Source organism: uncultured Chitinophaga sp., from assembly GCF_937898475.1.
Lineage (GTDB): Bacteria > Bacteroidota > Bacteroidia > Chitinophagales > Chitinophagaceae > Chitinophaga.
This window is the reverse complement of record NZ_CALEJS010000015.1, coordinates 1-57,671: the sequence shown is the minus strand read 5'-3', so window position 1 is coordinate 57,671 and position 57,671 is coordinate 1. Positions and strand designations below refer to the sequence as shown.

Sequence of the window (57,671 nt, the reverse complement as noted above, 5' to 3'; positions counted from 1 at the left end):
GATTTTACCCCGGCAAAAAATGGCTGGATCCTAAGATCATAGATCCCCAGCCCGGTTTGCTGGACGACCAGGACTATGTATGGCTGCGGTATGCAGACGTGAAACTGATGTATGCGGAAGCGCAGAACGAAGTTGCAGGCCCGGATGCCAGTGTGTACCAACAGGTGAACGAAGTACGTGCACGGCCCGGAGTAGATATGCCGCCACTGCCTGCGGGCCTTAGCCAAACGGAAATGCGGGAAAGGATCCGGCATGAGCGCCGGGTGGAATTTGCCCTGGAAGGCTTACGTTATTTTGATCTGCGCAGGTGGGGCATTGCCGTACAAAAGCTGAACGGGTTTGTACAGAATCCGCTGACGCCTAACATTAAAACCGTGTACAGAAGCAATTTTGATTACTGGCCTTTGCCGCAATCTGAGATTGACCGCAATAAACCGGAGCTGATCCAGAATGACGGGTATTAGTAAGTTGAACGGCTTGTTGTATATTGTCCGGATATTCAGCTCATGATGCAGCGACTGTTCCTGTTTTTAATCTTCTGCAGTATTGCAGTTGTGCAGCCCGGAAAATATGCTTTCGGCACGGATTATTACATTGACCCGCTTGAAGGGAATGACAACAATAACGGCATCAGCCGGGAAGCGGCCTGGAAAACATGCAGGCCGCTTCTTACATTGCGCCTGCTGCCGGGTGATGCGGTAGCTTTTGTGCGGCCGGGCGCTTTCCATGAACCGCTGCTGTTACGGGCGCGTGGTACGGAAAAGCAGCCGGTACGCATAAAGTTTGCAGCAGGCAGGTATGACTTTTACCCGGATAGCGCTACCAGGAAACGCCTGCATATATCCAATACCAACGACCGGCCCAATGAGCTGAAAGCAATGGCGATCATGCTGGACTGCTGCAGCTACGTGGAGATAGATGGCCGGGGCGCAGCGCTGGTTATGCGGGGCAAGATGATCGAGACCTACCTGCACAGCTGTGATCATATTACACTGAACGGATTAAGTTATGATTACCATCGGCCCACTGTCTCCGAACTCACGGTAATGGATGTAGGAGATCATTATGCCGATGTAAATATCCACAGCGATTCGGAGTTCAGCATCCGGGACAGCCTGCTAACCTGGATCGGGGAAGGCTGGCGTTATCAGCCGGGTTCCTATTGGCAGGTTCTTGATCCGGAAACCAATGAGCTGTCGCGTATGGATGTCCCGATGAAGCAGCTCCGTTTCAGCCGGCTGGATAATGGTAAAGTGCGGATCCATTTTCCTGAAAACCCGGGGTTCAGAAAAGGATGTGTCTACCAGAACCGGGATGTGACCAGGGATTGTGCAGGCATCTTTATGGAAAAGAGCTCACAGCTGACCCTGCGGAACATGCACATCTACTTTATGCATGGGATGGGTGTTGTGAGCCAGTATTGCCGGGATATAAAAATGGACAGCATCATAGTAAAGCCCGGGGAAAACACCGGGCGCACCGCTGCTGCCTGGGCAGATATCCTGCATTTTTCCGGCTGCAGCGGAATGATATCGGTTAGTAACGCTTACCTGTCGGCCGCCAATGATGACGCCATCAATATACACGGCACTTATTTAAAAATAGTAGAAATGCCTGCGCCTGATAAAGTGCAGGTGCAGTTTATGCATGGTCAGACTTATGGGTTTGATGCATTTGCTGCGGGGGATAGTGTGGCCTTCGTACAGGCGGGCAGTTTATTATCCGTGCATAAAGCACAAATAAGCAGTGTTGAGCGGATAAATGAGAAAACATTTGTACTGACATTAAAAAGCCCGGTACCGGGTATCGTAAAGACCGGCGACGCCGTGGAGAATATCAGCGCCACACCCGAAGCATATATCCATCATAATACCATCACGAGGATACCTACCAGGGGCATCCTGGCAACTACGCCGCGTGCCGTGTTGATAGCGCATAATAATTTTGAGCGGGTACATATGAGTGCGGTATTCATCAATGGCGATGCTTCAGGATGGTATGAGTCTGGCATGGTGAAGGATGTGAAGATCAGTCATAATAACTTCAATTACTGTGGCGAGCCCGTGATCAATGTACACCCGGAGAACACGGTGTTTAAGCGCGATCCGGTACACCGTAATATTCTTATAACGGAGAATTCTTTCAGGCTCCGGGGAAAAGAACTGTTATCAGCAAAAAGTACACGGAATATAAAGTTGACGGGGAACGTCGTTCATGAAGCGGGAGCCGTTAAACGCATAGAGGAATTAATAAAGCTGGATCATTGTAGCGGGGTGAAGATAACAAACAACAGACTGGAGCGGTAATACTAGATTAAACGGAACACCCGCTTGCGGTATTCCTCAAAATCCTGTTCATTGGATAAAGTGTCGAACTTCTCCTGTTGGCCGTTCCTGTTTTCTCTTACCAGGATCACATCCATCCCCCCTATTATGGTTCGCCTCGCTTTATCAAATATACGCTCCAGTTCCTGGCGGTCCTGGATGGACTGCAATTCTTCAATACGGTTCACTACGATGATATAATCTTCCATTCGGTCTGTTTGGGGCAAAGGTAAAAATAAGCGCGGACGTAACCGTCAAACGTTTACACCAAACGGTACAATTTCCCGAATCGCTGATAATATGCTTTCTCCAAATCTTCTCTATGCGCCGGGTCTGCAATGCTGATCAGCAGGCGGGCCCTTTGCTCCAGGTTCCTGCCATACAGGTTCACCACTCCATGCTCTGTTACCACATAGTGTACATGACCGCGCGTGGTCACCACTCCCGCGTCCGTTTTAAGTGCAGGCACAATACGGGAGATCCCTACTTTTTAAAATGCTGTGTTTGTGATTACTTTCTGGCATTATCCAACTTTCAGATAATTCACTGCGGCTACCGGGCCGTCAATATATTTAGGGTTCACCCTGTTATAACCTGCTTTATAGATAATGATCCCTTTCATGACTATAATTTTATGGGTGAGTGATAAAAACCGCCCGCTGCGCATGATAAATATCAGTTTCCGGTATAATGACGGTCATTCCGGTAGCATCCGGGCAAGGGTACCTTTGTACCAGGCAACCTTCCTGCCATCTAAAACCAAATTGTGTATGAAAACAGATATAGCAATACAAAGAAATGTAATCGATGAGATCCGGTGGGACCCCATACTGCATTCCGCGCTGATCGAAGTGAACGTGAAAGACGGGATCGTTTGCCTGAAAGGCAATGTAGATAACTTCAGCCAGCGTATGGCCGCTGAAAATGCCGCCAAACGGGTGAAAGATGTCAGGGCGGTAGCATTGGACCTGGCCATCCGCATTCCCGATGAACAAAAACGTCCAGATACAGATATTGCCGCCGCAGCGCTGAATGCGCTGAAATGGAGCAGCTTTGTACCGGAAGACAGGATCAGGCTGAAGGTGGACGATGGATGGATCACCATCGAAGGAGAAGTGGAATGGCAGTTCCAGAAAGAATCGGCCTACAGCGCGGTGAGTGATCTGATCGGCGTGCACGGCGTTACTAACCGGATCAAGGTACGGCCCAATATTACCCCCGTTATTGTAAAAGACGTGATTAAAAAAGCACTGGAACGCAGTGCAGATATAGAAGCCAACAGCATCAACATTTTAACAGACGGCGGCAGGATCGTACTGAAAGGCAAAGTACGCTCCTGGGCAGAACGAAAGGTGGTAGAACGCGCAGTATGGGCCACACCGGGTGTAATAGATGTAAAAGATGAACTGATCGTTGATCCTGATCACATCACCAATGTCTCACTTTAAAAACCATCAATATGTTAGGTAAACTGGGTACAGACCAGATCGATGCGGTGCTGAGCGCCAATATCACCGGCCGCATTGGCTGTACAGACGGAGAAAAGGTATATGTAGTACCTGTCAGCTATGCTTTTAACGGCACCCATATCATCGCGCATTCAAAAGAAGGGATGAAGATCAGCATGATGCGGAAACATCCGCAGGTGTGCTTCCAGGTAGACGAAATAGATGATTATGCCAACTGGCGCAGTGTGATAATATGGGGTAAATACGAAGAGATCACCGACCCACGGGAACGCTACTACGCCGCTAAATACCTGGTGGGCCACCTGATGCACAGACAGGTGAGCGAAACCGCCGGTGTGGATGATATGCGTATAGAAGTGGATCGTGCGGAGGAACCGGTACATCATCCCCGGCCAATTGTATACCGGATCCGGATAGACGAAAAAACCGGCCGGTATGAAGAACATTAGCGTTTTTCCACCATATTTCCTTCCTCATTCAGCTGTGCCAGCGTCCAGTTATCGGTTTTGGTGGTAGCCAGCCACAGATCGCCAGACTTGCGCAGTACCTGGGCATTCAGGCCGTACAGGCGGCAAAAATCATGTTCCAGTTCATGGGCCGTACGGTTGGGACTGATATCGATCCAGCCAAAGCTATGCATCATCCGTACATCCTCTATCGGTGTTGCAGGCGGTATCCTGTCCTGCGCCGGGGAGGCCGCTCCTGGAGCATGCGGCTGCCGGTAAAATTCCAGTTTCAGGTAAGGATAGGCCACCTTAAAATCATCCTGTATATTACTGATGGTAGCGTCTTCACTTATATAGATCTGCATGGCAATAGATTTTTATGATACAAGATTAAGCCCATCCCCTATGGCCGGAAATGATGGCGATCAGTTGCCCGGATGACCGTCATCATCCCCAATAAACGCTGATTATCAGAAATTAGCAGCGTAAACAGCAGATATGAAACATATCAGTAAATTTGCAATAGAAAAGTACCACGACAGCGTACAAGGCACTCATCGACAAAAACTACTAAATGGAGCCCTCTATCAATGATCGCTCGGGAGACAGGTTTTTACAAAAGGAAGTAGAAAAGGAACTACAGCGTTTCGGGGCATTATTTGATTATGCCAGTATCGGTATTTTGGTAACCAATAAACAGGGAGAGATCATCATGATCAATGATTTCGCACTGGACCAGTTTGGCTACCAGCGCGAAGAACTGTTAGGGCACACCATTGAAAAGCTCATGCCCCCGCATGTGCGCGACAGGCATGTAGGGCATCGCAACCGTTATGCGGCCCATCCGCAGAGCAGGCCCATGGGCATCGGGCTTGATCTCTTTGCCATCCGTAAAGACGGCACGGAGTTCCCGGTAGAGATCAGCCTCAGCCACTACGAAAATGAAGAAGGCAGTTTTGTCATCGCCTATATCAACAACATCACCGCCAGGAAACAGGCAGAAGCCAAGATAGAACGCCTGAACAATGAGCTGGAACAGATGGTGGAAGAAAGAACGCAGCAGCTCAGGGAAACGCTGGAAATGCTGGAAAGATCAAAAGAAGATCTTACCGCCGCCCTGGGCAAGGAAAAAGAGCTGAGCGAGTTGAAATCACGTTTTGTCTCGCTCGCCTCGCATGAATTCCGCACCCCGCTCGCTACTATTTTATCTTCGGCCTACCTGGTGAAACAATATAGCAAGGAAGCCGACCAGGACAAGCGGAACAAACACCTGCAGCGGATCGTTATCTGTGCAAAACTGCTGACAGACATTCTCGATGAATTCCTCTCAGTGGGCAAAATAGAAGAAGGAAGGATACAGGTACGCTATGCCAATATCAAAGTAGATGACTTCTTTCATAACATCATTCAGGAAATGCAGGGGCTTACCAAGGAAGGCCAGCATGTTGACTATGTGCACGAAGGCGAGCCGGATGTAACGCTGGATCCCTCCCTGCTGAAACATATCGTCATGAACCTGTTAAGCAATGCGATCAAGTTCTCTGATAATAACAGCACCATCCAGGTACGTACCTATCACCATAACGACGAGTTCAAACTGAAAGTAGCGGATCAGGGCATCGGCATGTCGCGGGAAGACCAGCAGCACCTGTTTGAACGTTTCTACCGCGGGGCCAATACCAGTAACATACAGGGAACGGGCCTGGGCTTACATATTGTCAGCAAATACTGCGAGATGATGAACGGCAGCATTTCCTGCGAGAGTGAACTGGATAAGGGCACTACCTTCACCATCATTTTTCAGCTCAATAACAATTCTACAAATAATAACGCATGAAAACGATCCTGCTAATAGAAGACAATGCATTTATCCGTGAAAACACCTCGGAAATACTCGACTTAGCCGGATATAAGGTTTTATCGGCAGAGAATGGCAAAGCCGGTGTGGAACTGGCCATGGAGCACACGCCCGACCTGGTGATCTGCGATATTATGATGCCGGTGCTCGATGGCTATGGTGTACTGCACATGCTGCAGCGCAATAAGGACATGAAGGATATTCCCTTTATTTTCCTTACCGCCAAAACAGAACGGAGCGATTACCGCAGGGGCATGGAAATGGGCGCAGACGATTACATCATGAAACCTTTTGAAGCCACCGAACTGCTGCATGCCATTGAAAGCCGCCTGAAAAAGGCCGCGCTCAGAAAAGCGGAATTCAGTCCCAACCTGCAGGGTTTGAGCAAACTGATGGAAGCGGCTACCGGTAAGGCGTCCATCAAGGCATTGGCAGAAGGACGCGATATTGAGCGATACAAAAAAAGACAGACCATCTATACGGAAGGCAATCATCCCGTGAACCTTTTCTATATTCAGAAAGGAAAAGTGAGGGTGTTTAAACGGAATGACGATGGTAAAGAGTTTGCCGTTGACCTGTACAATACCGGCGACTTCTTTGGTTATGTTCCCATGCTGGAAGGCACCGTGTATAAAGACACTGCCGAGGCGATGGAAGAAAGCGAGATTGCCGTGATACCCCGCGAAGATTTTGAAGCGCTCATGGGCAGCCAGATAGATGTGGCGGCGCAGTTTATCCGCATGCTGGCCCGCAATGTTACCAGCAAGGAACAACAGCTACTGGGACTGGCCTATAATTCGCTGCGCAAGAAAGTGGCGGAAGCTTTGCTGTCACTCTACCGCAAATACAACGAACAGAAAGAGGAACCCTTTGTAATTGATATCAGCCGTGATAACCTGGCCACCATCGCCGGTACGGCCACTGAATCACTGATCCGTACGCTGGGCGATTTCAGGGAAGAAAAGCTGATAGAGATCAGGGAAGGCTCCATTGTGATCCTCAATGAAAAGAAATTGTCCAATATGCTGTATTAGTACAAGCTATTTGTTGTGTGCAATGAACAAAGGCATGGCCAGCGCTTCCATCAGCTCGTCTGCCATGCTGGGGCGAAACCAGCGGGACACCATCCCTCTTCTGTAAGCGCCCAGCACAGCCAGTGTACCGGTAGCCTGCTGCTGCAGGAATTCCGTGATCACCGGCTCAGCCCTGCCCTGTAAAACCTTATAGGCTGCTTTCGGGAAATGCCGTTTCATAAACTCTTTCATCAGCCGGTTATCCGGCAGATGCAACCCATCGCCCGGATCATTTACAGACACTACTTCCGTAGACAGCTGCTGCAAACCCGGCAGCAGGTAGCTGAACATTTTGATGGCATACACGGATGAAGGCTCACCATCATAGAGCAGCACCAGTTTCTTTATTTCCCGGTACTCAGGCGGCACCAGCAGCACGGGACATTGTACATCCACCAGCAGGTCGCGGATGAAGCGGGTGGGCGCCGGCTCTTCTTCTGTTGCCAGGGTTTCTTCCATATCAATGATCAGCATATCTGCATAAATGCTTTCGTGCAATATTTCCTGGATGGCAATGCTCCGGTCGCGGTGAACGCTGTAGTTCAGTCCTGCTTCCTGGCAGGCCTGCTCAAAATGGCGTACGGATATTTCCCTGATCGCTTCATCCTTTGCTTCCATCTCTTTAATACCGGCGTTGGTGGCGCCGGCTTTCAACATTTTGTACATACTGAAGCTGTTATAGGTAAAATCGTCCAGGAAAAGCCCAACAAGGTGGGATGGCTGCTGCCGGGCCACCGCTATTGCATAACGTAAGGTGCTGTCAGAGAACCTCAGGCCATCAAAAACGACTACTATTTTCTTCATGATGCATAAGTTTTAACCAAAGGTAGCGAGGGCCCGGTATACGGCACAGAACAATGGTTAGCCTGGCAACTGATTAAGATCAGGTTTGCAGCAAATTGATGGCCCGCACTACGAACATTCGCAGGCGGGCCATTATCAATCACCGAGCATGTATTAATTATTTCCGGGCGGCCATTTCGTTCAGGAATTGCTCAATATGGGTATAGCCGTCTTTATCCTTACCCAGGCTTGCATCTTTCGGGTCGTTGGGATTGAGGCCATGCTGTTTTTCCCAGCTGTCTGGCAGGCCGTCATTGTCCGCATCTTTATACGGGGTTCCCTTGTACTCCGGGTAACCGCCTACCTGGCTGACGTCGGTAATGATGCCCATTTTATAGGAATCGATAGGCAGGCGGCGGTGCTCAAACTGAGTGGCGGGTAACTGTACATTTTCGGGATAAGCGATCTTACCCGTTCTCACCTGTTCAACAATCCGCGCATCCACCGGGTCGCGCTGCGGCAGCGTAGCGCCGGCGTTCTTCAGTACATCGTCAAAAGCCTCTTTGGCAGACAGTATCTTAACGGGCGCCATGGGGAAGGGCTGGCTCCAACGCATGTAGTCTGTATACTTGCCTGCGTCCGGCTGATCCTGGTCGTGTTCATCTTCTACCTGCACCCCTCCTGCCCAATTGTCTTTTGTGATCTCCGGGTATCCCTCCATGATATTGCCCTGCACATAAGCGCGGCCAAATACCTTATACTTCAGTTTACTGCGGCCCGATTCCGGGTTCAGGATGCGGTGGCCCACCAGTGAAGTTTTAGAAGTAGCGGGGCCAGGTTTGAAATAGTTATTGATGATATTGTACGTAGCGGTATAATCGCCGCCATCCACAGAACGATGCACCCAGTTGAACACCACGTTGTTCACAAAATTGAAAGTACCGTTCCAGCCGATGGAGGGATTGCGGCCCGTGTTATCTGCCCAGAGGTTGCGCACAAAGGTGGCGTTCTCGCCGCCCAGTGTACTGCCGAAAGCGTGGTTCCAGGTATCCAGTCCTTCGGAGAAAATGGAGTGCTGGATGGTGAGGTTCACGGTCGGCATTTTTTGTTCCTGTGTACCGGTGCTGTCGTTATACATGTGGCGGTACATGCTCATGTTCTCATCCAGTCCCCAGCTGGCGGACACATGGTCGATGATGATATTGCCGATGGGGTTACCGCCAATAGCGTCGTCACGGCGGCCTACATTGGTTTCACCGCGGCGGAAGCGCATGTAGCGGATGATCACATCATGTGTATTGATCCATACGGATTCACCGGCAATGCATACACCGTTGCCCGGTGCGGATTGCCCCGCGATGGTGATATAGGGTGCGCGGATGATCAGCGGACTTTTCAAACGGATAATACCGGCTACATTGAACACCACCGTACGGGCGCCGCCCTGTTCGCAGGCCCAGCGGAAACTACCGGGACCATCATCGTTCAGGTTCGTTACTACGAGCACTTTTCCGCCACGGCCGCCAAAGCTGAATTTACCGCCGCCTTCCGCCCCCGGGAAAGCGGGGATGGCAGCCTGCGGCAGGTCTGTTGGACGGTGCGCCCAGGGAATAAAGGGTTTACCTTTCCTTGCCTCTGCCTGGATAATGGGCCATGCCTGCTGCCAGGCCGAGTCGGAATGTTGTTCCGCGGCCTTCATTAATGCAGCGGTGGCGTGCGCAACGTCCTGCGGTATTTTCGGGTATTGTGCGGATGCGGTTTGCCATCCGCAGGTGGCGATGAGCGCCATCACCAGGCTGTAACGCCGGGATATGGAGGGTTTTAAATACGTGAAATTCATCAGCTACTTTGTCGTTTATGATTAGTGGATGGGATGAACCCTTAGCTGCTTTAAAAAAAGCAGTATTCTGCCGGGAAAAAAAGCTATTCCGGATGTAAGCGGATATGATACGGATGAGACGGGATTACAGCCTCCTGAACGGAACGGCGGTCAATGATCCAGCCAGGCTTTGAAGAGCGGGGTTTTCTGGCTGCTGATAACGGTTTCTTCGTCGTATTCGGGCACCAGCACCAGTTTGAGCCTGCCCTTGAAATAGGGATGCACCTCCTTCACGGAGTCTATGTGTATAATGAGGTTACGGTTCACATGAAAGAACTGTACGGGATCGAGCATTGTCATCAGCTCATCCAGCGTATAGTCCAGCGGGTAGCGCTGTCCTTCTTTAGTCACCAGCAAAGTGATCTTATTACGGGAATTGAAATAGGCGATCTCGCTGCTTTTAACGGCCCTGATGCGGTTGCCCGCTTTCACCATGAAACGCGATTTATAGCTTTGCTGGCTGGTTTTAATGATCCGGATGATCTCATTGAAAGAAGTATCCCCCGTAGCGGGCTGCATCTGTGAACGGATGGCGGCCATCTTCTGCAGGCTTTTTTCCAGCTTGGGATATTGCACCGGTTTTAAGAGATAATCGATGCTATGCACCTGGAAAGCATCCAGCACATACTGATCATAAGCCGTACAGAAGATGATGGGGCAGCGCAGCTCTACCTGTTTGAAAATATCGAAGCAAAGGCCATCAGAGAGATGAATGTCCAGCAATATCAGGTCGGGCTGGCGGTGATCGGCAAACCACTGCAGGGCCTCTTTCACGGAAGACAGGACCGCCAGCGGACGAATACGTTCATCATACTGCTGCAACAGGCTTGTTAACCGTTCTGCGGCGGGCGCTTCATCTTCAATGATCAATACTTCCATCGGCAGTTATATTATTCATCTATTTCGAGGAGTGGTAAATCTACTTTAAAAAAACGGTGATCGCAACTGACTTTGATCTCACGTTCCGACAGGTGCTGATAACGTTTGCGGATATTTTCCAGGCCCGTTTCCGAGCGGGTGGACGGCACTTTGGGCAAGGGCTGCCAGGTATTTTCCATACTGATCCATTGTGTTGCCTGCAGGTACACCCGGATGCGGAGCGGCTGATCACGGGAGATCACATTATGCTTTACGGCGTTTTCCATCAGCATCTGCAGCGACAGCGGCGGAATGCACAGGGCAGCTGCCGCAGCGGGAACATCTGGCATATCGATCTGCAATGCCTCACCAAACCGTTTTTTCAGCAGGTGGCAATAAGCATGCAGAAAGTCCAGCTCTGTATGCAGCGGCACCAGCTCTTCTTTTTTGTGATGCAGCACATAACGGTATACATCTGCAAACTTGTCGAGGAAGTCCTGCGCTGCCTCCCGGTCTTTATCAATCAGGCTGGCCAGCACATTGAGGTTGTTGAACAGGAAGTGCGGGTCCAGCTGCATGCGTAAGGAGTACAGCTGTGCATGCAGGTTATCTTCCTTCAGCTGGTTGGCCTGCAGCTGTGCTTTTTTCCATTGCATCATGAAATAGATGCCGAAGTTGATAGACAGTACGGGGATGGTGAACAGCAGTCCGTATACATTCAGCACCATGATCTGCGCAAGATCGGGCGGGGTGCTGTTGGTGGTAACTTTAAATAGATAGTAGGTCAGGTTGATGCAGCACAGGGAGTACAGCGTGCTGGCCACCAGCTGGATAAAAAACCGGCGGGTGGTGTGCGCCATCCAGGAAATGTTCCTGTCCAGCAGCTGGTAAATATATTTATTGCCAAACCATAACAGGAGTATCACGGTGATGATCCATGCCATGGCCACTACATAAAAGCTGTTCATGATCTATCTGAAGGAAATTTCTTTCACCTGGCTCCATGGAATATACTGGTACTTTTTATCGGGCAGCCATATAATGAGGCCCCAGTTCTTTTCGCTTACATCATTGGCCGAGCCTAAGAGCAGGGTGCTGTTATCTTTTAACGTGACCTGTGAATAATGCTGCCGGAAGGGCCTGATCCTGCTAATATAGTAAAAGGGGATCTGATAATACAGCCCGTCCTGGTTGCCGTCCAGCAGCTCCATATTCCAGTCCTCATCCAGGTCAAACACGCAGGGCCCTTCGTAACGCCTGTTATCCGTGGTTTGTACGCTGGCGTATAAACGGTCGGGTACCGGGTAATCGTCATAAGACACACCGCCGGAAGGCGGCGGCTGGGGCGTAAAAGAGCGGAAGGCTTTCCATTCTACCAGCACCCGGCCATAGCTGGGATGCGTTACAACGATGCCTTTACAGGCTTTGCCCAGGTCTTCAGATTCACCCAGCAGCATGTTTTCACCGGTGCGCAGCTGCAGCAATACATGGTGCTGCTGTTTTTCGATGCGGGCAATATAGGCAAAGGCGTAGCTCACCGGTTGCCTGCTGGTGGTAACGCCGTTCAGTATATGTGCCACCAGGTATTTGTAGCGGTTCCACTGCACAAAACCCGTCAGCGGCCCGCTGGTGGTGACAACCGTTCCATAAAGCGGAGCCCAGCGGCGAAGCGCCGGTACGGCGGGCGTGGTTTTAAAGTTCACCCGGCTGATATCATTCCACTGGATGGTCTTTGAATCGCCATCCACGTACACAACGATGCTCTTTCCCAGCTGGGCGGCTTCGTTCCTGTAGGGAATGGCCCTCACTTTGCTGCCGTTCCTGAAATGGATCTGCGCCTGATCGGCGCCGGTAACATGAATAAAATCGATATCGCCAAAGCGGCAGAGGATCTCGTTCTTACGCTGCGGGAATTTATCTTCAAACAGGCTGGTGAATTTCCAGTTCAGCTCCTTCCCTCCTGCTTCAGCAGGCAGACGTTTGATCTGGGAGCCGTCCAGGTATTTAAATATGTCTTTGTTGGTGCTTTTGGTCACAGATAGCACATCGCTCCAGAGGCGCTGGCCGCCGCTCCATTTGAGCGGACCAGTGTAGGTTTGTTTGTTCTTCAGTACCACTTCTGCATAGATATATCCCTGGTATTGGGCACTGGCCGGATGGCCTGCCAGGAACGTAACAACAATAAGCAGCAGGTAAAGAAAAATGCCCCTCATAACTGGTGAACCGTGGATAAGAATGTTTTAAAGATAGGATAATTCAGGGCATGGCACAAGGCAAAGGGCGATGAAGCAGGATATAGCGCGGATGAACCGGGATATTGAGATACTTTTTATATATTTACCGCATGAGGATGTCTCCAACACTTTAATACTTCTTTACACCAACTGCGTAAACGGCCTTTGCAAAGGCTGTGAAAACGGCTGCCTGTACCCGGGCACATTCATTCCTCATTATCAATTGTATTATCATGAAAGAAGTATTCAACAACACACAGATCGATCATTTCATTCATAAAGGCTTTATCCGTATAGACCAAGCATTTGATGCACAACTGGCAGCAGCGGCGCGTGACATTTTGTGGAAAGATATGGATGCAGACCCCGACAATCCTGCTACCTGGACAAAGCCGGTGATCTGGTTAGGTATGTACAGTGCGCCTCCATTTGTAGCGGCAGCCAATACACCGGTGCTGCATGGGGCCTTTGATCAGCTGGTTGGAAAAGGCAACTGGCTGCCTTGCGGAAGCATGGGCGCTTTCCCGGTACGTTTTCCTGCAACAGCAGATACCGGCGATACGGGTTGGCATGTAGACGCCAGCTTCCCGGGCAATGATCCCGGCGATGCATGGCGCATCAACTGGCGGTCCAAGGGCAGAGCCCTGCTGATGCTGTTTTTGTTTTCGGATGTGGGCGAACAGGATGCGCCTACTGTCATCCGCGAAGGGTCGCACCTGGATGTAGCCAGGCTGCTGAAAGATGAGGGCGAAGCCGGTCTCACATTTATGGACCTTGCGATGAAACTGCCTTCGTTACCGGAAAGAAAAGAAGTACTGGCAACCGGTCAGGCAGGCACGGTATATTTATGTCACCCTTTCCTGGTGCACAGGGCGCAGGTGAACAGGGGTGCTGCACCGCGGTTCCTGGCGCAGCCTCCATTGTTGCTGAAGCATGTGCTTCAGCCGGAAGGAGATAAGGCACAATTAAGCCCTGTAGCGGCAGCTATCAGGCTGGGAACAGACGGTGTGCTTTAACGTTGTTACAGTTCAGGGGGTTGTAAGTTGCGGCTTACAACCCTTTTCTATTGTTACCAGGTGCGGGTATAATAATTGAAGTAATGCCGGTACTATGCAATTCATCGGAATACTGGGTTTAGTGGCAGGTATCTGTACTTCCTCCTCGTTAATACCCCAATTGATCAAAACAATAAAGCGCCGGAAGGCGGATGATGTTTCCGTGTTTATGTTCATTGTGATGATGACCGGGAACAGTTTGTGGATATACTATGGTTTTGAGAAGTCTGACCTCCCCATTATAGCCACGAATATCTTTTCGCTGTCGTTGAATATTGTGATGCTTGTACTGAAATTTAAATACCGGCGTTAAGCGGTGCGCAGGATCTTTTCCATTTTCCTGCCTTTGGCCAGCTCATCTACCAGTTTATCCAGGTAGCGGGCGCGTTGTGTGAGGGGGTTCTCTATTTCCTCTACCCGGTATCCGCAGATTACGCCGGTAATGAGGTGGGCGTTGGGGTTCAGCGTGGCGCGTTCAAAGAAGGTTTCAAAAGTGACCCTTTCCTTTATCAGCTCGTTCAGTTGTTTGTGGTCAAAGCCGGTAAGCCATTCTATGACCTGGTGCAATTCTTCTTTTGTTCTGCCTTTTTTCTCCACCTTTTCCACATACATTGGATAGACGGAGGCAAAGATCATCTTCGCGATACGCTGATCATGTGTACTGGAAGTTTTCATACGTTGTGTTTTAGGGTGTTGGTTATTTACTGCAAAATAATAAATCCGGCGGCATTAATGTACCTGTTCTGAAAGCGGCCTTTGCTGCGCCAGCTGCTGTATGGTATCCAGGATGTGTTTTTCGGCTACCCGTTCAAAGAGGATGCGGTGCCCCGGTATATTCAGGTGAATACCATCCTGGTCATACTGTTGATTGATGGTATTATCCGGGTTGGCAAACGGGTCCCAGAAATTGATGACTTTGTCGCCATAGGTGGCCAGGAGCCAGTCGCGCATCTGCGGCAGCGTATGACGGGGATGCCCGAAGTTATTGGTACGCGGCTGGGTGGTGGTGACCCACACCGGGACTTTTTGATCCCTGGCCGTTTGTATGATGGTACGGAAATTAGCCTGCTGTTCTTCCAGGCTGTAGCCGGCGGCCGCATCATTGGTAGGCAGGTTGATGATGATGGCGTCCGGGTGGTAGCTGAGAGCCCTGGTAATATTCCTTTTTTCGTCCGGCGCAGGGCGGCCTTCCTTTTTGGTGCCGCTGGGCATTACCTCGTAGGTAGAATACCCGTTCTTTGAAAGGTTCCGTACCGCCACTTCCGGGCCCAGGGAATGGGCAAAGCGGTTCACCCAGCAGCTGTCTTTCGGCTTAATGCCATATCCGGCTGCGGTGGAAGATCCCACCACAACAATCGTATACCGGTGATGGTCCGGGGTAAATTTGCAGCCAATGCTCAGCCACATACACATGATTGCCGCTCCCAACGTAACGGCGCGTTTGCTCTGCATGAACGTACAAGGTTATAAGGTAGAGGAATAGTTGGCAAGATAATGCTATTTTCTGTCTTACGCAGCACAGTTCTCGGCTTACACGGCCGTTGTGTCAGGTGGAGCGTCCGTTCTGTTATCTTACATCGATGTTCTTCGATCTATCAGGTCTGTTCTGTTAGCTGACAACGCCGTTCTGTTGTCTTACATCGATGTTCTTCAATCTGTCAGGTCTGTTCTGTTAGCTGACAACGCCGTTCTGTCAGGTGGAGGCTCCGTTCTGTTATTTTACATCGATGTTCTTCGATCTGTCAGGCTTGTTTGGTCATCTTTCAAAAAATATTGCACTTTTGGCGCGGTCGATTACACATCTGGCAATTTATTATAATAATATTAACAAAAAGGTTGATTATCTTCATAGTATGAAACGTGCAATCTTTTTTGCGGCCATTTTACTGTTGGCTATGGCAACAAAGGCGCAGGTGCATCCCCGCCAGGCGGTGGATACCAACAAACTTCAGCAAAAATGGTTTGTGACAAAATCCGCCGGTATTACGGCTGGTTTTGCCGCCTTTAAGGGAGGGAGCGCCCAATACGTGTCGGCTCCCCTGGAGCTGCTGGTGAACCGGCAATTAAGTAACAATCTTATTGCTTTTGGCGGGGTGTCTGCTACTCCCTACCTGGTACAATATAACGGTGGGATGTATCAACCGGCGGTTAACAAACAGTATGGTTTCATGCGGACAAACAACACCGGTATATACCCTGCCGCCAAAGTGGGACTGATGTATATCAGCAACGACAGAACGTTTTCCATTTCCGGGAGTGTAAGCGTGAGCAGGAGCAGTTATTTTAATTATGCGCCGGTTTACTCGCCGGTACATATGTATAACCCGGCGGCGCTGTAGGCTTGTTCAGCAACAACAGCGCCGGCGGATCATCAGCCGGTCATTGGCTTCATCCCCTTCACTTCTCCCGGTAAGTAATCGTATCGTCTATCGCAAAAGAAACCAGGCGCCCGCTACCGCCCCTGGGCAAGGTATCGCGTTTAACCAGCGTGAAGCGGCTCTCGTCCGCACATACAAACCTCAGTGCATACGTAATCATCGACATTGAAAAATTGCGGCCCGGACAACTTCGTTTACCCATGCCGAATGGCAGGTATTTAAATCCTTTCGCTGCATCCGGTTCCAGGAAACGCTCCGGGTAGAATTTCTTCGGATCTTTCCAGACATCGCCATTGCGATGCAGGTGAAACACCGGGATCATGAACTCGTGTGCGAAACCTGCAGATGCCCCATTTTTATCCGTTGCCGCCTGCTGGTATCCAAACTGCCGGAAGGGCGGGTAAAGCCGCAGCACCTCCATCACAAAATACCGCGCAAAAGCGGGATCGTCATGGATCTTCCTGCGGTAAGACGGCCGCGCCGCAAGGCATAGCAAGGCGGATCCCAGCGCAGACGCCAGGCTGAAAGAGGATACCAGTATGCTGGTGATCTCTCCCCTGAACTGCGCCCTTGTGATCTTACCGGACTGACGGAGTTCCTTCAGCGTTGCAAACCAGGAACCGGGCCTTGGAATGGCAAAATCGAACACCATCTGCTCCAGCTTGTTCGCCACCCGCTTCATGTACAGCGCCCGCTTAAAAAACAGGCTGTCCACACAATAACGCAATGGGCGCAGGAAAGGCAAATGCAGCCGGAAAGAATACATCAGTCCTTCCAGCACCATTGGCCGTGATCCATGCGGGAACCGGGTACGCATAATGAAATCCTCCAGGGGTTTCAGCACGTCTGCCTGGAGCATGTTATCCAGCATAATACGATACAGTTCGCGGATCAGGCGATCAGCAATGGGGAAGCTTTGTTCACCGCCGCCGGGAACGGGAACCGGGAACAATCGTTCCATCAACTGCCGGGCTATCTGTGGAATGGCTTCATCCGTTGGCATGTGCGGACGTGCAATCCGCTTCAGCCACATGGCATGATCATCCTCGCTTACCACAATGGAGTTGCGGCTCAGGTGAAACTGCGTGAGCATCGTCATCACAAAGCGCGAGCGAGTGAATGGCGTTTTGGCATAGGCCGCGATCCGCTCCGGGTCTGCCGAGTACTCCAGCCGGTTCTTTAACCAGGGCAGGGAGTAGACTCTGCCACTACCCTGCCACCGAAATGGATTTAGCTTATTTAAGCGGCCCATATCACAGATTAATTTTATCGCTCACACGTCTCTTCATCAGCGATAATCTTGCTGAATGGTATGTCAGCCCCACCAGGAAAGCCATCTTCAGCACCAGGAAACGGACCGCATACGGCAGCCGGATCTTTGCAAAAGCGCCAAGTCCGTAAGCATACACCTCGTTCACCAGTTCCACATCTTTGTAAGCGGTTGCTTTGCGGTGCACCAGCTCGGCGGTGGCGAACTTATAGAGCTCTTTTGCAAGACCAAACTCTCCCATTTTGGTCAGTTCAGTGATCTGGCGAAGGTATTGCTTCCAGAAGCGGTGCCACTCTGCATCGGTAGAGCGTGCCACGATCACGGGCGCTACCTTGTAATAGAGCTGAACAGCCGAACGTTCTTTACCGCTGGTCATCTTCGTATCGCGTATATACCTGGCCAACATCAGCGGTTCACTGTTGTCTGCCATTCCCAGGCTTTTCACTACTGCAGTGGTGAGGAAGCAGCTGCTGTCATCATTGTTGTCATCGTTGTTATCGTCATTGTTATCATCGTTGTTGTCGTCATTGTTATCATCATTATTATCATCGTTGTTGTCATCATTGTTATCATCATCGCCGTTGGGATTATCCTGTTCGTTGAACTCATTGGCCTCATTTTCGGGCACCTGGTCATTTCCCGGGTTTTCCTGGAGATTCTCACCCTGTTGCCGCCAGTTCTGTATGGCCTCGCTCGCGAATTTATAGCCTGCCTTGGCGAGGGCCTTGATCACTTCAAATACCGCCATGCTGGCTACACCGATGCCGATAGAAATACCTACCTGTTCCCAGGTTTCACCTTGTTTCTGCGGCGGTGAGGGGGGCGCCGGCGGTTTGGTTCCCAGGTTGCCATATACATTGGGCGACGAGGGTTTCGAGGTGCCTGTTGCATAATAATAACCAAAGAAATTCGGTCCTGTAAAGGTGTTGCCTGCGTATATCGTGAAGTATGTCCACTGCATGTAAATGACCAGCGTATTATTGCCGATTGTGCACTGGAAGTAGCTGTAGAAAGGATTAAAAGTAGCCGGTACCGTAGCGCCCTGGAAGGTGATCTTTGAACCATCAGCAGAAATGTTCAGCGTACCCTGGGAGGCACCATTGAGTGTGGAGGCATAATTCCCGGCCCATAAGCTGGCAGGATCCACGGTAGCAGGTTGCAGGGCCGCGGTCTTGGAATAAACACTTCTGCGCCCGCTGGAGCTGATAGCCGAACCGCCGCCGGATGGGCTCAATGATACTTTCACATCAAAATCATTTGCGTTGGTGCCATTGTAACTTACCAGGCAGGATGAGAAGGTGAGCGAACCATTATACGGGAATGCAGCGGAAGTTGTTACCAGGAAAGCCCCGGTATTACCATTGAAGGCAGTTGATGCAGTGATATCCACCAGTCCGCCCGTAGTAGCAGTAGCCACCTGCAGCTGGTAGACGCCATTTTTACTGAACAGCTTTATCAGCAGGCTGGGGTTTCCCTGCGCATCAAAGGTCTGATAGGTGCCATACAGGATGGAAGGCGAAGTGCCGAACGGCGGATAGGTAACAGTGGAGCTGCTGCCAGCGCCCGGGCCACTCACCTGCGAATAGTTGCCTCCCGTAACGTTGAGGATAGAGCTGTCTACCTGCGCCGTCGTAACGCCTGCGTAGCCCGCCTGGTTGATATAGTTCTGCACCGCGGCGTCTGCCTGGTCGGGTGTGCCGCCGTTCGCCAGTGTATTATAGTAGGTTTGATACAAGGCTGATGTGGTACCGTTCTCCAACAGGCTATTCAGGAAAGCGTTGACGTTGGCATCTGCCTGTGCGGCGCTATTGGCCAGTGACACCTGTGATACGCGGCCGGTGGAACCGGACAACAATGCACGCCGCTCTTCTTTGCTAAGCCCGTAAGATTGCGCCAGCTGTTGGGGTGTATGTTGCAGTTGCTTCAATACGTTCGTATCTGTAGCCAGGTCCTGCATCAGTTTCAGCAATGCAGGGCTGGAGCGGCGCATAATATAACCTTCCGGTAACTGGTGTTGGGGCAGCTCTTCGGCTATCTTCTTTGTTTTGGGAGTGTTGGCAGTTTCCCAGGCAGTAGGCTCCATGGATACAATAGCGCCCGCCTTGCCGTAACCCGTAGCGGCTACCCGTTCCGGGTCTGCACCCAGTAATGTTTTCGGTGGAATATACAGCGTAGATACACCGGTTACGTATTGCCGCTGGATCCCTTCTTTCAGCAGGTCGGACAGTTTAAGTGCGACCTTTGATGAAGGCACACCGGGAAAGTTGGAGCCGCGGAACAGGGTACAGGGATTGTCTCCGCCGTAGTCTTCCAGTAAAGCCTGCACCAACAGGTTAAAATTTTTGCGCGCATATCCTTTAAAGTCGAACCTGGCATCAGCAAAGGCACCAATCTGCAGCATGATCACCTGGCTGTCTGTATGCAGCTTGCGTTTCCTGATATAGTAATCAGTGGCATCCAGGATCTGGCAGCCATTGCGCGAAGGATCTACTTCCAGTTCGGAGAAGATGTAGTCCATAGTGGTGATGCCGGGATACATCAGGCCTTCATGCCCTTCCTGGCGGCATTGATACAGCACACGGCGAACAGCTTTTACAAACACGCCGGGGTGGCCGTAGTACACACCGCACACCGATTCACCTTTGCGAACCGCGGCAAGCATCACTTCTGCCATCTGCAGATAGGTTTTGTTGCGTTCCTTGTCAATACCGTAGTACTGGTAAAGATCATGACAGTTCTTGTTGAGCGACCGGATATAAGCCGCCGTTACGCCATCTGCCGCGTGATAGAATACACGGTCTGCTGATTTAATCTCTGCAATAGACTCAAGCGTCATGTGTGCAATCGCTTTGAGCCCTGTTCCGACAAAGGCAATGCGGCCTTTGGTACCGGTGTTATTTTCTGAAGGATTCACTTCGTTTGTCATAGAGTGTGTCTTTTGATTGAGGGATAAAGTGTATATAATACGTATTAAGACGCGTTTCAGGGAAATGCGAAGAGGTACAATAGGGTTGCATAACGTAAAAAATACGATCCGGTTTTGAGTTTGGTTATTTTGAAAACTAACAGTAAACGTAATGGCTACCCGAAGCAGTCATGTTACTAAAAATAGTAATTTTCAATTTAGGGGCAAAATAATTTCCGGTTAGAAAGAAAAATAAGATAATACGCAAGGCAAACGCTGAAGATTCATAACAACTGCAACGTGATCATAGCGACACTGAACTATTCAATGGCTTTTTTTTATCCCGGTAATAACACTTCCCGGGAACAAATCCCGGGAAGTTTGTCAACAATTCTCCTATTATATACGTGAGATCAGTTCAGCGATGCGGTTGGAAATACCTATCTCATTATCATACCAGGCCACAACTTTTACCAGCTTGCCAATACTCCTGGTGAGGCTGGCGTCTACAATAGCAGAATGTGTGTTGCCCAGGATGTCTGATGATACCAGCGCTTCTTCGGTGTAGGCCATAATTCCCTTTAAAGAATTTTCCGCATAGTCTTTCAGCACGGCTTTCACCTCGTCTGCAGACGCTTCCTGCCGCAGGTTGATCGAGAGATCGATGATGGATCCGTCGATTACAGGAACACGATAGGAATGACCGTCCAGCTTACCTTTCAGGTTGGGCAGCACCTCTCCTATCGCCTTGGCGGCACCGGTGCTGGTGGGAATGATATTGTTGATGGCGGCGCGTGCGCGGCGCAGATCGCGATGCGGCGCATCCTGCAGGTTCTGATCGGCGGTGAATGCATGCACGGTGACCATATACCCCGATTCAATGCCGTAAGTTTTATCCAGTACATACAGCACCGGCGCTATACAGTTGGTAGTGCAGGAGGCGGTAGAATAGATCGCATCATTGCCGATCAGTTCATTATTCACGCCATACACAATGGTTTTCACATCGTTTCCTGCAGGTGCGGTGATCAGTACTTTCCTTGCACCGGCGCGTAAATGGGCTTCTGCTGCGTTCTTGTTGGTGAAGCGTCCTGTAGCTTCGATTACCGCATCTACGCCCAGCGCTTTCCAGGGTAATTTTTCAGGATCTCTTTCGCTGATCAGTTTTATCCGGTTACCGTTTACCAGGAGATCATCTGCTTCCCTGCCCACCTGGCCGGGAAAAGGGCCATGTATGCTGTCAAACTTAAGCAGGTGAGCAAGGGTATCCGCATCTGTGAGGTCATTTACTGCCACCACTTCAATTCCCGCTTTGTTTTGCAGGGCGCGCAAAGTCATCCGGCCAATACGGCCCAGTCCATTGATTGCAATTTTCATTGGTAGTTATTTAAAGAAGGTGATTATTTACTGTAAACTCTTTCCATGCCGTTCTGAAAGAGCGCCTGTAATCAGACGGCGTCACCATCAGGTGCCTTAAAAAGGTGCGCCGCATAGAAACGAGGCCGCCAAGGCCGCACAACCCGGCGATCCTTTCTATTGACAGATCTGTATCTTCCAGGTATTTGCGGGCTGCTTCCACACGCAGCTTTTCGATGAACTTAGCAGGCGGCATGCCGGTTTCCTTACTAAATACCCGCGTGAAGTTCCGGGTGCTCATGTGCAGGAATGCTGCCAGTTGGCCAACGTCCAGCTTTTCGTGCAGGTGATCGCTCAGCCAGCTTTGTATTTTTTCTGCAATGTGCTGCGATCCATAAGCAGGTAACAAATTACCGAATTGCGCCTGGTAGCCCGGCCTGTTGAGGTAGAAAACGATCCGCTTGGCTACACGGCCTGCCACTTCCTTTCCATAGTCCTGTTCAACCAGGGCCAATGCCAGGTCTATCCCTGAAGAGCCGCCTGCTGCGGTGTACACATGTCCGTCACGGGTGTACATCGGATCGCTGTTCACTTCCACCTCCGGGTGGGCCCGCTGCAGCTTTTCAGCGTTCTGCCAATGTGTGGTGGCTTTCCGCCCATTTAAAATGCCTGCTATTGCCAGGGGAAATGCACCGCCGCATACCGAGGCGATCCGCCGTGTATTACGCTCGTTCCTGGCAGAGAGCCATTCATAAAATTCCTGTAATGCGGGCTGACTGTTTTCGCGGGAGTCATTACCGGCTATGATAAGGGTATCAACAGGCGTGCGGATGTCCATCGCCGTGTGTTGGCATACAATACGCATCCCCGCCCCCGCATCCACTGTTTTATCCGGTGTTGCGGCCACTACTTCCACCTCATAGCCTTCCGGTTGTCCAAGTTCCCGGAGAATGGTGTTGGCACTAACAAATACATCCCTGGGGCCTGTAAAAGTAAGCAGCATATCGCGGCTGACAACCACAATAACAACCTGCTTCTTTTTTCGCTGACTACCCGGGATCTTTCTCCCCTGGTTCATACCACAAATGTACAACCTCCCCCACTTGTCTCAAAGGACATAAATTATACAAATCAGGCCATAACCGTTTGGACCTTTGAAGGTAGGGTTTAAAAGTTTGAAGGCGCCCCAAATCATTGAGACACCTTCAAACTATTGAACTATTAAACTTTCAAACTTTTAAACGGTCATTGTTTGACGATCTTCGTTGTATACACTTCTTCCTCCCCGTTCTTAATCCGCACGATGTATACGCCTGCAGGCAATGCAGAAATGTCCAGCTGGGTGTTATCCATACTTACCTGGCGGTGTAATACTACTTTGCCGTTTATATCAAACAGCCGTACGTCTGACTGGCCTTTGTAACCGGCAAGGTTGATGTTTACAATACTATTCACAGGGTTGGGGAAGACGCCCACTTTCTGTGATTTATAGGTGATCGGCTCAACAGGGTCTGTGCCGCGGGTGGCAGTGCCCAGCTGTACACGTAAGGTGTAGCAGGTAGTGGCGCTGTTGGCCCCGTTGTAACCATATACCTGTGCATAGTAGGTGCCCGGGTTCAGGGTCCTGGTAATGCTTTCGTTGCTGGTGCCGCCCGCCTGTGAAATAGCGATTTGTCCGCCGGAGCTGTTCAGCAGTCTCAGGTCGTAATCACCGGGCAGTGTGCGCAACGTAATGGTAACAGAGCCCCTGGTGCTGATCACAAACCTGTAGTGATCTACATCGCCGCTCGGGCTGATAAGACCTGTAACATCCGTGTTAAACGGAATGGTGGCAGCGCCACTGGTGGTGCCGTTCGTTGTGTTATCCAGCGCATTCTGGCAACCGGATGCTGTGAGCGTAGTGAATTGCGCGGTAGTATAACTGCTGCTGCTGCCGCCGGAGCAATTGGTCCGCACGCGCCAGTCGTACAATGTAGCAGCGCTTAAGCCGCTTAAGTTCACACTGGTGGCGGTGGTGGCGGTGGCGGCAGAGATCCAGGCGGAAGAAGCAGCCGTTTTATAATCTACGCTATAGGATACTGCACCGCTGACGGCCGTCCAGCTAACGGTAGCGCCTGTACTGGTGATACCTGCGCTGGTTAAACCAGCGGGCGCAGCGCATGCGCCGCCTGTGGTGGTGAATTGTGCAGTAGTATAAGTGCTGCTGCTGCCTGCGCAATTGGTCCTTACCCTGTAATCATAGGTAATGCCGGCGCTCAGTCCTGTTAAGCCCACAGAAGTGGCAGTGGTGGCAGTAGCAGCATTGATCCAGGTGGAAGAAGTAGCGGCTTTATAATCCACATCATAGGATACTGCGCCGCTTACAGCGTTCCAGCCTGTGGTTGCGGATGTATTGGTAATGGACGAAGCAATTAATCCAGCCGGGGCGCCGCAACCGGAACCTGAGGTGATGGTGAAATTGGTATTGGAGATGTCAAAGAAAATATTCCCTACGGCTTCCACTTTTATCCTTGCAGTGGTAGTGGGTGTATTCGGTACCGTTATTACCTCGCTGCCATCATTGGGTGTACTGGCCACCAATGTGCTGAAGGTGTTGCCACCGTCTGTAGAGATGGAAATTTTCACGTTGGCGCAACTAACCGGGGAAGCGGTGGTATTGGCCACATTCCAGGTAACGGTCTGCGAAGAATTACCCGCCCATGATACCGCCGTATTGGGCGCAGTTACGGAAAAAGGTCCGGATGAATTGGTGACGGTCACCGTCATATCCGCAAAATTGGTTTGCCCGATGGATACGGGTGCGGTAGCACTGTAAGGCGCATTATCCCTTACAGTTAAACGAAAGTGCAGCGTTCTCGAAACGGAGCTCAACGCTTCGGTATTGGCGCCTGCATCACCGCCGGAAAGCGGACCTGATACCAGTCCGCCGGCAAGAATGGTAGACAGTTTAGGGAAATACCTTGTTGGTGAAGTAACAGGCGGAAGTGATATCCAGTTGGGACCGGATGCCTTGGTGGGACTGGCCACACTGGCAGATCCTGTTTGTGAGGAGCTGGCGTTATCGGTCTGCTCCCAGCAATAGGTCAGCACATCACCGGCATTGGCATCGGTAGCAGCACCCGTCAATGCAAAAGGTGTGCTGATGGGAATTGTATAATTAGCGCCCGCATTCACCACGGGTGTGGCGTTGTTGGCAGATATGCTGGTAGTAACCGGGCAGGTTTTGCCAGACAGATTTGCCTGTATCTGTGCAATGGAAACCGCATGAAAAATGTCTATTGAATGCGGGGCCAGATCCTGTCCGGTAATACCGGCATACCCCATAATAGTGATCCCGGAACCGGGTTCCACGTTAACGCCCGTGCCTTCATTGCCCATGGAGAACGTGTGATTGGCGCCCAGCTGGTGCCCTACTTCATGCGTTACATAATCGATGTCGAAATTATCGCCCTGGGGGATCGCATCGGCAGGAGATGTAAAGCCGCTTCCCTTTGAGCTGTTAACGCAGATACAACCTATACAACCGGCATTACCGCCGCCGCCGGATGCACCGAACAGGTGGCCGATATCATAGTTGGCCGATCCGATCACGGAGTTCAGGGTACTCTGCAGCTGGCTGTTCCAGGCGCCGCCCGCACCTGAGCTGGCGGGAGAATAGGGATCTGTTGAAGGATTGTAATAGAACACGTCTGTAGTTGCGGCAATCAGGTTCAGGTGAAGCGCCAGGTCTTTTTCATAAACGCCATTGCAACGGGTAAGGGTGGCGTTAACGGCCGCCAGTACCAATCCCACCTGTGAAGCGCTGGTGGCGCCGAAATAATTGGAGTATTCGGCGGTAACAGATTGCGCCAGGCGCAGTGTTTTCATATCGCCGGTTGACCTGGCATACGGATCCGTGACCTGCCTGGCGATATCATTGGCCAGCTGCTGTTCCGGGGTAGTACATTTCCAGGGTAAGGTTTTGGGTTGTTTTTTAAATACCGCGTAAACGGTGTGGTCTGCAGAATAAGGCTCAATAAACTCGCTCTCCTTTCCCGTACGGAACACCATCGTCTGGATGCCCTGGGGTGAGATACTCAGTTTCAGCGTGGCCTGTTTATCGGTAATGCCTTTTCCTGAAAAGGCCCTGATCTCCGGGAAGCGGGCCTGCAATGCGGGCTCGAAATTGGACGCCTCCCTGATCTCGAATTGTTCAATTTCTCCGTCTGCATTCGGTAAAGAGATGATGGTGGCCTGCGCCCTTGCATTGCCTACCGTTCTGAATACATCATTCCGTAAGGGGGTGAAGTTCAGGTCAAATAACCGGAATTCCGCCGGGAAAGCCAGGCGGGCTACGGCTTTGTCGGGGGTGATCCTGGCATTATCGGTATGGGGCCGCCAATAATCCTGGGCAAAGGATACAGTGGCGCATAGCAATGCTGCTGCGAAAAGTAGAACTTTTTTCATTTGGTGTTTGGGTTTTCATGTGAAGAAATGCTCTCTGTATAAATGTAATTTACCTGACTGCGGTCCTATTTGCAGTGGGCTGCATTAACGGGTCCATACTTTAAAACATCCGGGGAAGGAAAATTGTTTGTGGGGCTGGCGGGGAAACGGTCATAAAACAACCCACCCACTCTGAGAGTGGGTGGAGGTACTGCCGGGCGGACAGTTAAGATCATCAGATAAGATCTGCAGGCCGCTTATTCTTCGGGAAGGGCCGAAGTGGAAGTGGCATATAGATCGTACCAGTCCTGGTAATCCAGATCAATGGAAAAAGTATTGACAATGTTCCGTATCCTTTTTTCGCTGGTGGTGCCCACCAAAGGCAGGGCGCCCAGTTTCACCAGCCAGGCTACGGCGATAGATTCGATATCCGCATTATACTTACGTCCTATCTCCTCCAGTTTGGCGCGTACCTTTACCGCCTTTTCATCGGTACCGTTTTCAATCCGGCCGGCAGCCAGGGGCGCTGTTACAAGGGGGCGCATATACCGCTGCTTGATATAGTCTATCTGTCCGTTATCAAAAGCCGCTGTATTCAGCAGGTTCAGTTCAATATGATTGGTAACGATGGGGATCCCTAAATAAGAGGCCAGCAGCTGATGCTGAAATACGGAGAAATTCACCACGCCCACATGCCTGATCTTGCCGCGCTCCTTCAGCTTCCTGAGTGTATAGGCGGTAGCCTCCAGGTTGGCCAGGGGATCAAAATGATTCAGCAGGAATATGTCTATATAATCTGTTCTTAAGCGTTGCAGGGAATTGTCCACGCTTTTGGTGATGTGCTCCGGCGAAGTGTCGCAATGCCTTACCCGGACATCCGGCACGGAGGGGTGCGGTTCCCGCAAACCACATTTTGTAAAAAGCACTACATCTTCCCTTTTGAATGAGCGTTTGCTGAGCGCTCTTCCGAAAAGCTCTTCACACTGATACCCACCGTAAATATCAGCGTGATCAAAGGTGTTGATTCCGAGTTCCAGGCACAGGTTGACCATATTCTCCATGGTCTTTTCTCCACTGGTAGCATTATCCTCCCACCTGTAAAATCCGTAAATGGCCGGGGATACTTTAGGGCCGCCGTCGCCGATGTAAATCTTCTCCATATTTGATTTTAGTTAAACGATGTTCAACACCCGTTCTTTTAAGGCACATGACCTTTATCCAAAGTAAAAACATTTTTATTAGTCTACAAAATTACCAGACTTAATATTTTTTCATAAAAAAAAGAGGCTGTTGGTACAGCCTCTTTGTATTGGTACAAAAGGTGAATACTTACTATTGTTTTATCAGCTTGATGGTTTTTACCGGCTTGTTATCCGCCAATACCTGCAGGAGGTATAGCCCGCTAAGCAGGGGGTTGCCGCTCAGTTCCAGTCTTTCCTGGTATACCCCGCTGTTCCGGGTACCCAGGTCTTTCATCAGCACCAGCCGTCCGCTACCATCGAGCAGTCTTACCATTACCCGTACCGCCTGTTGCTGGTGAATGCTCAGGTTCAGGTTGATAAACTGCTCAAACGGGTTCGGATATACGTTCACTGTTGCTATATCGAAATTATTCGTATTCGTGTTGGTAACCACCGGCGGGGTGTTGTTTACAGCGCCCACCACCACTACGCTGCGGTTAGTGGTGCGTGCAGCCATCACCGGGGTGTTCACCGGCAGGCTTTGTACCTGGGTGCTGTCTTCCAGGGGATAAGCCTTCATCACCAGGGCGTTCAGGTAGCCATAGTTCACCGCCGTGTAAACGGTGATAATGATCTCGCCGTTCTTATCCGCCGTTACCTTATCAATGCTTACCGTGTTCTGGGTATTGTCATTGGCATCCAGTGTTACCACCTTATCGCCGATGGCGTAAGCGGTTACCCTGGTACCCCCGCTGGCGCGGCTGCCCAGGAAGGTGAAGGAGTACTGCTTGCCCTGATCCAGCCCGCTGAACTTCATTACGGCCGTATCTCCCGGCTCTGTATAATAAGATTCTGCGAGGGCCTTATCGGGATATGCGCCGCTGTCGTTGCCTGTTTGTGCGCCGGCGGGGTTGGTGCCCGTAAAATTATCCACCAGCGTGAGGGATATACCGGTGCTGTTGCCGCCGTCATCCCAGAGGCTCTTCCATACCTGTCCCTGCGCAGGCAGGGCGGCGGTATTGTTCCAGGGTGCGCCGGCAATATTGGTCACGGTAAAGTTCACATATACGCCGTAGGCAAGGGTGGCGCCGGAGGCGACGTTGCTATAGGCGGAGGTAAATGTACCTGCTACTGCCCTTACCTTATAGTAATAAGTGGTATTTGCGCTCAGGCTGCTGTCTTTATAAGCGGCCACGTTAGCGGCGGTGGTTGCGATCAGGCTGTAAGCGCCGTTGGCGGCAGCAGCACGCCATACCTCGTAGCCGGTTTCATTGCTGGCCTTATCAGACCAGGTGAGCTGGATGGCAGACCTGCTTTGCGCCGTTGCAGTAAGGTTATCCGGCGTTAAAGGAATACTGTCCGGCACATAAGACTGGATCACCAGTGCGTTGAGGTAAGCCGCCACAGAACCGGATGCCTGCCTGATGGTGAAGGTGATGCCACCTTCGCTGTCGGCGTTCAGTCCGTTGAGCTGCACCGTATTGCTGGTATTGCTGGCGGCATTGAGCGTAACGGTTTGTCCGCCTGCGCTGTAAATGGTATTCCGGTTATCAGCTACCGCTTCGCGTGCGCCAAAGAACACCAGGTTGAATTTACGGCCGGCCGGCAGTCCGCTGATCCGGACGCGCCTGTCGCTGTTGCTCTGGTCAAAGAAGAAAGTATGCATCACGGCATCCGGGTACACGCCGGAATTATTACCCGTACTGGTGCCCACGTTATTGGCGCCGGTGAAGGTGTCGAGGATGGTGATGCTGATACCGCTGGCAGCGCCTGTTTCGTCTTTCAGGTTAGTGAGTGCGTTGTTGGCATTGGGCAGCGTGTTAAAGTTATTCCAGGGCGCGCCCGCCGGTTCTACCTGGTTACAGTTCACGTAAATGGAAGTGCTCTTCTTATCCGTTACCTGCAGGTTGAAACGCAGGGTGCTGGTATCGCCTTTGCTGTCTGCCGCTTTTATTGCGAGGGTATACTTACCGATATCACCGGCAGCAGGCGACAGTGTAATGACGCCGTGACCGTTGCCATTATCCTGGAAGCTGGCAAAGCCGGGCAGGCTGAGCGCAGACAGGGTAATCACGTCTTCCGCTGCATCCCTAGCCGTAATGCTGATCTGCAGGCTGGTATCTGTTTTGATCACCACATCGGCAATGGCATTCAGTACCGGCGGCTTGTTGGGGATGTCAATGGCAATGGTATCCGTAAAGGGCGATACTCCATACTCGTTCACCGCCCTGGCGGCATAATACCAGGTTTGGCCGCTGGTGGCCGTAAGATCCGTATAGGCGGTATCGTTGGCTTTGAGCGCAGGACTCAGCAGGGTATACACACCGTTGCGTGCCGTGGAGCGGTACAGCTCATAAGCCGTTTCATTATAGGCCTGGTCTGTCCAGCTAAGCCTTACGCCTGCCGGGATATCGCGTGCGGCAAAATGCCCGGGCCTGGCGGGAGCCGTGCTGTCGTCAAAGACGGCGCTCACCACCATGGCGTTGATATAAGCGTACTGTGAGTTGGGTGCAGCCACCAGGTCTACCGATATACCGCCTGCGGAATCAGGGCGCATATTATTGATAGCAGCCGTTTGCGTACCGTTATTGGTAGCATTCAATGTTGCACTGGTACCGTTGATGGTATAAGTGGCGATACGGTTATCGCTGATACCATCGCGGCTGCCAAAGAATGTAAAGCTGTATTTAAATTGCGGGTTTAAGCCCGTAAGCCGGAAAGTCTGCTTAACGGTGGTGGTCCACCAGTTGCTGGCCATTACATTGTCCGGGTATAAACCACTGTTTGTCCAGGTGTTTTTGCCCTGGTTGTTCGTATTCACACCGCCGTTAATGGCTTCCCATGGCGTGAGCACCTGCAGCGTAATACCGGAGGTTTTTCCGTCGCTGTCCTTCAGGTTGGGATATACATCGTTCAGGGCTGGTTTTGCATTGGTATTGTTCCAGGGCGCAGCGGCCTGGTAGGCGCCATCCGTGAAGTTTACGTAGAGCGCGTAGTTGGGATTTACATCCGTAACGTTAATGGTGAATTTCTTTGTGTCGGTACCGCCTCTTCCATCATCTACCGTCACTGTTACGGGATAAGTACCAGCATCCGCATAACCGGGCGCCAGCCGGATCTGTGCAGTATTACCGTTTGGCACAAACGTAGCAAAGGGCGGTAAGCCGCTCAGGGTCCAGATCGTGGTATCGGTGGCATTATTATCTGCAGACGACAGGTTGATCTGTGCCGTTGCTTTTTCTGTAAGCGTCACGTTCGTAACAGCGCTTAAAGCGGGCACGAAGTTATCATTTACCGTCAGCGTAAAGGATTGTGTAGCGCTGCCGTTATGCTGGTCGGTCACCTTTACCTGGATGTTATTCCATACGCCCACGTGGTTGCTTTGCGGCGCAAAATTCAGCAGCGCCGTACCATCGCCGTTGTCAGTCAATGTGGCAAAGGCGGGGAGGTTGATACCCGTGATCGTCAGTGTTTCTCCATCCGGGTCAGCAGCGCTGATGTTATAGCTCAGTTGTGTACCATAGCGCATGGATTTGCCGGGCAAAGCCTCCAGCACCGGTTTGTTGTTAAGCGTGGTGGCCGTAACCTGGTTAGAGGTATTGCCGCCGCCATCGTTCCTGGCCGTTACCTTATAGTAATATTTGGCATTCGCAAACAGCGCAGAGTCTACATAGGTAGCCTGCGTGGTGCCGTTGGAAGGCAGCGTGGCGATTAACACATAATTGGCGTTGGTATTGGCGGAGCGGTATACGTCAAATGCATCTTCGTTGGTGGAGTTATCCTTCCACTGCAGGTTGATCCGGTTACCGGCTGCAGCCGTAGCAGTAAGCGTGCTGGGCGCGGTCGGTTTGGCAGGTAAGGCCAGTGTTTTACCGGTTGCATACGCGGTAGCGCCCGAAGTACCGTAGTTGTTGATGGCCTTCAGCAGGTAGAAGTAACTCTTATTAGCCGTTACGGTAGTATCCGTATAGCTGGTAACGTTAGCCCCTGTGGTGGCAATGATACCGTAAGTGCCTGTAGCGCTGGTGCTCCTGTATACTTCGAAACCGGTTTCATTGTCCAGGTTATCTGTCCAGGAGATCGTCAGCTTGTTGTGGGCTACCGGTGTAACCTTTACCACTGCGGGGGTGTCGGGCGCAGCGCCCATGGGGATCGAATCCTTGAAATAGGCGGCAGGGATCTGCTGACGGTTGATGTTGGGGCCTTTCCAGAACAACTGCATGGTTTCTCCGGAGCCGGTGCGCTCAAAATAAGCGAGCGCAATCTGGTGCGGACCCGCATCAAGATATACGGAAGCGCTCTTGGAAGTGGCAGAATGCGTACCATCGTTGCTCACCAGCGGAGTAGCGTTGAAATCATACGGCTGATCGATATACAGCTTGCTGCCGTCATCAGAATAGGTTTCAAACGTATAGGTGCCGGATACCGGGATGTTGATATAACCTTCCCAGAGGAAGCCGTAGTTGTCTGACTGCGTTCTGGGACTTACATCCACATTGGCGCTGATACCCGATTTGGTGGGTGTTAAACTCTTGTAGTCAGGCAGGTTGGTCCAGCTGCCGTTATAATACCTGTAAAACAGTCCGTCGGCAATCGCCGCCCTGGACACCTGGTTGCTGGCGGGAGATTCGTTGCCGCTGGCATCCCTGGCTTTCACTACAATGTTATACAGCTGGCGGTTGGTCAGCCCATAGGCCATGAACGTATAGGTGCTGGTACCGGAGGTGAAGGGTACGGTATATGTTTTCTTACCATTCAGGTAAATATCATACCGGTCTACCCCCACATCATCTGTTGAGTTGGTCCAGGAAAGATAGATGGCGTTGGAAGTGCTGCCCGTTACTTTCAGGTTGCCGGGCGCGGTGGGCGGCGTAACGTCTGCCAGTGTGGTAGCGCTGGCTTCGTTGCTTACCGGGGAGGCGCCACTGGCGTTCACCGCGCGTACAATATAATAATAGCGGGTGTTCACGCTTAAGCTGCCATCAGTATAGGTAACCACATTGGCATTTACCTTACCTGCCAGTGTGTAAGGTCCGCCGGCGGTAGTAGCGCGATAGATCTCGAACTGCGTTTCATTGTATGCAGGACTTGGATTATCGGTCCAGTTCAGTTTGATCTGCGTTTTGGAAGCAGCGGTGGCGATCAATCCGCCCGCAGCATCGGGCACATTGATACCCGCGGCATTGATCACCGGGAAAGGATTGGAGAAGATGCTGGAGCAGGTATATTGTTCCGCTACCTTGGCAACATAATTACCCGGTGTGCGTGCGGTAAAGGTATTGGAACGGCCCAATGTATCGGTGCCGCCGGAGAGCATCCACACATAGCTGGTATAGCCGGTGGGGAGCTGCAGCACCACACTGTCTTTGCCTTCGGGCGTAGGAAGCACGTTGCTCATCATACCGGAGATCTGTATATCCGGCGTTTGGGTAGGCGGTTTGATGCCGATCACTACGGGGATGGGCGACCATGCAGACCAGCGGTTGCCGTTCCTTACACGGGCGTCGTAGGTACCCACGCTGTTCACCACCAGGGTGTTGCGGTTGGCGCCAGGTATCACTACGCCATCCTTACGCCATTCATAGGCGTCAAAACCGGCGGTCAGCCCTAATGTATCAGAGATAGGATCTCCCGGGCAGAATTCCGTTCTGCCGTACAAAGGCCAGGGGTTGGCTTTATGTGCGCGGTTCATGAAAGGGAAATAGTCTTTCTCTTTCCAGGCTTTATCCCACACACCGTGCCCTGCGCCTGCATAAATTATGAGCTTGTAATTGGCGCCTGCCGCAGCGGCTGCATCTGCAATAGCCTGCGCAGCGGCCGGGGGAGGGTTAGGATCTACCCCACCCTGGAAATGCCACAGGGGCGTGAATTTATAAGTCGGGAGATAACCGATATAAGAAGAATTGGCAGCGCTGATAGGTGTAGCCGCCGCCGCCAGTTTGGGATACCGGAAAATAAAATCCCACACGGCTTGTCCGCCGCCGGACAAACCGGCTACGGTTACCCTGAACGGATCTACGTTCAACTGCGGAACAAAGAAGTTGTTGATCAGTTCGTACGCGTAGTCATAATGGGTGGGTCCAAAATAGCCGAACTGGTTCTGCGGATAAAAGATGAAGCCGTCAAAAGTACCTGCATCCACGGCGTTCATATATTCTTTTCCCCCGTGGTAAAGCTGATACTCATTATCATACACGGTGCCCTTCTCGCCTACCCCATGAAAGAAAACGATGATGGGATACTTTTTGGAAGTATCCGCTGCATTAAAGTTCTTCGGGTACTTAAGGCGGAACTGCATCCCCTTATAGATATAACACTTGTAAGAGGTGGCCGTCCACGACATCCGCGGTGTTCTTACCCACTTGCCGATGGATCCCCAGGCTGGTTCCACAGGAGGTTTGGCTGCATTGTAATCTACTACCGGATCATTCGGATCCAGCACTTTTTGAGCCGATACTGTCTGTGCCCCTATCATCAACAGCAACAGTAATCGCAGGTAGAATTTGATCATATTTTATGATTGAGTATCCGGTAATAACAATAATACCAGGCTCTTTCATCGGATATGATGGTTAAAATATTACTAGATTGAGGGAAGGCTTTTCTGCGGAAGATGGTTCGAAAGGATGTGATGGTTCCCACACAATTCGGCGCAAGATAATTATTAAAAATTTCCGGCAATAGGAAATTCGGCAAATGTGATAAAATTCCGGGTGAATTTCGAAAAAAGTGCCGTGAACGTATTAAACAACAGGCGCCGGCCTACTGGAAGGTATACACGGAAAAGTTTTTGACGGAGTCATAACATTATTTAAAGTAGTAGCTTAGCACTATTATGGCAAGGATATTTATAACGGGATCGGCTGATGGATTGGGCCTGGAAGCGGCCAAATCGCTGGTAGCCCTGGGCCACCAGGTGGTGCTCCATGCCCGCGATGAAGCCAGGGGGCAGCAGGCCATGGAAAAAGTACCGGGCGCGGCAGCTGTGCTCACAGCAGACCTGTCTGGAATTGCAGCCACCAAACAACTGGCGGAGCAAGCGAACGCCACAGGCACTTTTGATGCGGTGATCCACAACGCGGGCGCCTACCGCGTGCCGCGGAACAGTACCACCACAGACGGCCTGCCGGTTCTACTGGCGGTAAACAGCCTGGCGCCGTATATCCTTACCAGTTTAATGCACCCGCCCAAACGCCTGATCTACCTAAGTTCCGGCATGCATCTACAGGGCAACCCGGACGTAAATAATATCCTCCCCGGAAATAAGTATGTGTCTTACGCTGATACAAAGCTCCACGATGTGATCCTGGCAATGGCCGTAGCACGATTGTGGGAGGACGTTTATGCCAATGCCGTGAATCCCGGTTGGGTGCCTACGAAAATGGGCGGCGCCGGCGCTCCCGACAGCCTGGAAGAAGGATTTGAAACGCAGGTATGGCTGGCTGTGAGCGATGATCCTGCGGCCAGGGTAAGCGGTGAATATTTTTACCACAAAAGAAAAGCGCAATATCTGCCTGCAGCCAGGGATACCGCCGTGCAGGATCAATTCCTTGCCTTGTGTGAGCAAATGACGGGCGTGGCTTTCGGGCGGCGGGGCAAGTAAGAGGCGGGCGCGGCAATTAAGGGTGGGTTTGTCACATCAGCTGATCCCGTATCGCGTCTTTATCTATCAGCGACCATACCTTGCTGATCTTACCATCCGACAACTCATAAAACACATGCTCTGAAAATACCACCCTCCTGTTATTCACCGGTATGCCCAGGAACTCACCAACAGGCGTACAATTGAAAATAAGCCTGCTTGCTATTTTGTTATCATCGCAGACAAGTAACCCAATTTCAAAAAACAGGTCGGGTATGTCTTTGAAATTCCCGGTAAGCAGGTCTATATAATCCTGTAATTGCATCTCCTGCTTATTGTAGGTGAGCTGGCTGTTAACAAACTGCGAAAGCGCTCCTAAATTCCTGCTGTTCAGGCAATCAATGTACTTTCTGTAAAACGTGCTGGCAGCTGATGCATGCATATGTTAAGTAGTTTAATTTATTGCTATCATTTTCAATCAGGCAGGGGAATTAACATATAATCTACAATCAATTGCTTATTTCGGAGAATTATTTATAGCTTTATTTAACCATTTTGTACAATGAGTGGGCTGCACACATTCGATGATCATAAATTACTTAGCTTACTGCAGGACGGTAATGCCAGCGCATTCGACGTGCTTTACAACCGCTATTGGGACAGGGTACTGAGCCTGGCTTTCCGGAAAACCGGCGACCTGATGGAAGCCGAAAACATTGTGCAGGATGTTTTCGTTTCACTCTGGAAAAGACGGGACAGTCTTCACATCAACGGTGATTTTTCCAACTATCTCTTTATTGCTATAAAGTACAGGGTACTTAAAACGCTTGCCAAAAAGGCTGCTGCAAGCCCGGTAGATTTAGATTCAGTAAAAAGCGCTCCGCTGACAACATCCCCACATGAGTACCTGGAATTTGAGGAGATCCGCGAGCGGCTGGAAATGGTTATCAGCCAGCTACCGGAAAAGAGCCGCCTGGTGTACCAGCTGAAGAACGAAGACAAGTCCTACAAAGAAATTGCGGCTGAACTTAACCTCTCTGAAAAAGCCGTAGACGCTCATCTTTTACGCGTTCGCCGGAAACTTCGCACGGCATTTGGCAGTTTCCTGGGCGACTTCCTGCTGTAATCCTCCCCCTCTCAATACTTTTTTATTTTTTTTTGCGGGTTTTAGCCGATCCGGGGTACTTACTATATAAAAGCACCCAAAATAAAACACAGTATGACTATTCCTCCAAACAGGGAGCGGCTTCAACACCTGGCCAGGAAGTATCTGAAAGGAACACTTACTGTATCAGAACAACGCGAATTCGACGAATGGTTTGCAGGCGAAGATACAGACGAGATCATCTTCGACATAGGCCTGACGCCGCTGGAGCATAGACAACTGATGCTTGCCCGCATCCATTCGCAGGCGGGAATTGTTCAACCGGAAGCAAAGCAAAGACGGCTTTGGCCACGCATCGCAGCGGCGGCATCCGTTGTATTGATCTGCTCCATTGGCGCCTATTGGGTATTCCAGGGTAAACCGGATCAACAACCGGCCAGCCAGGCAGCCCAGGTTGTTCAGACCATCCAGGATGTAGCACCGGGAGGCAATAAAGCCGTTTTAACACTTGCTAACGGAGAGAAAGTACAGCTGAATGGAAGCAAAAATGGTTTACTGGCTAAGCAAGGCGGTGTTGCCATTATAAAACGGGCAGATGGCCAGCTGCATTATAACGATGATCCCGCAGCCGCTGCCAATGGAGATCTTTTCAATACAGTAGAAACGCCCAGGGGTGGGAAATACGAACTGACACTGGCCGACGGCACCATCGCTGTACTGGACGCAGCTTCCTCTATCCGCTACCCGGTAGCATTTAATGGTAATGAACGGAGTGTACAGATAACAGGGCAGGTTTATTTTGAAGTAGTGCACGATGAACATAAGCCGTTTAAAGTAAGCGTTAAAGGCCAGGTAGTAGAAGACCTGGGCACGATATTCAACATCAATGCCTATGATGATGAACCTGTGATTAAAACAACGCTTGCAGAAGGCAGTATTGGTCTTAAAACAGCCACCCAGTATCTGGTGCTGAAACCCGGCCAGCAGGCCATTCATACGCCTGGCAGTCCTGCTACAAAGGTGCTTACTGTGGATGTGGAAGAAGCCCTGGCCTGGAAGAATGATAATTTCTTGTTTAACAACGAACCGCTCGAAAGTGTAATGCGCAAAATTGCGCGCTGGTATGATGTGGATATTCAGTACCAGGAAGGATTTAAACCGCGGGAATCTTACCTGGGGGGACTTACACGCTACTCCAATGTATCGGAAGTGCTGAGGGTACTGGAGATCACCGGCGAGGTAAGGTTTAAGATAGAAGGAAAGACAATTAAAGTACTGCCAAAATCAAAAGCTAAATAGTATAGATATATTCCACTAAAAAAATCACAAGACTATGAAATAAGAAGAAAAACTGATCACATCCCTAACCAGCTGCCAAAAATTAAGCGGAGGTGGTGGAACACCCCCGCCCGATGCCTGGCTACAGATGAAATTTGCTGCTAACAAAAATCTTCAATTCTAACCAAGAGTACAAATGTATAACATTTATCCACGTTTTCTTTGTGGGCCTATCGGCCGCACGAATAAACTCCTTGTTTTTATGAAACTAACGGTCGTCTTAATCATCGCAGCCTTGTTTCAGGTCCGGGCAGAAGTAGCTGCCCAGCGGGTGAATTATGTTCATAAAAAGACAAGCTTTGAACAAATTGTCCGGGAACTAAGGAAGCAAACCGAATACAACGTGTTGGTATCGGTGAATAAGATAAAAGGCATCTCCCCTAAGGATGTTAATTTCAGGAATGCCACCATAGCCGAAGTCCTGGATACTTATTTGAAGGATCAGCCTTTAAGCTACGAGATCCAGGGAAAGCTGATCCTGATCAGGGAAAAGGAATTGACAAACGTCAGCTCAGAAGATGTGGCCCTCACGGTGAATGGAAAGGTGCAGAATGAAAGAGGCGAACCACTGATCGGCGTAAGCATACGGGTGAAAGGAACAACAGACGGCGTGTTGACTGGCCCGGATGGCAAGTATTCCATCACGGTTCCTGATGCAACAACTGTGCTGGTTTTCAGTTTCGTTGGTTACCAGCTGCAGGAGTATCCTGCAGGCAGCGTGCCCGCGCTTTTAACGCTCACCCCTGAAGCATCGGACCTTTCCGCAGTGGTGGTGGTAGGCTACGGTACGCAGAAGAAGATCAACCTTACGGGCGCTGTTGACCAGGTGTCTGCCAAAGCGCTGGAAAACCGCTCGCTTCCCAACCTTACCCAGGGTCTGCAGGGTTTATTGCCTAATTTAAACCTGGTGCCCGGCGATGGTAAACCCATTCAATCACCCAGCTACAACATCCGTGGCACTACCTCCATCGGCCAGGGAGGCAATGCGCTGGTGCTGATAGATGGTGTGGAAGGTGATCCCAGCCGTATCAACCCGAACGATGTTGCCAGTGTGACCGTTCTGAAAGATGCATCATCTGCCGCTATCTATGGCGCCAGGGCTGCTTTTGGTGTGGTGCTCATCACCACTAAAAGTCCTTCAAAAGATAAGGTCAGCATTACCTATTCCTATAACCAGTCGTTCAAAAGTCCTACTACCCTGCCCGAGCTGGTTACCAACGGCTACCAGTTTGCCCGCCTTTTCAGCGAAGCTTACACTGCCTGGTATGGCAGTTCACAGACCGCACAGAATATCAACAAGACTGTAAAGTTCTCTGCAGAATACCTGGCGGAATTACAACGAAGAGATGCAGATCCCAGCTTGCCTAAAGTGGATGTGAACAGTGCAGGTGAGTATGTATATTATGCCAACACCGACTGGTACAAATTACTTTACAAGGATCATACCCAGGCAAGAGATCATAACCTTTCTCTTTCCGGCAGCAGCGGCAAAGCCGACTTCCTGATAACAGGACGGCTATACCAGCAGGATGGCCTTTTCAGGTATAATTCTGATGATTATAATATCTACAACTTCAGGGCTAAAGGATCACTGCAGGTGTTCCCATGGCTGAAAGTATACAACAATGCAGACTATTCTTCCATGAAGTATCATAACCCCCTGAATGTGGGCGAAGGCGGCGGTATCTGGATCAACATGTCGGCAGAAGCACACACGGTAGCGCCGCTGTATAACCCGGATGGAACATTGACCTACTCCGCTGCCTATACGGTGGGCGATTTTGTATATGGCAAGAATGGTTACGATTTTGACAAAAGAGTATTCCGCAACACTACCGGGTTTGAAGCCCGCTTTATTGACGATCAGTTCAGGATAAAAGGCGACTTTACTTTCCAGAATACCGACAATAATACTTATGTGAAAAGGGTGCCGGTGCCCTATAGCCGCAAGCCGGGGGTAATTGAATATGTTGGCTCGGCGTTCAATGATATCACCCTGACCATTCAACCAACCAAATACATTGCCACCAACATTTACGGCGAGTTTGAACCGAAACTGAACGGCGGCCATCATGCCAAGGTGCTGGCCGGCTTCAACTACGAGCAATCCACCTTTCAGAGTACAGCCGTTCAGCGTAACGGCCTGGCCTATCCCGATGCGGACAACATCAACTTAGCATTGGGCCAGTCTATCGTTACGTCAGGAGATTGGGACAAATGGAATGTGGTAGGCGGATTCTATCGCCTGAACTACGATTACAAGGGCCGTTACCTGCTGGAAGGCAATGGCCGTTATGATGGTTCTTCCAAATTCCCTTCCAATCAGCGCTATGCCTTCTTCCCTTCGGTATCTGCAGGCTGGCGGGTATCTGGCGAACCTTTCTGGCATATCCCCCCGAAGATCATCACAGACCTGAAGTTCCGTGGCTCTTACGGTTCACTGGGTAATGGCAGCATCGACTCTTACGTGTTCCAGGAGCAATTCAATATCAGCCAGCTGGGACGCATCCTGAATGGTATTCGTCCGCAGGCCACCAGTGCGCCGGGCGTATTACCGAATGGTTTAACCTGGGAAACTTCCAGAACCCAGAACTTTGGTATAGACCTGAGTATGCTGGATGGAAGGCTGTCGTTTTCAGGTGATATGTACACCAGGAAAACGCTGAACATGTTCACCTTAGGGCCCTCACTGCCCACCGTTTTCGGAACAGCGTCGCCCAAAGGCAACTATGCCGATCTGAAAACAACGGGCTGGGAATTATCGCTTTCCTGGCGCGACAAGTTCAACGTTTCCGGTGCGCCGTTGAATTATAGTTTCAGGGCAACACTGGCGGATTATAATGCAGAGATCACCAAATACAATAACCCGGAAAAAAGGTTGTCTGATTATTATGTAGGCCAGCAAATTGGTGAGATATGGGGCTATCAGAATGCCGGTTATTTTACTTCTGCAGAAGATATCGCCAATTCACCCAAACAGATCCTGGTAAAAGCGTCTAACACAGGTACACTCGCACCTGGCGACATTAAATTCGCTGACCTGAACGGCGATCATGTTATAGATGCCGGTAATAATACCGTGGGCAACCCCGGCGACCGGCGGATCATCGGCAATTCTCTTCCGCATTATACGTATGGGTTCAGCATGGATGCCGACTGGAAAGGCTTCTTTTTCGGGGCCTTTATACAAGGCGTAGGCAAACGCGACTGGTACCCGATTGCCGCCACAGGTACATTCTGGGGGCAATATGCATCTCCTTACTACAAAGCAACGGTGAACCAGTTAGATAAAATGTGGTCGCCTGAGAACCCGGATGCCTACTTTCCCCGGTTTGCAGGATACAAAGCTGCAGGTAGTAATGAACTGGCGCAGAACCAGACAAAGTACCTGCAGAACGCAGCGTATGTACGCCTGAAGAATATCCAGCTGGGTTATCATCTGCCCGCCAACCTGGTGAAAAAGATCAGCCTTTACGATACAAGGATATTTATTTCCGGCGAAAACCTGTGGACCTGGTCGCCCATCTTTAAACACACCCATGATATAGATCCTGAAAGTATCGGCGGTTCAGACAGGATCGTTTCCAATGGATCGGTGGGTAACGGCAATAACTATCCCATACTGAAATCAATCACCTTCGGGGTATCCGCAACATTCTAACAATTAAAGACATTCTGATATGACCATCGTTAGTGAAAAATTGTTCAGGCCATTGCTGCTTATGTTCCTGGCAGGCAGCATGAGCATTGGCTGTAAGAAGCTGGACCAGCAACCGAAAGCCACTGCCAGTAAAGCGGCCGTATTCGGCAGTAAGGCCGGTCTTGAATTATATACCAATTCATTCTATAATATGCTGCCTACCACCAGTGCTATTATACGGGGCGATGCCATGAGCGATTATTGCGCGCGCACCACTGTGCCTGATTTCATCCGCCCGGGGGCTTTCAGTCCGCAGCAAAGCTCGGGATGGTCATGGAGCGATCTGCGCAACGTCAACTACTTCATACAAAACTGTACAGATCCCGCTGTTGCGCAGGCAGACCGTGAACACTATATCGGCCTTGCGCGCTTCTTCCGTGGCTGGTTCTATTTTGAGAAGCTGAAACGCTTTGGAGACGTACCCTGGATCAACCGGCCATTTGATGTAGACGATCCCGGTTTGTATGCGGGCCGCGATCCAAGAACCCTGATCGTTGATTCCATTATGGCAGACCTGGATTATGCAGCGGCCCATATCACCACCGCCGATAACAGCCGCAGCCTGATCACAAAATATACGGCGCTGGCCTTTAAGTCAAGGGTATGTTTGTTTGAAGGCACCTTCCGGAAATATCACACGGAATACGAGCTGCAAGCCTCCGCAGATGCCCTGCTGACCGCCGCTGCAGAAGCGGCAGAACAGGTAATGACAAAAGGCGGCTTTGCTTTAAACACAGCCGGTGGTACCGACAAAGCTTACAGGAACCTGTTTAACAGCCAGGCGGTCATCCCGGCTGAAACCATCCTGGCTAACCTGGTGGATCCTACCCTGGCTATTTATAACGATGCCAACTGGTACCTGACCAGTTCTACCTATGGCGACAGGCTCAGTTTCACCCGTACCTTCATCAATACTTACCTGAATATAGATGGTACGCCATTCACAAATAAAGCCGGCTATCAGACCATGACATTTCCGGAAGAGGTAAAAGGCCGTGATATGCGCCTGCAGCAAACAATAAGAATGGGCAGCTATACACGTTCCAATGGTGGCGTACAGCAAGCCGCTCCGCCGGTGTTTTCTTATACCTACACCGGCTATCAGCCCATTAAACTGACCATGGACGATGCATCCATGGATGGCGGTTCCCGCAATACCAATTCATTGCCTTTGATACGCTATGCAGAGGTGCTGTTGAATTACGCGGAAGCGAAAGGGGAACTTGGCACACTGACGGATGAAGACTGGAATAAGACGATAGGCGCCCTGAGAAGAAGGGCGGGCATCACCGGTAATACCAGCACGAAGCCGGTGTTGGCAGATCCCTATTTAAAGACCAATTATTTCCCGGACATCAGCGATCCTGTGCTGCTGGAGATCCGCCGCGAAAGAGGGATCGAACTGGCATTGGAAGGTTTCCGTTTCTATGACATCGTGCGGTGGAAACGCGGGCCGTTAATGGAGCAGGTATGGAACGGCTTTTATGTACCTGCTTTAGACCAGGCAATGGACCTGAATGAAGATGGTGTACTGGATGTGCTCTTCTACCAGGAAAGACCAGCTACTACCATCCCCGGGGTAACGTATGTGAATGTTGCGGAAACGATCAGGAGTGGTCCCAATCCACAACAACTGGCTAACGGTACTTCCGGTGAGCTGACCTGGCTTACGAATGTGACACGCACCTGGGATGACAAGTTCTATTTATTCCCTATACCTGAGAACGACCGGCAAGTGAATCCCAACCTGGGACAGAATCCCGGTTGGTAATCAGCAGCAGCTTTAGCGGCAGGCAGTACGTCTGCCGCTAAGTTATTGGCCACGTTATCACCTGGACCTGGAAAACCTTTTAACATTCATCCATATTGAAATACATATCCGGGCGGTGCCATTGCACCGCCGGGTAACCGCTTTGCATATGAGACACACTAAATATTTCCTCGCCATATTGCTATCCTCAGGTGTAAGTATGGCTGATGCGCAGCGGACAAGCAGTCATGGTATTGCTAAAGGTGCAGCATTGGATCCTGCGGCAAGTGTCAATGTGTTCTTAGGAACATCGGGCGATCATGGCCAGCTCTCCCCTGCGGCATCCTATCCATTCAGTATGCTCAGCATCGGACCGCAAACGTATCCCGCTACCCACACCGGCTATGAGTATGCGGCAAAACGTTTCCTGGGATTTACACATCATCGCTTTGAGGGCGTGGGCTGCAGGGGAAGCGGCGGCAATATTTTAATCAGGCCTTTCATTGCAGCAGATGGGGATAAAGCATTGATCAAGGTTCAGCAGTCCGGCACGCCCGGCTACTACCAGGTCAGCTTTACCAATAACATTGTGGCGGAATCAGCTGCCGGACAAAAAACCGGTATGCACCGTTACCAGTTTCCTGCCGGGAAAAACGGCTATTTCATTGATCTTGCACATACCTTAGCCAACAAATTCGTAGCAGAAGAACATTTCACCACGGATCGTACTTTAAGCGGCTGGATCACAGCACGCACCACCTGCAATGCAGGGACCTATAAACTGTACTATTACCTGGAGTTCAGCCAGGCGGTTACCTGGACGGAAAACTCCGCGCACCAGCTGACAGCCCTGTTCCATACTGCAAATGATCCGGCTGAGATCAGGGTGGGCATGTCTGCTGTAAGTATTGATTATGCAAGATCATCGCTCTTTCCCGGCACATTTGACCAGCTCCGTAAAGAAAGCCATGAGGCCTGGAACAGGATGTTAAGAAAGATTGAAGTGAGCGGGGATACGGCGCAACAGCAATTGTTCTATTCCCTGCTGTACAGAACACTACAGTCGCCTTACCAGATCTCTGAAACGGATGGCACTTACCGCGGTACAGACGGCATCGAAAAGAAAAGCCGGGACACCATGTATAACGGCTGGGCCATCTGGGACAACTACCGTACGCAGCTGCCCCTGCTTTCCATCGGCTGGCCCGAAAAATATAAGGGAATGGTCAGCTCCCTGGCTAATCTGTATACAGCCGGCAAACAGGATTACGCTACCCCGACAGAGCCCAGCAATACGGTGCGGACCGAACATGCTATAGTGGTCTTGCTGGATGCCTACCGGAAGGGTTACCCCTTCAGGTTTGACCTGATCCTCGATTCGCTGGCCAGTGAAACAGATCGTCTTGATTTCTCGAAGCCCGACAAGGCGCTGGAATCCAGCTATGATACCTGGGCATTTGCAGAGATATTAAAGATCCTTAAAAAGGAGGAACAGCATGACAGCTACCTGCAAAAGGCCCGCGATTACAAAAAATACTGGCTAAAGGATTTCAAGAACCTGGACGCAAAAGACGTAGACAAGGTGCAGGCGCGCAACCTTTACCAGGGCACGATCTGGCAGTATCGCTGGTTTGTGCCTTTTGATGTGAAAGGACTGATCGATCTTACGGGTGGAACATCCGCCTTTCTTAGCCAGCTGAACCAGTTCTTCAACAACGATCTGTACAATCATGCCAATGAGCCGGATCTGCAGGCGCCCTTACTGTACAATGCAGCCGGGCAGCCGTGGAAGTCGCAGGAGCTGGTGCACCGCTTTACTGCAGACACCGTGGTACAATACTACTTCAACGACAACAGCAGGGGTATTGATCCTTTTGTAGACAGAGTTTACAAGAACGAGCCCAAAGCCTACATCCGCACCATGGATGATGACGCCGGCGCCATGTCTGCCTGGTATATCCTCGCCGCCTGCGGCATTTTCCCCGCTTGTCCGGGTTGGCCGGTTTATTATTTAAATGTGCCCCTGCTGCAAACGGTGAAGATACATCCTGGCGGCAAGCAGCCATTTGAGATAACGGTTAAAAACTACGGGCCGGATAATAAGTACATCAAAAGCGTAACGCTGAACGGCAAAGCGCTGAACCGGATCTACCTTACCCACCAGGAAATAATGGCGGGCGGCAAACTGGAAATTACGGCCTCCGCTCAACCGGAAACGAACGCTTCGCCCGAAGGCTGGCTAAGCAATATGGAAGACGATCATCAATTTTAAAATCATTCACAACATAAAATGTAATGCGAAACATACTATCCGTTTTATGCCTGTTGATAAACTTTGCAGGGCCGCTTGCGGTACACGCACAAAAGATCAGTGCTGATAATGCGGCGCTGGTGGATGCCTTTAACCTGGCGGTGAACACCGTAGACATCAATGTGCGGCGGGGCGTGCTGGCTGCCGGCGGCGATTACGGCGGCGAATGGACCAGGGATATTGCGATCAACTCCTGGAACTGCGCCAGCTTATTAAGACCGCAGGTAGCCGCCAATTCATTATGGAGCGTTACCGTAAAAAAGGATACGGTCGGTCACCAGTACTGGGATAAGATCATCTGGGCGATAGCGGCCTTACATCACTATAAGGTAACGGGCGATAAGGTGTTCCTGGAAGCAGCTTACAGGTGTGCCGCAAACACCATGAAAGCACTGGAGCAAAGCGCTTATGACAGCAGCTACGGGTTATTTACCGGGCCCTCTGTGTTTAACGACGGGATAGCCGGTTACCCGGAAACCGTATATGATAGCCTGAACGGTTCGTCCTTTGTGCTTGACCATGAACGATCAAAGACCATCAAATGTTTAAGCACCAATGCCGTTTACTTCGGCGCTTACCAGGCGCTTGCTGCTATGAGCCGCCTGCTGAAAGACGGACAGCAGCAAAGCTATGAGCAACAGGCAACCGCACTGGAAGCACAGATCCTGCAACACCTTTACAATGCAAAGGAGCGTCAATTTTACTACCTGGTGGATAGCCAGGGAAACGTTGACCGTTCACAGGAAGCGCTGGGCATTTCCTTTGCTGTCTTATTCGGCATTATTGACCCGCAAGAGAGCGCTGAAGTAATAAAAGCAGCCAACACGTCCGCACATGGCATTCCTTCCATTACACCCGCTTTTGCGCGGTACAATGCAAAAAAGCCCGGCAGGCATAACGTGGTAGTCTGGCCGATGGTAAACGGTTTCTTCGCCGATGCCGCCATCCACACTAACAACCATGACATCTTCACCCGCGAATTAAACAACCTGGTCCACCTGGCCCTGGATGAAGATAAGGGCAACTATAACTTCCGTGAAATTTATAACGCTGATTCCGGCATACCCGATGGCGGCTGGCAACGCAGAAGAACGGAGAAAGACATTCACTGGACATCATTCAAAAACCAGACTTGGTCTGCAACCGCTTACCTGCGGATGGTGTTCAACGGCCTGCTGGGATTTACATTCTCAGAAGACGCCTTATACATAAAGCCCTTCCTGCCAGATAACGTACACAAATTAAGCATCACGGCTATCCCCTACAGAAAGGCCATCCTCAATGTGGCCATCCGGGGAAACGGAAGCCGGGTAGCATCATTTACGATCAACGGTGTACAACAAAAGGAGCTTAAGATCAGCGGGACAGCAACAGGTGTGCAAAACATTGTAGTTACGATGCATTAAAAGATAATAATACCCTTGTTTAAATCACTAAACCATGAAGTATTTCATCTCTATCCTGTTGCTGACTTCCATGTGGGGGCTGGCAGCAAAAGCACAAAGGCTGAATGCCATCACCTACAACCTGCGGGGCGATAACGCTACCGATACAGGTAATCTCTGGGCAGACCGGAAACTGATGGTGGTTTCGCAGTTTGAAAAATATCAACCGGATATTATCGGGCTCCAGGAAACCTTACCATCGATGGCCGGCTACCTGGTGGATACGCTGCCAAGATTTGACAGCATCGGTTTTGACGCCACGCTCCAGGTAGGCCTGTTGTATAATACACAACGCCTCACCCTGCAATCACATGGACAGTTCTATCTGTCAGAAACGCCGGATCTTCCCGGGAAGGGCTGGGATGCCAAATTTGCGCGCATATGTATATGGGCGCAGTTTACTGACCAGTTAACGGGTTTGAATTTCTATGTTTTCTGTTCGCACTTTGACCACGTTGGAACAGTTGCGCGCACCAACAGTGTTCAGCTGATCTTACAAAAGATCAACGATATCGCAGGCAGTACCCCTACCCTGCTGATGGGCGATCTTAATACCACGCAATGGGATCCCAATTATATTACCCTGAACAATTCCGTATTATTGAAGGATACGAAAAACCTGGCAGTCATTGATCATGAGAAAGAACGCGGAACAGGCAATGGTTTTAATATTGACAGAAGAGAGCGGACTATTGTAGATTATATTTTTGCCACCAGTACCTGGAAAGCCTATGAGCACGATGTATTACTGGATCTTTTTAACGGGCATACCGCCTCAGATCACTATGCCGTGATGGCGGTGCTTGACCAGAAGGAGAATGAGCTGGGCGCATTATACCCGCAGTTTCCCGAAGATTTTGAGAACCCCGATCCGCTCAAAACTTCCTATGCAAACGGCACGGTGACCTTCAGAACAGGCAGCTGGACTTTAAACAACGCCATTATGGGCGGCAGCTCGGCGAACGACAAGCCCACCAGCGGCACCTACGGGATAAGGATCATTGACCGCAACACCGCGCCCGCTTACTTACAAATGAACTTCGATGTTACGGAGGGCGCTTCCAAAGTAACGCTGCAGCATAGTACCTATGCAGCTGACAGCGTATCTAAATGGCAACTGGAATATTCCATCAACCAGGGACTTACCTGGACCGCTATAGGGCCTGTCATGTCAACCCACCAGCTGAATAAACAACAAGCCACTTTTATCATGGACATTCCCGGGAATGTACGTTTCAGGATCAATAAATTCGGATTGGGCACCGCTAACAACGGGCGGCTGGATATTGATGACTTTACCATTTATAAACGTAAGAATGCAGGCCCTGCTAAAAAAACCGTGCCCTTACTGGGCTGGCAGTTTGGAAGCCCCGCAAGTACAGGTGCAGAAGACTCCGTTCATTCCAGTTTACACCATGCAGCGGTGAACGTGTCTACCTTAAAAAGAGGGGCGGGTTTCAGCGCAGGAAGTGTATCGCTACCCGGCGGCTATGGCGCTACGACTTCGGTGGCATCAACGCTCTATGCGTCTGACACGACGGTGGCCATCAATAACAACCTGTACTTCCAGTTTACCGTAAAACCCAAAGCATCACAAAAGATCTCCTTGTCAACAATTGATGCGCGGCTGCTATCTACCGGATCTACCCTGAAGCTGTGGTATTGGAAATACAGCCTCGATGGCGTGCATTTCAGGTATTTGTCAAAATCCTACTTATTTAATGCCGCTAAGTCAACTTCACAGGCAACGGTAGATCTGTCGGCTTATCCTGAATTGCAGGATATAGGACCGGATAAGACCATCTTTTTCAGATTGTATGTTAACGGGATGAATGGTAGTTCAGACATAGCAGGAATTGGCGGCTCCAGCCCCGGCACAAGCGATGATTACGCGCTCACTGTAAGTGGTATTGCAGAAGATACCGCCAGCAAACAACCGCTGGCGGCCTGGCAGTTTGCCACCCCATTAAGGACCGGCGGTGAAGCAACAGCTGCCGCTACCTTAACTGATGCCGCTTTAAATGTGGGACCTTTACAACGTGGCGCCGGACTGCGGGCAACCGATACTGCCGGAGCGCCGTTTGTGCTGCACCGTACCTTTGTTTCCTTAACCAGCATACCCACTACAGCAGCCGTTGAGGATACGGCAACAGCGATTGCGCAGGAGATGTATTATACTTTTAGTATCGGTGTTCATCCCGGGTACAAGGTATCTCTCAGTGACATAAATTACAAGCTAAGAGTATCTCCCGGCGGTGCAAAAGTATACTACTGGAAATACAGTTTTGATGGCATCAACTTTGAAAAGATCGCCAACCCGCGGGTATTGTCTGGCGGCACTGCTGATGAAGGCGATGCGCAGGCGCCCATCGACCTGTCGGGTATCCCGGCCTTACAGGAAATCGCTGCAGGCCAGACCGTTTACTTCCGGATGTATACCAATGGCTCCAACACCACCACCGCCACTACGGCATTTGGAAGATCGGCCACATCCAGCACCACGGATTATGTACTGGCGGTAAACGGAGCAGCCGTTCCCGTTATCACGCCGGAAAAACTAGTGGCCTGGCAGTTTGCTACCCCTGCAACCGCTGGAAATGAAACGGATATTGCACCCACTACGGTAGACAGCGCCGTTACGGCAACCAGCCTGGTTCGTGGCGCCGGTTTGAATGCCACCGGCCTTGCCAGGGCCTTTGCCTCCTTAACCACCACCGCCTCCAGCTCCAACCTGGCAGATACGGCTATTGCTATTGCGAACAACATGTATTTTGGTTTCAGCCTCATTGCCAAACCCGGGCAGAAATTAAGCTTAAATGGCCTGGATTTTAAGCTCCGCGCTTCAGGCGGCGGGGCTAAAGTGTATTACTGGAAGTATAGTCTCAATGGTACCGATTTCTACAAAGCAGACGCCCCCTTCACCTTAGCCATTGCCGCCAATACGGAAGGAGAATTCATGCCGCACGTGGACCTGTCGAAGATCCCCGAACTGCAAAACCTGCCCGGTGGTACTACGGTTACATTCCGGCTGTACACGAATGGCTCCAACACAACAACTGGCTCTACCGCTATTGGCCGTTCTACCGCCGGTACAACGGAAGACATTCTATGGGTAAGCGGCTATGCTGAAAGTGAAGATGCCTCCTTAACTTCCTGTGCCCGGATTATCGCACTGCAGGCAAATTTCCGCCGCAGGCAGGTGATCCTGCAATGGCAGGCTGTTAATGAAAACCCGGGGGCTTATTTTGAAGTACTGCGGTACGATGGTACACACCTCCCCTCTTCCATCGGTCAAGTGAGGGCAGATTACAAAGGACCATTGACGAAGACTTATAATTTTGTGGATCACAAACCGCTTTCCGGAGTCAATACTTACCAGGTCACTACGACAGACCGGGACAACCACCTGATACTGTCAGAGAAAGTAAAGCTGCTGGCTAAAGAGCACAACAATGATCTTTTGCTCACTGCTGTGAACAAGCAACTGAACATCGTTATTTTATCGGGCACTGACTGTCCGGGAGATTTCACCCTGCGGGATATCATGGGGAGAGTGATCTTCAGGCGCCAGTTCCGGTTGTATAAAGGCCGGAATGTTTTTACGGAACCCGTAAATGTGCCTCCCGGTATTTACACCGGCACCGTAACTTTTGGAAATGTGGATATGATGACGAAGAAAGTGTTGTTATGAGTTAACAACAATAAGTTGCCATTACCTGCTACATGTAAAGTGTGTAGCAGGTAATGGCAATAATAGCGCTGTTTTCCCCGTCAGGTCAGGCATATCTTCTTTTGTCCACATCGTCGTATTGTATAATGTTATTATTCGTTTACCTTTCAGACATTTACTCTTATTACAATGTCATACCGCCGTCCACGATTAATTCCGCCCCGGTTGTAAAATTGGCGCTTTCTCCACAGAAATAAGCCACAAGTTTTGCTATATCTTCAGCGTCCCCCATTTTTTTTAATGGAATGTCGTTTATGAGTTGTTCCTGTATATTTTGAATGGTTGTTTGATCTAATCCCGCTTTGTTCAGTACTTCTGTTTTATGAGGTCCGGGGCTCACAATGTTTACCCTGATTTTTCTTGGAGCCAATTCAGCCGCTGCTGTTTTAGCAATTGAATTAAGCGCTGCTTTACTAGCCTGGTAAACTGAACTGTTTGGACGGTGAGTAGAAGCTACGATAGACGACAGGAAAACAACAGCAGCACCATCATTCAGGAGAGGAATAAATTTACTTAATGTGAAATAAGCTCCTCTGAAGTTGATGTTCATTACCTGGTCAAAATTCTCCACACCTGCATTTTCAATTAGACCAAGCGTCCCCGTAATTCCGGCGTTTATGAACAGGATATCAACTTTGCCAAACTGATCTTCCACTTCTTTTTTAAGAAGATCTAAGTCCTGTAAATTTGCCTGGTCAGCGACAAACGGAATGGCTCCGATTTCCTGTGCAGCCTTTTCAACGGCTTCTTTGCGCCTTCCGGTAATGATTGTTGTTGCACCCTGTGCGACAAATTCTTTTGCGGTTGCGTAACCTATTCCACTGTTGCCGCCTGTTACAATGGCTACCTTGTTTATTAAAGTACTCATATCCTTAAACTTTTTGCGAAGCTATCAAAACAATGATATACTTTTGTAACCAGTATAACAGAGTATACCAACTACCATATGGCAATTACCAGAAACCAGGAAGAAGAATTACGGGCTTTACAGGACACGCTCTACTTTATAGGCGGAAAATGGCGTATCCCTGTGATAAATTCGCTATGTAACGGCAACAGGCGTTTTCGTGAGATAGAACGGAGCATTCCGGGTATTACAACACGTATGCTATCGAGAGAATTAAAGGATATGGAAATGAATAAACTTGTTAAGCGAACCGTATATGACGAAAGTCCTGTTCTCGTCGAATATGAACCTACTGCGTATTGTAAAAGCTTCGGAAAAATCATCCAGGAAATGATTAATTGGGGAAGAAAACATAGAGCCAAGGTTGTTTCTTTGAAATAGTCAGGCATCATAAGGCGCCGTTTTCCACGGTAAACGATTATAACTGCTTTTTGCTTGTAAAAGAACTTAAACTTAAAAAGGCCGCATCAACTGCAGCCTTTTTAAGTAATTTAATATCACCGTGCCCAGAACAGGAAATCTCTCCATATGATGTTGCATCGTGTCGTATCGCGCTGACTTTTTAACATCCACTCCCTCATTGAAAAAGAAGATGTGTCAAGCATAAGTAAGCAACATATCCGTTTCGGGCAGTATACGGTCGTAAACAATATAGCCGCCGTCCTTGTTTCGGCCCATACGTCGCTTTCATCTAACAGATATAGGTTTCAAAAAAGATAAGTCTTTCATAAATGGACAAAAAAAATTTATAATATGCAGAATGGCCTACCAGTTAATTGGAAATATCATCATTCTTTATTCCTCGTTTGTTCTTTTGGATTGTTTCTTTTTTCAGTTTGCCGAAATTGCAGTTAAGCCGGACATTAAAATTCCTGAAGTAGTTCTCATTGGTATTTCTCTGCAGGAAGTTGGGGCCTGTTATGTCGGTGATCACGTTCCGGTATTTATTGAACGGGTTATTTACAGAAACGGCACAGGTAAGCTTGTTCTTCAGCAGTTGTTTGGAGAGGCTGAACGAAGTACTGGTATAGCCATTGGTCTCTTTCTGCAGGGAGATGCCTTTACCATTTACGCTACAGCTGGCGCTGGCCCTCCAGCCTCCGCCGAAGCCGTAGGATGAAGACGCGAACAGGGCATACATGATACCGGATGTTTCGATGGGCTCAGTTCCGCTTACACCATCCACCTTTCCATAAGCAGCCTTGGTATTGATACTCAGGTCCCATCCTTTTGATATCGGACAGTTCATACTGGCGTTTGCCCCGATCAGGCTCGCCCTGCCTGTATTCTGGTACGTTATCCTGGTGATATTGGTTTCCGGATCAAAAACGGATACCTGGTTGATCAGTGTTTTGAAAAAAGTATAGTCGGCGCCAAAGTTCAGGAACACTTTTCTGCTGATGCTGTAACCGGCTTGTATTACGTTTCCGGTGATCGGTCGTAAATCCGGGTTTCCCGTGATCTCTATGTTCGGGTTGGAACGGTCAACAAAGGGATTCAGCTGGTAGATGCCCGGGCGCTGGATACGCTGTGTGAATCCCAGGTTCAGGCTTGTTGAATTTTTGAATTTCCTGCTGATCGCTATCGAGGGAATGGCGTTCAGGAAATCCTGCTTTACTTTCGTGTTCCCTGAAATGAACTCGCCTTTGATGTAGGTTCCCTCAAGCCGGATGCCGGCCCTGAATCCCCAGTCCTTAATATTGAGCTGGTAGCTGTTATAGAACGCCAGCACATTTTGCGTATTGTTGAACAGGTTACTTTTCGAGGAGTCGACCCTGTACTTTCCCTGCGTATCATCAAAGGCTTGGTACTGGAAATTGCTGCTGTTATCCCGCAGAATACCCTTTATGCCCGCCTCAATGTTGAGATTGATCTTTTTGATAAGATGAACATAATCTGCCTGAAAGGTATTTTCTGAAAAATTAGCCTCGTTGATCTGCCGGTAATCCGGCAAGGGATAAGCTACCTGATCCCACAAGCTGATATTACTATGATTATCATTTCCATAGGTATAGTAGCGGTAGGAGAATGTAAGCAACTGGTTCTTGTTTTTTTTGAACCTGCGTTCATAATTCACTGCCACATCTTTCCCGGACCCATTGCCGGTATTGTTGTTCAGCAGGCTATACTGCTGGAGAACACCGGAATGGTCAGCGAGGAGAGAGCGCTGTTGCAGGGATTCTTCTGTATGCCCGCCATTAATGTTCATCTGTGTTGAGATGAGGTTAAGGCTGTCTATTTCGTAGCTGATCTCGAGGCCCAGGTACCCGTTACGGTTCTTGTTAGTGGTGAGATTATCCTGTTGCAGGGTATTGGGAATGCCTTCGAATGTGTTCCTGCTGATGGATGCCAGTGTCTGCGGAACCCTGGATATACTTCCGCCACCATAAGCGGAGATCCCCAGCTTTCCGAGCTTGAGATCGAATGATCCCCCCATGCCCGGCCCTCCTGCAGGGAAGCGCTCACTGATATTGACCGTACCGGTATAGCCGTTCGCTATTTTCTTGCTGGTGATGATATTAATGATCCCGACAAGCCCTTCCGCATCATATTTTGCCGGAGGGATGGTGATCACTTCTATGCGTTGTATGGTGGATGCCGGCATACTCCTGAGCACCTCCCTGGGATTCCTTTCCGTCATGCTGGAGGGCTTTCCATTTATCAGGATCTTGTAGCTGGAGCTACCTTTCAGCTGGATGTTATCATCTGCATCCAGGGAGAGGAGGGGCACTTTCCTCATCATCTCCAACAGGCTGTTCACCTTACTGTCGGGGTCAGCCTGTATGTCGTAGCTGATACCGTCTATCTCCTGTTTTATAAGGGGCTTTCTGGCTTCCACCTCTACGGCCTTGAGCGTTGTACTGGAGAACCGGAGTAATATGGGCCCCATACTGACTGTAGCAGCAGGATCAGAAAGATTGACCGTGATTTGTTTGGGCTTGTATCCCAATGCAGTGAATGCGATCTTTTGCCGGGATGCGGCCATTGCCGGGATGGCAAAAGAGCCGTCGCTGCCACCAATCACACTTTTCAACGCCGCATCGTGGTCGTCCAGGATCATGACGGTGGCGTACGGCACCGGTTTCCGGGTAGCGGAGTCCAGCACGGTTCCGCGCAATGAGTCTTTGCCGGGAGGCGCCTGACACTTTGCATCAGTATGGAGCACTGCCGATAGGTAACAGACAGCGAACAAAATAATGGATGTTTTTAGCATAAAACGCAATCAGGGTTTTACATTAATTCAGGGATCTGTAGTTATATTAATACTGCGCCTTGTTCTTTTTGCTGATTAAAAAGTAGACCAGGCAGCCAGCGGCCAGGCAAACGGCCTGCACACCGTAAGGCAAAGGGGAGTCATTCAGGCCGTAAGGCAGGAACTCCAGCACAATAAGCCCAAGCCCGCCAAAGAAAAGAATGATCGCCCATTTCAGCAGTTCGGAACTTCCTGTGGACAAGGTAGCCAGGAATTTCAGCGCATAATCATCCAGCGGGCCTGCTTCGAGCACGCGCTTCCTCAACCGGTAATTACAAATGGCAACTATTATCACACCAATAATGATCACCAGCACAATGGGGGTAAGAAATACGAGATCTTTCATAATATTCAGGAATTTGGGTACTTTACAAAATAGACAAGGGCAGGACGCCGGATGTTTCAATTTTGTGATACTTTTTTTAAAATTCCGCGATTGGCCTATTCCTGTATTTTAAACCCTTTTTCTGAAACATTTTTTGTCTGCAGTTGTCTAATTGTATAATGGTTGATGAAAAAGAGCTAGTTCGCAAAATACTTGCCGGCGACCTTCGGCATTTTGATATTTTGATCAAACAATATGAAAAGCTGGTTTTTCATATTGCTTACCGCCTTACCAATAATCAGGCAGACTCCGAAGATATTTGCCAGGATGTGTTTATCAAGGTGCACAAGCACTTGTCTCAATTCAATTTCAAATCCAGGCTTTCGACATGGATCTCGCGAATTGCTTATTTTACGACCATCAACTACCTGAAAATATACAGGAACGCCAGTAGCTCTATACATACAGACGATATTGGCGACCTCTTGACAATAGAAACAAACCCGGAAACGGACCTGGTCCGGAAAGATGTATCGGAGTACCTGAAATACCTGATCGACAGGATGCCCATGCAGTACCGGATCATTATCACCCTGTTTCACCTGGAAGAATTTTCCTACAAGGAAATAGAGGAGATCACCGGGCTGCCGGAAGGCACCGTAAAAACAAACCTTTTCAGGGCCCGCAAATTATTAAAAGACAAACTTCAGACCTATCTAAAAAAAGAGACCGATGAAGGAAGATAGAGACAGCCATATTCAGCGGCTGCTGGATGAAGGCAACATGGAGGCATGGGAACACCTGCGGCAAACAGCGAACGCTCATGAGCTGGAGGCCTACCAGCAGCTTTACCGGATGCTGGGAAAAAATATCCCCCAGGGACTCCCGATGGATTTCTCTGCCAGGGTAACCAGGCAGGTACAGTTGCGTAGACAACGCAGGGAAAACAGGATGCTCGCGCTCTCGATGGCGGGCGCTATCCTGCTCTGCCTGTTCGGGGCAGTAGTCCTGATGCTTTTCATTGACAAAAAATACAATTCACAATTCCTCCTTTCCCTTACCAGGTATAAATGGATCATCGGTACCTGTCTTTTGTTCCTGTTCCTGGTACAATATTTTGATCACAGATACCTAAAGTCAAAGAACTTTGAATTCCGGAAGCGCCACTAGGCCGCAGCCTTCAACAGGTAGCCTCCCGGATAAGCGCACGGGCAAGGATCTCTGTGGAATCAAATAACAGCATGCCGTCGCAAAAATCACCCCTGCCCAGCAAAGACAGCTCTGTACATCCCAATACCAGCGCTTCCGCCGCATGCTGTTTAAAGAAGCCGACAGCTTCCTTCAGTATCAAACAGTGAGATCGGTACCGTTATAAAAAACACTCGTAAATTAACACAAAACGAAATAGACGAGTTCTATAAACAAGTTTCATCATTGAAATCAAATAATTAATTATGGCGGAAATTTGGATAAAAGTTATTGGAAAAGTTAGCAAGGAGCTGCAAGCGAATTTCTATAAACCTTTGAACAGTGAAAGTTTAAAAGGGAATGAATTAGTTCTTTTTTGCACATATTCAGAATATGATATTCCCGTTGGGCATTGCTTTACGAAAATAAAAACATTGGATGATCATAAAGAATTTAATTGCAAGATTATATTAAGAAACGTAAGCCAACAGCTTTTCTTCCCCTTAGAGGAGATTCCACATGGGTGGAAAACTGTGTGTAAGTTTGAATTTATTGACGGCAGTATACCAAAGGAAGTCCAGGATCTACCAGTATTAAAAGGCTGGACCGCCACTCCCTACGTGATTTTTGCATAGGAATCAAATAGCCTCTCTTCAGTCTCTGCAAAAATCTATGGCGTCTAATACGTTATTTTATTAAAATCTCTCTTTGGCGTTTTCCTCTAAATATTCGTCGATGGAATCAAGGTCGTAAAGGATAATCTTCTTCTCGGGTTGGGAATATTGTAGTGAGGTTTTGGTGTTGTAGTAATTTCGCACGAAAAACATCACTTTACAAAACGAGAAAACCCGCTCTAAGAGCGGGTTTCATCTTTGGTGCCCAGAACAGGAATCAAAGCGCTCTGGTTTTCAATTATTTGTAAATCAAAACAGTCAAATTCCTGTCAGATTTTTTGGCTGAAGCCGTTTCTATTCGTTTTTTAACTCTTTCTCCCTATCGTTGCAAAATTACATAATAATAACCAAATACCTGTCCTTATGGTGAAGAAGAATTGCCTGAAAGCGGCTGGAGAGAGTTCGAAATAAGTGGCCCTAGATTATATTTGGTGTTTTTTAAAAAAAGGGCGCCACAGGCAGTTAATTACTCCCTCCAACTGACGCGTCCTGGTCCAATGCGATAAACTATTGGGTGAACTGATACATTCTCATCAAATTTGACGAATATTTGACCTGGTTCGCCCACAAGGCAGGATCATTGGAATGAAGTGAAAGCGCCTAAAGAGTTAAGCGAATGGTTATCCTCGCAGCTTAACGGTCTGCGACAGCGTATTTATGAAAGAAGGCGTAAGGTGCTTAAAGAAAGTATGAAAAGCAAAAGGAGTTAGCAGTGGTACTTTACATTGTTTGAAACCCCTGCCGGGAAGGGGCGAAGGGGAATGGCGCGGCAACAGCGCCTTCCCCTTGTTATTTGTCACTTTCGGCTTTGAAAGAGACTGTAAAATAAACTGTGTCAAAGGTTAAAAAATTATGACCTTTAACACAGT

At 49.9% G+C, this 57,671-nt stretch carries 43 protein-coding genes (1 of these 43 running past the window's edge); 21 read left to right on the top strand and 22 right to left on the bottom strand.

Annotated elements, in window-relative coordinates; genetic code table 11:
- Both Q0577_RS07410 and Q0577_RS07405 read left to right on the top strand, forming a co-directional pair.
- A protein-coding gene (locus Q0577_RS07410) for a RagB/SusD family nutrient uptake outer membrane protein (protein ID WP_298734304.1) crosses the window boundary here: on the top strand, positions 1-464 show its 3' portion. Its footprint begins 1,021 nt before the window's first position; 464 of the gene's 1,485 nt are visible here — the last part of the coding sequence; its start codon lies beyond the left edge, outside the window; its stop codon occupies positions 462-464.
- 42 nt (positions 465-506) lie between these two features.
- A complete protein-coding gene (locus Q0577_RS07405; protein WP_298734301.1) occupies positions 507-2,306 on the top strand; it encodes a right-handed parallel beta-helix repeat-containing protein in 1,800 nt (599 codons plus the stop codon).
- Positions 2,307-2,308: 2 nt separating this feature from the next.
- Here Q0577_RS07405 and Q0577_RS07400 read toward each other — a convergent pair whose 3' ends face one another.
- Positions 2,309-2,533 carry a hypothetical protein gene (locus tag Q0577_RS07400; protein ID WP_298734299.1) on the bottom strand — a complete coding sequence of 75 codons (225 nt, stop codon included), beginning with the start codon at positions 2,531-2,533 and terminating at the stop codon, positions 2,309-2,311.
- A 53-nt stretch (positions 2,534-2,586) separates the two neighbouring features.
- The gene (locus Q0577_RS07395) at positions 2,587-2,793 is read right to left on the bottom strand and encodes an acetyl-CoA hydrolase/transferase C-terminal domain-containing protein (RefSeq protein WP_298734297.1); all 207 of its coding nucleotides are present in this window, start codon (positions 2,791-2,793) and stop codon (positions 2,587-2,589) included.
- A 301-nt stretch (positions 2,794-3,094) separates the two neighbouring features.
- Here Q0577_RS07395 and Q0577_RS07390 point away from each other — a divergent pair, with 301 nt between their 5' ends.
- Both Q0577_RS07390 and Q0577_RS07385 read left to right on the top strand, forming a co-directional pair.
- Positions 3,095-3,772 carry a BON domain-containing protein gene (locus Q0577_RS07390; protein WP_298734294.1) on the top strand — a complete coding sequence of 226 codons (678 nt, stop codon included), beginning with the start codon at positions 3,095-3,097 and terminating at the stop codon, positions 3,770-3,772.
- An 11-nt stretch (positions 3,773-3,783) separates the two neighbouring features.
- Complete coding sequence (locus Q0577_RS07385; RefSeq protein WP_298734292.1) at positions 3,784-4,242, top strand: pyridoxamine 5'-phosphate oxidase family protein; 459 nt, start codon at positions 3,784-3,786, stop codon at positions 4,240-4,242.
- Here Q0577_RS07385 and Q0577_RS07380 read toward each other — a convergent pair.
- The gene (locus Q0577_RS07380) at positions 4,239-4,604 is read right to left on the bottom strand and encodes a hypothetical protein (protein ID WP_298734290.1); all 366 of its coding nucleotides are present in this window, start codon (positions 4,602-4,604) and stop codon (positions 4,239-4,241) included. The two genes, Q0577_RS07385 and Q0577_RS07380, sit on opposite strands and share 4 nt — an antisense overlap.
- A gap of 209 nt (positions 4,605-4,813) precedes the next feature.
- Between Q0577_RS07380 and Q0577_RS07375 the strand changes: the two genes are divergently transcribed.
- On the top strand, positions 4,814-6,076 hold the full coding sequence (locus tag Q0577_RS07375) for a PAS domain-containing sensor histidine kinase (protein ID WP_298734288.1): 1,263 nt from the start codon (positions 4,814-4,816) through the stop codon (positions 6,074-6,076).
- Complete coding sequence (locus Q0577_RS07370; RefSeq protein WP_298734285.1) at positions 6,073-7,131, top strand: response regulator; 1,059 nt, start codon at positions 6,073-6,075, stop codon at positions 7,129-7,131. Before Q0577_RS07375 ends, Q0577_RS07370 begins: the two co-directional genes overlap by 4 nt.
- 6 nt (positions 7,132-7,137) lie before the next feature.
- Here Q0577_RS07370 and Q0577_RS07365 read toward each other — a convergent pair whose 3' ends face one another.
- The 5 genes from Q0577_RS07365 to Q0577_RS07345 form a co-directional block, all read right to left on the bottom strand.
- Positions 7,138-7,974, bottom strand: coding sequence for a universal stress protein (locus tag Q0577_RS07365; protein WP_298734256.1), 837 nt, complete (start codon positions 7,972-7,974; stop codon positions 7,138-7,140).
- Between the two features lie 157 nt (positions 7,975-8,131).
- Positions 8,132-9,742, bottom strand: a complete 1,611-nt coding sequence (locus tag Q0577_RS07360) for a polysaccharide lyase (protein WP_298735480.1) — start codon at positions 9,740-9,742, stop codon at positions 8,132-8,134.
- Positions 9,743-9,943: 201 nt separating this feature from the next.
- Entirely contained in the window at positions 9,944-10,711 is a 768-nt protein-coding gene (locus Q0577_RS07355; protein WP_298734255.1) for a LytTR family DNA-binding domain-containing protein, read from the bottom strand.
- An 11-nt stretch (positions 10,712-10,722) separates the two neighbouring features.
- Positions 10,723-11,658 carry a histidine kinase gene (locus Q0577_RS07350; RefSeq protein WP_298734253.1) on the bottom strand — a complete coding sequence of 312 codons (936 nt, stop codon included), beginning with the start codon at positions 11,656-11,658 and terminating at the stop codon, positions 10,723-10,725.
- Positions 11,659-11,661: 3 nt separating this feature from the next.
- Positions 11,662-12,903, bottom strand: coding sequence for a hypothetical protein (locus Q0577_RS07345; protein WP_298734251.1), 1,242 nt, complete (start codon positions 12,901-12,903; stop codon positions 11,662-11,664).
- Between the two features lie 254 nt (positions 12,904-13,157).
- On the opposite strand from Q0577_RS07345, the gene Q0577_RS07340 reads away from it, so the two are divergent.
- On the top strand, positions 13,158-13,940 hold the full coding sequence (locus Q0577_RS07340) for a phytanoyl-CoA dioxygenase family protein (protein ID WP_298734249.1): 783 nt from the start codon (positions 13,158-13,160) through the stop codon (positions 13,938-13,940).
- A gap of 94 nt (positions 13,941-14,034) precedes the next feature.
- The gene (locus tag Q0577_RS07335; RefSeq protein WP_298734247.1) at positions 14,035-14,292 is read left to right on the top strand and encodes a SemiSWEET transporter; all 258 of its coding nucleotides are present in this window, start codon (positions 14,035-14,037) and stop codon (positions 14,290-14,292) included.
- Here Q0577_RS07335 and Q0577_RS07330 read toward each other — a convergent pair.
- The gene (locus Q0577_RS07330) at positions 14,289-14,654 is read right to left on the bottom strand and encodes a DUF2200 domain-containing protein (protein WP_298734245.1); all 366 of its coding nucleotides are present in this window, start codon (positions 14,652-14,654) and stop codon (positions 14,289-14,291) included. The two genes, Q0577_RS07335 and Q0577_RS07330, sit on opposite strands and share 4 nt — an antisense overlap.
- A 54-nt stretch (positions 14,655-14,708) precedes the next feature.
- On the bottom strand, positions 14,709-15,431 hold the full coding sequence (locus Q0577_RS07325) for an SGNH/GDSL hydrolase family protein (protein WP_298734243.1): 723 nt from the start codon (positions 15,429-15,431) through the stop codon (positions 14,709-14,711).
- 401 nt (positions 15,432-15,832) lie between these two features.
- Between Q0577_RS07325 and Q0577_RS07320 the strand changes: the two genes are divergently transcribed.
- On the top strand, positions 15,833-16,318 hold the full coding sequence (locus Q0577_RS07320) for a hypothetical protein (protein WP_298734240.1): 486 nt from the start codon (positions 15,833-15,835) through the stop codon (positions 16,316-16,318).
- A gap of 58 nt (positions 16,319-16,376) precedes the next feature.
- Here the strand turns inward: Q0577_RS07320 and Q0577_RS07315 are convergent, their stop codons facing one another.
- The 7 genes from Q0577_RS07315 to Q0577_RS07285 all read right to left on the bottom strand — a co-directional run bounded on the left by Q0577_RS07315 (position 16,377) and on the right by Q0577_RS07285 (position 34,005).
- Complete coding sequence (locus tag Q0577_RS07315) at positions 16,377-17,609, bottom strand: cytochrome P450 (RefSeq protein WP_298734237.1); 1,233 nt, start codon at positions 17,607-17,609, stop codon at positions 16,377-16,379.
- A 1-nt stretch (position 17,610) separates the two neighbouring features.
- Entirely contained in the window at positions 17,611-20,553 is a 2,943-nt protein-coding gene (locus Q0577_RS07310; protein WP_298734234.1) for an SAM-dependent methyltransferase, read from the bottom strand.
- Positions 20,554-20,931: 378 nt separating this feature from the next.
- Positions 20,932-21,909: a type I glyceraldehyde-3-phosphate dehydrogenase gene (gap, locus tag Q0577_RS07305; RefSeq protein ID WP_298734231.1), complete on the bottom strand. Its 978-nt coding sequence runs from the start codon at positions 21,907-21,909 to the stop codon at positions 20,932-20,934.
- 10 nt (positions 21,910-21,919) lie between these two features.
- The gene (locus Q0577_RS07300) at positions 21,920-22,966 is read right to left on the bottom strand and encodes a helix-turn-helix domain-containing protein (RefSeq protein WP_298734228.1); all 1,047 of its coding nucleotides are present in this window, start codon (positions 22,964-22,966) and stop codon (positions 21,920-21,922) included.
- Positions 22,967-23,133: 167 nt separating this feature from the next.
- Positions 23,134-26,334, bottom strand: a complete 3,201-nt coding sequence (locus Q0577_RS07295) for a reprolysin-like metallopeptidase (RefSeq protein WP_298734225.1) — start codon at positions 26,332-26,334, stop codon at positions 23,134-23,136.
- A 236-nt stretch (positions 26,335-26,570) separates the two neighbouring features.
- Entirely contained in the window at positions 26,571-27,473 is a 903-nt protein-coding gene (locus Q0577_RS07290; RefSeq protein ID WP_298734223.1) for an aldo/keto reductase, read from the bottom strand.
- A gap of 172 nt (positions 27,474-27,645) precedes the next feature.
- The gene (locus tag Q0577_RS07285) at positions 27,646-34,005 is read right to left on the bottom strand and encodes a fibronectin type III domain-containing protein (protein ID WP_298734220.1); all 6,360 of its coding nucleotides are present in this window, start codon (positions 34,003-34,005) and stop codon (positions 27,646-27,648) included.
- Between the two features lie 324 nt (positions 34,006-34,329).
- Here Q0577_RS07285 and Q0577_RS07280 point away from each other — a divergent pair, with 324 nt between their 5' ends.
- Positions 34,330-35,097, top strand: coding sequence for an SDR family NAD(P)-dependent oxidoreductase (locus Q0577_RS07280; RefSeq protein WP_298734218.1), 768 nt, complete (start codon positions 34,330-34,332; stop codon positions 35,095-35,097).
- Positions 35,098-35,128: 31 nt separating this feature from the next.
- On the opposite strand, the gene Q0577_RS07275 is transcribed toward Q0577_RS07280, so the two are convergent.
- Positions 35,129-35,518: an ester cyclase gene (locus Q0577_RS07275; protein ID WP_298734216.1), complete on the bottom strand. Its 390-nt coding sequence runs from the start codon at positions 35,516-35,518 to the stop codon at positions 35,129-35,131.
- A 120-nt stretch (positions 35,519-35,638) separates the two neighbouring features.
- Here Q0577_RS07275 and Q0577_RS07270 point away from each other — a divergent pair, with 120 nt between their 5' ends.
- The 7 genes from Q0577_RS07270 to Q0577_RS07240 all read left to right on the top strand — a co-directional run bounded on the left by Q0577_RS07270 (position 35,639) and on the right by Q0577_RS07240 (position 50,416).
- Entirely contained in the window at positions 35,639-36,202 is a 564-nt protein-coding gene (locus Q0577_RS07270; RefSeq protein WP_298734213.1) for a sigma-70 family RNA polymerase sigma factor, read from the top strand.
- 93 nt (positions 36,203-36,295) lie between these two features.
- On the top strand, positions 36,296-37,480 hold the full coding sequence (locus tag Q0577_RS07265) for a FecR family protein (RefSeq protein WP_298734210.1): 1,185 nt from the start codon (positions 36,296-36,298) through the stop codon (positions 37,478-37,480).
- A 241-nt stretch (positions 37,481-37,721) separates the two neighbouring features.
- The gene (locus tag Q0577_RS07260; RefSeq protein ID WP_298734208.1) at positions 37,722-41,180 is read left to right on the top strand and encodes a TonB-dependent receptor; all 3,459 of its coding nucleotides are present in this window, start codon (positions 37,722-37,724) and stop codon (positions 41,178-41,180) included.
- A 19-nt stretch (positions 41,181-41,199) separates the two neighbouring features.
- Entirely contained in the window at positions 41,200-42,990 is a 1,791-nt protein-coding gene (locus tag Q0577_RS07255; RefSeq protein WP_298734206.1) for a RagB/SusD family nutrient uptake outer membrane protein, read from the top strand.
- Positions 42,991-43,138: 148 nt separating this feature from the next.
- The gene (locus Q0577_RS07250; protein WP_298734203.1) at positions 43,139-45,241 is read left to right on the top strand and encodes a glycoside hydrolase domain-containing protein; all 2,103 of its coding nucleotides are present in this window, start codon (positions 43,139-43,141) and stop codon (positions 45,239-45,241) included.
- 23 nt (positions 45,242-45,264) lie between these two features.
- Positions 45,265-46,686: a hypothetical protein gene (locus Q0577_RS07245; protein ID WP_298734200.1), complete on the top strand. Its 1,422-nt coding sequence runs from the start codon at positions 45,265-45,267 to the stop codon at positions 46,684-46,686.
- 34 nt (positions 46,687-46,720) lie between these two features.
- Complete coding sequence (locus Q0577_RS07240; RefSeq protein WP_298734198.1) at positions 46,721-50,416, top strand: endonuclease/exonuclease/phosphatase family protein; 3,696 nt, start codon at positions 46,721-46,723, stop codon at positions 50,414-50,416.
- A gap of 163 nt (positions 50,417-50,579) precedes the next feature.
- Here Q0577_RS07240 and Q0577_RS07235 read toward each other — a convergent pair whose 3' ends face one another.
- A complete protein-coding gene (locus Q0577_RS07235; protein ID WP_298734196.1) occupies positions 50,580-51,323 on the bottom strand; it encodes an SDR family oxidoreductase in 744 nt (247 codons plus the stop codon).
- Positions 51,324-51,401: 78 nt separating this feature from the next.
- Between Q0577_RS07235 and Q0577_RS07230 the strand changes: the two genes are divergently transcribed.
- Positions 51,402-51,743 carry a helix-turn-helix domain-containing protein gene (locus tag Q0577_RS07230; RefSeq protein ID WP_298734194.1) on the top strand — a complete coding sequence of 114 codons (342 nt, stop codon included), beginning with the start codon at positions 51,402-51,404 and terminating at the stop codon, positions 51,741-51,743.
- Between the two features lie 391 nt (positions 51,744-52,134).
- Here Q0577_RS07230 and Q0577_RS07225 read toward each other — a convergent pair whose 3' ends face one another.
- Both Q0577_RS07225 and Q0577_RS07220 read right to left on the bottom strand, forming a co-directional pair.
- Positions 52,135-54,576, bottom strand: coding sequence for an outer membrane beta-barrel protein (locus tag Q0577_RS07225; protein WP_298734190.1), 2,442 nt, complete (start codon positions 54,574-54,576; stop codon positions 52,135-52,137).
- Between the two features lie 46 nt (positions 54,577-54,622).
- Positions 54,623-54,961, bottom strand: coding sequence for a hypothetical protein (locus tag Q0577_RS07220; RefSeq protein WP_298734188.1), 339 nt, complete (start codon positions 54,959-54,961; stop codon positions 54,623-54,625).
- 158 nt (positions 54,962-55,119) lie between these two features.
- Here Q0577_RS07220 and Q0577_RS07215 point away from each other — a divergent pair, with 158 nt between their 5' ends.
- Both Q0577_RS07215 and Q0577_RS07210 read left to right on the top strand, forming a co-directional pair.
- The gene (locus Q0577_RS07215) at positions 55,120-55,686 is read left to right on the top strand and encodes a sigma-70 family RNA polymerase sigma factor (protein ID WP_298734186.1); all 567 of its coding nucleotides are present in this window, start codon (positions 55,120-55,122) and stop codon (positions 55,684-55,686) included.
- Positions 55,673-56,110 carry a hypothetical protein gene (locus Q0577_RS07210; protein ID WP_298734184.1) on the top strand — a complete coding sequence of 146 codons (438 nt, stop codon included), beginning with the start codon at positions 55,673-55,675 and terminating at the stop codon, positions 56,108-56,110. The genes Q0577_RS07215 and Q0577_RS07210 overlap by 14 nt, the downstream gene beginning before the upstream one ends.
- Positions 56,111-56,120: 10 nt before the next feature.
- On the opposite strand, the gene Q0577_RS07205 is transcribed toward Q0577_RS07210, so the two are convergent.
- A complete protein-coding gene (locus Q0577_RS07205) occupies positions 56,121-56,291 on the bottom strand; it encodes a hypothetical protein (protein ID WP_298734182.1) in 171 nt (56 codons plus the stop codon).
- Positions 56,292-56,394: 103 nt separating this feature from the next.
- On the opposite strand from Q0577_RS07205, the gene Q0577_RS07200 reads away from it, so the two are divergent.
- Positions 56,395-56,763, top strand: a complete 369-nt coding sequence (locus tag Q0577_RS07200) for a hypothetical protein (RefSeq protein WP_298734180.1) — start codon at positions 56,395-56,397, stop codon at positions 56,761-56,763.
- Positions 56,764-57,671: the final 908 nt, after the last annotated feature.

Coding starts and splice junctions, on each gene's coding strand:
- Q0577_RS07240 (WP_298734198.1), top strand. CDS start 46,721: ATGAAGTATTTCATCTCTATCCTGTTGCTGACTTCCATGTGGGGGCTG.
- Q0577_RS07210 (WP_298734184.1), top strand. CDS start 55,673: ATGAAGGAAGATAGAGACAGCCATATTCAGCGGCTGCTGGATGAAGGC.
- Q0577_RS07230 (WP_298734194.1), top strand. CDS start 51,402: ATGGCAATTACCAGAAACCAGGAAGAAGAATTACGGGCTTTACAGGAC.
- Q0577_RS07225 (WP_298734190.1), bottom strand. CDS start 54,576: ATGCTAAAAACATCCATTATTTTGTTCGCTGTCTGTTACCTATCGGCA.
- Q0577_RS07320 (WP_298734240.1), top strand. CDS start 15,833: ATGAAACGTGCAATCTTTTTTGCGGCCATTTTACTGTTGGCTATGGCA.
- Q0577_RS07280 (WP_298734218.1), top strand. CDS start 34,330: ATGGCAAGGATATTTATAACGGGATCGGCTGATGGATTGGGCCTGGAA.
- Q0577_RS07215 (WP_298734186.1), top strand. CDS start 55,120: ATGGTTGATGAAAAAGAGCTAGTTCGCAAAATACTTGCCGGCGACCTT.
- Q0577_RS07310 (WP_298734234.1), bottom strand. CDS start 20,553: ATGACAAACGAAGTGAATCCTTCAGAAAATAACACCGGTACCAAAGGC.
- Q0577_RS07295 (WP_298734225.1), bottom strand. CDS start 26,334: ATGAAAAAAGTTCTACTTTTCGCAGCAGCATTGCTATGCGCCACTGTA.
- Q0577_RS07355 (WP_298734255.1), bottom strand. CDS start 10,711: ATGGAAGTATTGATCATTGAAGATGAAGCGCCCGCCGCAGAACGGTTA.
- Q0577_RS07335 (WP_298734247.1), top strand. CDS start 14,035: ATGCAATTCATCGGAATACTGGGTTTAGTGGCAGGTATCTGTACTTCC.
- Q0577_RS07275 (WP_298734216.1), bottom strand. CDS start 35,518: ATGCATGCATCAGCTGCCAGCACGTTTTACAGAAAGTACATTGATTGC.
- Q0577_RS07370 (WP_298734285.1), top strand. CDS start 6,073: ATGAAAACGATCCTGCTAATAGAAGACAATGCATTTATCCGTGAAAAC.
- Q0577_RS07270 (WP_298734213.1), top strand. CDS start 35,639: ATGAGTGGGCTGCACACATTCGATGATCATAAATTACTTAGCTTACTG.
- Q0577_RS07265 (WP_298734210.1), top strand. CDS start 36,296: ATGACTATTCCTCCAAACAGGGAGCGGCTTCAACACCTGGCCAGGAAG.
- Q0577_RS07250 (WP_298734203.1), top strand. CDS start 43,139: ATGAGACACACTAAATATTTCCTCGCCATATTGCTATCCTCAGGTGTA.
- Q0577_RS07350 (WP_298734253.1), bottom strand. CDS start 11,658: ATGAACAGCTTTTATGTAGTGGCCATGGCATGGATCATCACCGTGATA.
- Q0577_RS07330 (WP_298734245.1), bottom strand. CDS start 14,654: ATGAAAACTTCCAGTACACATGATCAGCGTATCGCGAAGATGATCTTT.
- Q0577_RS07220 (WP_298734188.1), bottom strand. CDS start 54,961: ATGAAAGATCTCGTATTTCTTACCCCCATTGTGCTGGTGATCATTATT.
- Q0577_RS07390 (WP_298734294.1), top strand. CDS start 3,095: ATGAAAACAGATATAGCAATACAAAGAAATGTAATCGATGAGATCCGG.
- Q0577_RS07385 (WP_298734292.1), top strand. CDS start 3,784: ATGTTAGGTAAACTGGGTACAGACCAGATCGATGCGGTGCTGAGCGCC.
- Q0577_RS07325 (WP_298734243.1), bottom strand. CDS start 15,431: ATGCAGAGCAAACGCGCCGTTACGTTGGGAGCGGCAATCATGTGTATG.
- Q0577_RS07285 (WP_298734220.1), bottom strand. CDS start 34,005: ATGATCAAATTCTACCTGCGATTACTGTTGCTGTTGATGATAGGGGCA.
- Q0577_RS07400 (WP_298734299.1), bottom strand. CDS start 2,533: ATGGAAGATTATATCATCGTAGTGAACCGTATTGAAGAATTGCAGTCC.
- Q0577_RS07300 (WP_298734228.1), bottom strand. CDS start 22,966: ATGAACCAGGGGAGAAAGATCCCGGGTAGTCAGCGAAAAAAGAAGCAG.
- Q0577_RS07245 (WP_298734200.1), top strand. CDS start 45,265: ATGCGAAACATACTATCCGTTTTATGCCTGTTGATAAACTTTGCAGGG.
- Q0577_RS07200 (WP_298734180.1), top strand. CDS start 56,395: ATGGCGGAAATTTGGATAAAAGTTATTGGAAAAGTTAGCAAGGAGCTG.
- Q0577_RS07380 (WP_298734290.1), bottom strand. CDS start 4,604: ATGCAGATCTATATAAGTGAAGACGCTACCATCAGTAATATACAGGAT.
- Q0577_RS07345 (WP_298734251.1), bottom strand. CDS start 12,903: ATGAGGGGCATTTTTCTTTACCTGCTGCTTATTGTTGTTACGTTCCTG.
- Q0577_RS07405 (WP_298734301.1), top strand. CDS start 507: ATGATGCAGCGACTGTTCCTGTTTTTAATCTTCTGCAGTATTGCAGTT.
- Q0577_RS07375 (WP_298734288.1), top strand. CDS start 4,814: ATGGAGCCCTCTATCAATGATCGCTCGGGAGACAGGTTTTTACAAAAG.
- Q0577_RS07340 (WP_298734249.1), top strand. CDS start 13,158: ATGAAAGAAGTATTCAACAACACACAGATCGATCATTTCATTCATAAA.
- gap (WP_298734231.1), bottom strand. CDS start 21,909: ATGAAAATTGCAATCAATGGACTGGGCCGTATTGGCCGGATGACTTTG.
- Q0577_RS07260 (WP_298734208.1), top strand. CDS start 37,722: ATGAAACTAACGGTCGTCTTAATCATCGCAGCCTTGTTTCAGGTCCGG.
- Q0577_RS07315 (WP_298734237.1), bottom strand. CDS start 17,609: ATGGGCCGCTTAAATAAGCTAAATCCATTTCGGTGGCAGGGTAGTGGC.
- Q0577_RS07255 (WP_298734206.1), top strand. CDS start 41,200: ATGACCATCGTTAGTGAAAAATTGTTCAGGCCATTGCTGCTTATGTTC.
- Q0577_RS07290 (WP_298734223.1), bottom strand. CDS start 27,473: ATGGAGAAGATTTACATCGGCGACGGCGGCCCTAAAGTATCCCCGGCC.
- Q0577_RS07360 (WP_298735480.1), bottom strand. CDS start 9,742: ATGGCGCTCATCGCCACCTGCGGATGGCAAACCGCATCCGCACAATAC.
- Q0577_RS07365 (WP_298734256.1), bottom strand. CDS start 7,974: ATGAAGAAAATAGTAGTCGTTTTTGATGGCCTGAGGTTCTCTGACAGC.
- Q0577_RS07235 (WP_298734196.1), bottom strand. CDS start 51,323: ATGAGTACTTTAATAAACAAGGTAGCCATTGTAACAGGCGGCAACAGT.